The sequence below is a fragment of the Vibrio tritonius genome (assembly GCF_001547935.1).
Lineage (GTDB): Bacteria > Pseudomonadota > Gammaproteobacteria > Enterobacterales > Vibrionaceae > Vibrio > Vibrio tritonius.
On the sequence record NZ_AP014636.1, the window covers coordinates 1499460 to 1555410 of the forward strand.

General features: G+C 44.1%; 61 protein-coding genes and 2 pseudogenes (2 of these 63 only partly in view). 43 read left to right on the forward strand and 20 right to left on the reverse strand.

Annotated elements, in window-relative coordinates:
• A protein-coding gene (gene hutW, locus JCM16456_RS21955) for a heme anaerobic degradation radical SAM methyltransferase ChuW/HutW (protein ID WP_068718497.1) crosses the window boundary here: on the reverse strand, positions 1 to 831 show its 5' portion. 531 nt of this gene lie to the left of the window's left edge; 831 of the gene's 1362 nt are visible here — the first part of the coding sequence; the start codon lies at positions 829 to 831; the stop codon falls past the left edge of the window.
• Between the two features lie 201 nt (positions 832 to 1032).
• Between hutW and JCM16456_RS21960 the strand changes: the two genes are divergently transcribed.
• From JCM16456_RS21960 to JCM16456_RS21970, 3 genes are read left to right on the forward strand one after another with little or no spacing between them, the layout of a single operon-like run.
• The gene (locus JCM16456_RS21960; protein ID WP_068718499.1) at positions 1033 to 1884 is read left to right on the forward strand and encodes a heme/hemin ABC transporter substrate-binding protein; all 852 of its coding nucleotides are present in this window, start codon (positions 1033 to 1035) and stop codon (positions 1882 to 1884) included.
• A gap of 41 nt (positions 1885 to 1925) precedes the next feature.
• Complete coding sequence (locus JCM16456_RS21965; RefSeq protein WP_068719122.1) at positions 1926 to 2918, forward strand: FecCD family ABC transporter permease; 993 nt, start codon at positions 1926 to 1928, stop codon at positions 2916 to 2918.
• Positions 2915 to 3691: a heme ABC transporter ATP-binding protein gene (locus tag JCM16456_RS21970; RefSeq protein WP_068718501.1), complete on the forward strand. Its 777-nt coding sequence runs from the start codon at positions 2915 to 2917 to the stop codon at positions 3689 to 3691. Before JCM16456_RS21965 ends, JCM16456_RS21970 begins: the two co-directional genes overlap by 4 nt.
• A gap of 149 nt (positions 3692 to 3840) precedes the next feature.
• Here the strand turns inward: JCM16456_RS21970 and JCM16456_RS21975 are convergent, their stop codons facing one another.
• On the reverse strand, positions 3841 to 4305 hold the full coding sequence (locus JCM16456_RS21975; protein WP_068718503.1) for a TetR family transcriptional regulator: 465 nt from the start codon (positions 4303 to 4305) through the stop codon (positions 3841 to 3843).
• A gap of 480 nt (positions 4306 to 4785) precedes the next feature.
• Here JCM16456_RS21975 and JCM16456_RS21980 point away from each other — a divergent pair, with 480 nt between their 5' ends.
• Positions 4786 to 5088 carry a DUF406 family protein gene (locus tag JCM16456_RS21980; protein ID WP_068718505.1) on the forward strand — a complete coding sequence of 101 codons (303 nt, stop codon included), beginning with the start codon at positions 4786 to 4788 and terminating at the stop codon, positions 5086 to 5088.
• Positions 5089 to 5387: 299 nt separating this feature from the next.
• Complete coding sequence (locus JCM16456_RS21985; protein ID WP_408068395.1) at positions 5388 to 5957, forward strand: hypothetical protein; 570 nt, start codon at positions 5388 to 5390, stop codon at positions 5955 to 5957.
• Positions 5958 to 6045: 88 nt separating this feature from the next.
• Here JCM16456_RS21985 and JCM16456_RS21990 read toward each other — a convergent pair whose 3' ends face one another.
• Complete coding sequence (locus tag JCM16456_RS21990) at positions 6046 to 7167, reverse strand: 1-acyl-sn-glycerol-3-phosphate acyltransferase (RefSeq protein ID WP_156430626.1); 1122 nt, start codon at positions 7165 to 7167, stop codon at positions 6046 to 6048.
• A gap of 167 nt (positions 7168 to 7334) precedes the next feature.
• Here JCM16456_RS21990 and JCM16456_RS21995 point away from each other — a divergent pair, with 167 nt between their 5' ends.
• From JCM16456_RS21995 to JCM16456_RS22005, 3 genes are all read left to right on the forward strand, one after another.
• Complete coding sequence (locus JCM16456_RS21995; protein WP_068718509.1) at positions 7335 to 7943, forward strand: AraC family transcriptional regulator; 609 nt, start codon at positions 7335 to 7337, stop codon at positions 7941 to 7943.
• 747 nt (positions 7944 to 8690) lie between these two features.
• On the forward strand, positions 8691 to 9248 hold the full coding sequence (locus tag JCM16456_RS24525; RefSeq protein WP_408068396.1) for a methyl-accepting chemotaxis protein: 558 nt from the start codon (positions 8691 to 8693) through the stop codon (positions 9246 to 9248).
• Between the two features lie 185 nt (positions 9249 to 9433).
• Positions 9434 to 9808 (forward strand): hypothetical protein, encoded by a 375-nt coding sequence (locus JCM16456_RS22005; protein ID WP_068718513.1) that lies wholly within the window; start codon positions 9434 to 9436, stop codon positions 9806 to 9808.
• Positions 9809 to 9861: 53 nt separating this feature from the next.
• On the opposite strand, the gene JCM16456_RS22010 is transcribed toward JCM16456_RS22005, so the two are convergent.
• Entirely contained in the window at positions 9862 to 10431 is a 570-nt protein-coding gene (locus tag JCM16456_RS22010) for a TetR/AcrR family transcriptional regulator (protein ID WP_068718515.1), read from the reverse strand.
• Between the two features lie 94 nt (positions 10432 to 10525).
• On the opposite strand from JCM16456_RS22010, the gene JCM16456_RS22015 reads away from it, so the two are divergent.
• Positions 10526 to 10987 (forward strand): HPP family protein, encoded by a 462-nt coding sequence (locus JCM16456_RS22015; RefSeq protein ID WP_068718517.1) that lies wholly within the window; start codon positions 10526 to 10528, stop codon positions 10985 to 10987.
• Positions 10988 to 11230: 243 nt separating this feature from the next.
• Here JCM16456_RS22015 and JCM16456_RS22020 read toward each other — a convergent pair whose 3' ends face one another.
• Positions 11231 to 11869, reverse strand: coding sequence for an alanyl-tRNA editing protein (locus JCM16456_RS22020; RefSeq protein ID WP_068718519.1), 639 nt, complete (start codon positions 11867 to 11869; stop codon positions 11231 to 11233).
• A gap of 497 nt (positions 11870 to 12366) precedes the next feature.
• Here JCM16456_RS22020 and JCM16456_RS22025 point away from each other — a divergent pair, with 497 nt between their 5' ends.
• The 4 genes from JCM16456_RS22025 (at position 12367) to JCM16456_RS22040 (ending at position 14399) form a co-directional block, all read left to right on the forward strand.
• Positions 12367 to 12801, forward strand: coding sequence for a Panacea domain-containing protein (locus JCM16456_RS22025; RefSeq protein ID WP_068718521.1), 435 nt, complete (start codon positions 12367 to 12369; stop codon positions 12799 to 12801).
• Positions 12802 to 12808: 7 nt separating this feature from the next.
• A complete protein-coding gene (locus JCM16456_RS22030) occupies positions 12809 to 13228 on the forward strand; it encodes a hypothetical protein (protein WP_068718523.1) in 420 nt (139 codons plus the stop codon).
• 88 nt (positions 13229 to 13316) lie between these two features.
• Entirely contained in the window at positions 13317 to 13823 is a 507-nt protein-coding gene (locus JCM16456_RS22035) for a P-loop NTPase family protein (protein WP_068718525.1), read from the forward strand.
• Positions 13824 to 13979: 156 nt separating this feature from the next.
• Positions 13980 to 14399 carry a GNAT family N-acetyltransferase gene (locus JCM16456_RS22040; RefSeq protein ID WP_068718527.1) on the forward strand — a complete coding sequence of 140 codons (420 nt, stop codon included), beginning with the start codon at positions 13980 to 13982 and terminating at the stop codon, positions 14397 to 14399.
• A gap of 88 nt (positions 14400 to 14487) precedes the next feature.
• Here JCM16456_RS22040 and JCM16456_RS22045 read toward each other — a convergent pair whose 3' ends face one another.
• Positions 14488 to 14760 (reverse strand): type II toxin-antitoxin system TacA family antitoxin, encoded by a 273-nt coding sequence (locus JCM16456_RS22045; RefSeq protein ID WP_068718529.1) that lies wholly within the window; start codon positions 14758 to 14760, stop codon positions 14488 to 14490.
• A gap of 114 nt (positions 14761 to 14874) precedes the next feature.
• Between JCM16456_RS22045 and JCM16456_RS24095 the strand changes: the two are divergent.
• The 11 genes and pseudogenes from JCM16456_RS24095 to JCM16456_RS23470 all read left to right on the forward strand — a co-directional run.
• Positions 14875 to 15075, forward strand: a pseudogene (locus JCM16456_RS24095) (DUF6434 domain-containing protein); the annotation flags it as partial.
• Positions 15067 to 15591, forward strand: a complete 525-nt coding sequence (locus JCM16456_RS22050; RefSeq protein WP_068719126.1) for a GrpB family protein — start codon at positions 15067 to 15069, stop codon at positions 15589 to 15591. The pseudogene JCM16456_RS24095 and the gene JCM16456_RS22050, both read left to right, overlap by 9 nt.
• A gap of 23 nt (positions 15592 to 15614) precedes the next feature.
• Positions 15615 to 15843: pseudogene (locus JCM16456_RS24530) on the forward strand (GNAT family N-acetyltransferase); the annotation flags it as partial.
• 200 nt (positions 15844 to 16043) lie between these two features.
• A complete protein-coding gene (locus JCM16456_RS22055; RefSeq protein ID WP_068718532.1) occupies positions 16044 to 18185 on the forward strand; it encodes a TonB-dependent siderophore receptor in 2142 nt (713 codons plus the stop codon).
• A 9-nt stretch (positions 18186 to 18194) separates the two neighbouring features.
• A complete protein-coding gene (locus tag JCM16456_RS22060; protein ID WP_068718534.1) occupies positions 18195 to 18980 on the forward strand; it encodes an ABC transporter ATP-binding protein in 786 nt (261 codons plus the stop codon).
• Positions 18977 to 19960: a FecCD family ABC transporter permease gene (locus JCM16456_RS22065; protein WP_068718536.1), complete on the forward strand. Its 984-nt coding sequence runs from the start codon at positions 18977 to 18979 to the stop codon at positions 19958 to 19960. Before JCM16456_RS22060 ends, JCM16456_RS22065 begins: the two co-directional genes overlap by 4 nt.
• Positions 19954 to 21012 carry a FecCD family ABC transporter permease gene (locus tag JCM16456_RS22070; protein WP_068718538.1) on the forward strand — a complete coding sequence of 353 codons (1059 nt, stop codon included), beginning with the start codon at positions 19954 to 19956 and terminating at the stop codon, positions 21010 to 21012. The genes JCM16456_RS22065 and JCM16456_RS22070 overlap by 7 nt, the downstream gene beginning before the upstream one ends.
• On the forward strand, positions 21009 to 21953 hold the full coding sequence (locus JCM16456_RS22075; RefSeq protein ID WP_068718540.1) for an ABC transporter substrate-binding protein: 945 nt from the start codon (positions 21009 to 21011) through the stop codon (positions 21951 to 21953). The genes JCM16456_RS22070 and JCM16456_RS22075 overlap by 4 nt, the downstream gene beginning before the upstream one ends.
• A gap of 119 nt (positions 21954 to 22072) precedes the next feature.
• Entirely contained in the window at positions 22073 to 22507 is a 435-nt protein-coding gene (locus JCM16456_RS22080; protein ID WP_068718542.1) for a lysozyme inhibitor LprI family protein, read from the forward strand.
• Between the two features lie 73 nt (positions 22508 to 22580).
• Positions 22581 to 23000: an NUDIX domain-containing protein gene (locus tag JCM16456_RS22085; RefSeq protein ID WP_068718544.1), complete on the forward strand. Its 420-nt coding sequence runs from the start codon at positions 22581 to 22583 to the stop codon at positions 22998 to 23000.
• Between the two features lie 62 nt (positions 23001 to 23062).
• Positions 23063 to 23488 carry a GFA family protein gene (locus tag JCM16456_RS23470; protein ID WP_456243177.1) on the forward strand — a complete coding sequence of 142 codons (426 nt, stop codon included), beginning with the start codon at positions 23063 to 23065 and terminating at the stop codon, positions 23486 to 23488.
• A gap of 98 nt (positions 23489 to 23586) precedes the next feature.
• Here the strand turns inward: JCM16456_RS23470 and JCM16456_RS22090 are convergent, their stop codons facing one another.
• Positions 23587 to 25866 carry a type III effector HrpK domain-containing protein gene (locus tag JCM16456_RS22090; RefSeq protein ID WP_068718546.1) on the reverse strand — a complete coding sequence of 760 codons (2280 nt, stop codon included), beginning with the start codon at positions 25864 to 25866 and terminating at the stop codon, positions 23587 to 23589.
• Between the two features lie 377 nt (positions 25867 to 26243).
• The gene (locus JCM16456_RS22095) at positions 26244 to 26738 is read right to left on the reverse strand and encodes a hypothetical protein (protein ID WP_068718548.1); all 495 of its coding nucleotides are present in this window, start codon (positions 26736 to 26738) and stop codon (positions 26244 to 26246) included.
• A gap of 655 nt (positions 26739 to 27393) precedes the next feature.
• On the opposite strand from JCM16456_RS22095, the gene JCM16456_RS22100 reads away from it, so the two are divergent.
• Positions 27394 to 28392: a hypothetical protein gene (locus tag JCM16456_RS22100; protein WP_068718550.1), complete on the forward strand. Its 999-nt coding sequence runs from the start codon at positions 27394 to 27396 to the stop codon at positions 28390 to 28392.
• 192 nt (positions 28393 to 28584) lie between these two features.
• On the opposite strand, the gene JCM16456_RS22105 is transcribed toward JCM16456_RS22100, so the two are convergent.
• The gene (locus JCM16456_RS22105) at positions 28585 to 28875 is read right to left on the reverse strand and encodes a putative quinol monooxygenase (RefSeq protein ID WP_068718552.1); all 291 of its coding nucleotides are present in this window, start codon (positions 28873 to 28875) and stop codon (positions 28585 to 28587) included.
• A gap of 248 nt (positions 28876 to 29123) precedes the next feature.
• Between JCM16456_RS22105 and JCM16456_RS22110 the strand changes: the two genes are divergently transcribed.
• Positions 29124 to 29888: an alpha/beta fold hydrolase gene (locus tag JCM16456_RS22110; protein WP_068718553.1), complete on the forward strand. Its 765-nt coding sequence runs from the start codon at positions 29124 to 29126 to the stop codon at positions 29886 to 29888.
• Between the two features lie 45 nt (positions 29889 to 29933).
• On the opposite strand, the gene JCM16456_RS22115 is transcribed toward JCM16456_RS22110, so the two are convergent.
• Positions 29934 to 30743 (reverse strand): AraC family transcriptional regulator, encoded by an 810-nt coding sequence (locus JCM16456_RS22115; RefSeq protein ID WP_068718555.1) that lies wholly within the window; start codon positions 30741 to 30743, stop codon positions 29934 to 29936.
• 98 nt (positions 30744 to 30841) lie between these two features.
• Here JCM16456_RS22115 and JCM16456_RS22120 point away from each other — a divergent pair, with 98 nt between their 5' ends.
• Entirely contained in the window at positions 30842 to 31558 is a 717-nt protein-coding gene (locus JCM16456_RS22120) for a type 1 glutamine amidotransferase (protein WP_068718557.1), read from the forward strand.
• Positions 31559 to 31685: 127 nt separating this feature from the next.
• On the opposite strand, the gene JCM16456_RS22125 is transcribed toward JCM16456_RS22120, so the two are convergent.
• Positions 31686 to 33503, reverse strand: a complete 1818-nt coding sequence (locus JCM16456_RS22125) for a hybrid-cluster NAD(P)-dependent oxidoreductase (RefSeq protein ID WP_068718559.1) — start codon at positions 33501 to 33503, stop codon at positions 31686 to 31688.
• 300 nt (positions 33504 to 33803) lie between these two features.
• On the opposite strand from JCM16456_RS22125, the gene pyrC reads away from it, so the two are divergent.
• Entirely contained in the window at positions 33804 to 34835 is a 1032-nt protein-coding gene (pyrC, locus tag JCM16456_RS22130; RefSeq protein ID WP_068718561.1) for a dihydroorotase, read from the forward strand.
• Positions 34836 to 34912: 77 nt separating this feature from the next.
• Here pyrC and JCM16456_RS22135 read toward each other — a convergent pair whose 3' ends face one another.
• Complete coding sequence (locus JCM16456_RS22135) at positions 34913 to 35728, reverse strand: SDR family NAD(P)-dependent oxidoreductase (protein ID WP_068718563.1); 816 nt, start codon at positions 35726 to 35728, stop codon at positions 34913 to 34915.
• Positions 35729 to 35844: 116 nt separating this feature from the next.
• Here JCM16456_RS22135 and JCM16456_RS22140 point away from each other — a divergent pair, with 116 nt between their 5' ends.
• The gene (locus tag JCM16456_RS22140) at positions 35845 to 36417 is read left to right on the forward strand and encodes a TetR/AcrR family transcriptional regulator (protein ID WP_068718565.1); all 573 of its coding nucleotides are present in this window, start codon (positions 35845 to 35847) and stop codon (positions 36415 to 36417) included.
• Between the two features lie 77 nt (positions 36418 to 36494).
• Positions 36495 to 36746, forward strand: coding sequence for a DUF2999 family protein (locus JCM16456_RS22145; RefSeq protein WP_068718566.1), 252 nt, complete (start codon positions 36495 to 36497; stop codon positions 36744 to 36746).
• A gap of 137 nt (positions 36747 to 36883) precedes the next feature.
• On the opposite strand, the gene JCM16456_RS22150 is transcribed toward JCM16456_RS22145, so the two are convergent.
• Positions 36884 to 38272, reverse strand: a complete 1389-nt coding sequence (locus tag JCM16456_RS22150; RefSeq protein WP_068718568.1) for an SPFH domain-containing protein — start codon at positions 38270 to 38272, stop codon at positions 36884 to 36886.
• A 369-nt stretch (positions 38273 to 38641) separates the two neighbouring features.
• Positions 38642 to 39565 carry a DUF808 domain-containing protein gene (locus JCM16456_RS22155; protein ID WP_068718570.1) on the reverse strand — a complete coding sequence of 308 codons (924 nt, stop codon included), beginning with the start codon at positions 39563 to 39565 and terminating at the stop codon, positions 38642 to 38644.
• A 218-nt stretch (positions 39566 to 39783) separates the two neighbouring features.
• On the opposite strand from JCM16456_RS22155, the gene JCM16456_RS22160 reads away from it, so the two are divergent.
• A complete protein-coding gene (locus JCM16456_RS22160) occupies positions 39784 to 40704 on the forward strand; it encodes a M14 family metallopeptidase (RefSeq protein ID WP_068718572.1) in 921 nt (306 codons plus the stop codon).
• Here JCM16456_RS22160 and JCM16456_RS22165 read toward each other — a convergent pair.
• Positions 40699 to 41487 (reverse strand): AraC family transcriptional regulator, encoded by a 789-nt coding sequence (locus tag JCM16456_RS22165; RefSeq protein ID WP_068718574.1) that lies wholly within the window; start codon positions 41485 to 41487, stop codon positions 40699 to 40701. The genes JCM16456_RS22160 and JCM16456_RS22165 overlap by 6 nt on opposite strands.
• A gap of 101 nt (positions 41488 to 41588) precedes the next feature.
• Here JCM16456_RS22165 and JCM16456_RS22170 point away from each other — a divergent pair, with 101 nt between their 5' ends.
• From JCM16456_RS22170 to speG, 6 genes are all read left to right on the forward strand, one after another.
• On the forward strand, positions 41589 to 42488 hold the full coding sequence (locus JCM16456_RS22170) for a DMT family transporter (protein ID WP_068718576.1): 900 nt from the start codon (positions 41589 to 41591) through the stop codon (positions 42486 to 42488).
• A 137-nt stretch (positions 42489 to 42625) separates the two neighbouring features.
• Positions 42626 to 43387 (forward strand): DeoR/GlpR family transcriptional regulator, encoded by a 762-nt coding sequence (locus JCM16456_RS22175; RefSeq protein ID WP_068718577.1) that lies wholly within the window; start codon positions 42626 to 42628, stop codon positions 43385 to 43387.
• A 71-nt stretch (positions 43388 to 43458) separates the two neighbouring features.
• On the forward strand, positions 43459 to 43944 hold the full coding sequence (locus tag JCM16456_RS22180) for an acyl-CoA thioesterase (protein WP_068718579.1): 486 nt from the start codon (positions 43459 to 43461) through the stop codon (positions 43942 to 43944).
• Positions 43945 to 44085: 141 nt separating this feature from the next.
• On the forward strand, positions 44086 to 44319 hold the full coding sequence (locus JCM16456_RS22185; RefSeq protein WP_068718581.1) for a hypothetical protein: 234 nt from the start codon (positions 44086 to 44088) through the stop codon (positions 44317 to 44319).
• Positions 44320 to 44392: 73 nt separating this feature from the next.
• The gene (locus JCM16456_RS22190; RefSeq protein WP_068718583.1) at positions 44393 to 44788 is read left to right on the forward strand and encodes a DUF2391 family protein; all 396 of its coding nucleotides are present in this window, start codon (positions 44393 to 44395) and stop codon (positions 44786 to 44788) included.
• A 13-nt stretch (positions 44789 to 44801) separates the two neighbouring features.
• Positions 44802 to 45329 (forward strand): spermidine N1-acetyltransferase, encoded by a 528-nt coding sequence (speG, locus tag JCM16456_RS22195; protein WP_068718585.1) that lies wholly within the window; start codon positions 44802 to 44804, stop codon positions 45327 to 45329.
• A gap of 148 nt (positions 45330 to 45477) precedes the next feature.
• Here the strand turns inward: speG and JCM16456_RS22200 are convergent, their stop codons facing one another.
• The 4 genes from JCM16456_RS22200 to kdgR form a co-directional block, all read right to left on the reverse strand.
• On the reverse strand, positions 45478 to 46086 hold the full coding sequence (locus tag JCM16456_RS22200; protein WP_068718587.1) for a 2OG-Fe(II) oxygenase: 609 nt from the start codon (positions 46084 to 46086) through the stop codon (positions 45478 to 45480).
• A gap of 175 nt (positions 46087 to 46261) precedes the next feature.
• Positions 46262 to 46975, reverse strand: coding sequence for an exonuclease domain-containing protein (locus tag JCM16456_RS22205; RefSeq protein WP_068718589.1), 714 nt, complete (start codon positions 46973 to 46975; stop codon positions 46262 to 46264).
• Positions 46976 to 46977: 2 nt separating this feature from the next.
• On the reverse strand, positions 46978 to 48852 hold the full coding sequence (locus JCM16456_RS22210; protein WP_068718591.1) for a DUF294 nucleotidyltransferase-like domain-containing protein: 1875 nt from the start codon (positions 48850 to 48852) through the stop codon (positions 46978 to 46980).
• Positions 48853 to 48940: 88 nt separating this feature from the next.
• Positions 48941 to 49723 carry a DNA-binding transcriptional regulator KdgR gene (kdgR, locus tag JCM16456_RS22215; protein ID WP_068718594.1) on the reverse strand — a complete coding sequence of 261 codons (783 nt, stop codon included), beginning with the start codon at positions 49721 to 49723 and terminating at the stop codon, positions 48941 to 48943.
• Between the two features lie 258 nt (positions 49724 to 49981).
• Here kdgR and kduD point away from each other — a divergent pair, with 258 nt between their 5' ends.
• The 5 genes from kduD to JCM16456_RS22240 all read left to right on the forward strand — a co-directional run bounded on the left by kduD (position 49982) and on the right by JCM16456_RS22240 (position 53436).
• Positions 49982 to 50743 (forward strand): 2-dehydro-3-deoxy-D-gluconate 5-dehydrogenase KduD, encoded by a 762-nt coding sequence (gene kduD / locus JCM16456_RS22220; protein WP_068718596.1) that lies wholly within the window; start codon positions 49982 to 49984, stop codon positions 50741 to 50743.
• A gap of 29 nt (positions 50744 to 50772) precedes the next feature.
• The gene (locus JCM16456_RS22225; RefSeq protein ID WP_068718598.1) at positions 50773 to 51294 is read left to right on the forward strand and encodes a YgjV family protein; all 522 of its coding nucleotides are present in this window, start codon (positions 50773 to 50775) and stop codon (positions 51292 to 51294) included.
• Between the two features lie 17 nt (positions 51295 to 51311).
• Positions 51312 to 51635, forward strand: coding sequence for a cupin domain-containing protein (locus JCM16456_RS22230; RefSeq protein ID WP_068718600.1), 324 nt, complete (start codon positions 51312 to 51314; stop codon positions 51633 to 51635).
• 131 nt (positions 51636 to 51766) lie between these two features.
• Positions 51767 to 52402, forward strand: coding sequence for an RpiB/LacA/LacB family sugar-phosphate isomerase (locus JCM16456_RS22235; RefSeq protein ID WP_068718602.1), 636 nt, complete (start codon positions 51767 to 51769; stop codon positions 52400 to 52402).
• Between the two features lie 122 nt (positions 52403 to 52524).
• Positions 52525 to 53436: an alpha/beta hydrolase gene (locus JCM16456_RS22240; RefSeq protein ID WP_068718604.1), complete on the forward strand. Its 912-nt coding sequence runs from the start codon at positions 52525 to 52527 to the stop codon at positions 53434 to 53436.
• A gap of 10 nt (positions 53437 to 53446) precedes the next feature.
• Here the strand turns inward: JCM16456_RS22240 and JCM16456_RS22245 are convergent, their stop codons facing one another.
• On the reverse strand, positions 53447 to 54631 hold the full coding sequence (locus tag JCM16456_RS22245) for a sugar efflux transporter (protein WP_068718606.1): 1185 nt from the start codon (positions 54629 to 54631) through the stop codon (positions 53447 to 53449).
• 346 nt (positions 54632 to 54977) lie between these two features.
• Between JCM16456_RS22245 and JCM16456_RS22250 the strand changes: the two genes are divergently transcribed.
• Positions 54978 to 55951: the 5' portion of a TRAP transporter substrate-binding protein gene (locus JCM16456_RS22250; RefSeq protein ID WP_068718608.1), read on the forward strand. Its footprint extends 10 nt past the window's final position; 974 of the gene's 984 nt are visible here — the first part of the coding sequence; it begins with the start codon at positions 54978 to 54980; its stop codon lies beyond the right edge, outside the window.

Genomic DNA, 55951 nt, shown 5'->3' on the forward strand with positions numbered 1-55951 from the left:
TGTGGTAGCGGGGGCTGGTAAACGTCCTTTTTCCACCAAATTGAGCATAGGCGCATCACCGCCAACCATCAGCTGATACAAGTCGATGCCATGTGCACCAGTAGCCATGTAATCTTGGAGGTCTTGTTCAAAAATATCCAAGGTTTGATGAGGTAAACCGTATAGTAAGTCAATCACAATCGGCGCCAGTTGAGTGGAACTCAAATCAGTGAGGCGCTCCAATACCGTTTCACGCTCATCAAGGCGTTTCGCCGCGCGTCGAACTTGCGTATTAAAGCTCTGTACACCAAAGGAGAAGCGATTGAAACCACCCGCTAGCGCTTTGTAAAAGGTCTCGTCGCTAAAGCGATTAATCCGCCCTTCTAGGGTAATTTCGCAATCTCCCGTGAGAGGAAAATGAGAACGAATCAGTTCGCCTAGCTGCTGAATTTGATCCGCACTTAGATCGGTCGGAGTTCCACCCCCGACATACACTGCATGAAACTCACCAGCTTGAGTCCAAGGCAAGGCCGCCTTGAGCTTAATTTCGCTGACAAGAGCAGCAAAATAGCGATCTACTAACTGACGGCTAGCTGCGTTTTGGAAAAAGTTGCAAAAAGTACAACGTACCCGACAAAACGGAATGTGAATATAGAGACAGCGCTGGCGCGAAGACGCTATAGCTCCTGATTCTTGAGTGATATTTTGCCAAACTGTACCTTGTTGTGGCGGTGCAACAGGTCGGACGCCACCAGCAGCGTGAGCACCACGCTTGGCAGTAAAGGCAAAACGTAACGGATCTTCCGTATCCTGACCAATCACATGTTGGTCAAAAAGGCTTAAGTCGAGCATAACGATATCTCAGGCAAGGGCAGTAAACTGCCATGAAAAGCAGATGTAAGGATCATAAATAGATGCAAATGAGAATGCAATTGATAATTGATCTTATTTAGATAATGTCAGATACTCTCTCTTTCATTCAGTGCGTTCAATTTCGCCCTGAGTATGTTGTCGACCAGAACGCCTCATCACCGATAATTTAAGAGATAAATAATGAAAGTCACCTTCCACCCAGCCCTGATCGTTTCGTTATGTGCGAGCTTTTTTGCCCCCAGCCTTATGGCTCAAGAACGCATAGTAAGTGCCGGCAGTGCCGTTACCGAACTGATCCTCGATTTAGGTGATAAACAAGATTTGGTTGGGGTGGATGTGACCAGTATTAACCGCGATACCGCCCAACTTCCTCACATTGGTTACCATCGTCAGTTGGCAACCGAAGGCATTTTAGCACTCCAACCTACCCAGCTTATTGGCTCAACTGAAATGGGGCCAGACACCACACTCAATCAGCTACGCCAAGCTGGCGTCAAAGTCACCGTATTAGACACAGGTAATACTAGCCAAGGGTTAATTGATCGTATCGTTCAATTGGGCAAAGTACTCCACAAAGAAGAACAGGCGAACCAGCTTAAACAGCAAGTCATCCAAACCTTAGCCCAATTGCAATCAGGTACCCCAACTCAAAAGAAGAAGGTGTTGTTTGTATTAATTCATGAGGGCCGAGCAGCGAATGTCGCTGGTAGTGGTACAGTCCCAGACGCAATTATCTCCTTAGCAGGTGCCGTCAACCCTGCCGCCGATGCCGTTCAATCATATAAACCTCTTTCCAAAGAGGCGCTTATTGAAATGCAGCCAGATGTGGTGCTAGTCAGCGGTCGCAGTTTTGCACAAATGGGCGGCGCTGACGCGATTTTAAAAGCGTTACCTACGTTGGCTGCAACGCCTGCAGGTATCCATAAACGGATTTATACCATTGATGGCCACGCACTTGTTGGTGGATTGGGCCTTAATAGCCTTAAACAAGCGGTCGCGCTGCAAAAACAACTGTACCTTGAGGCCAACTAATCGTGCTGCGTTCAGCCCCTTTACCGCTCATCATAGTCAGCATGGTGTTATTGCTTGCAGTGTTGATGATCTCATCAATCACCGTTGGCCCTATGGACATTACGTTCGCCACCAGCTTAAACACGCTATTGTTTCCTTCAGCAAACATCAGTCAACCGGTGGATTTGGTGATTCACACAGTGCGGCTCCCACGCACTCTATTGTGTGTGTTGGTTGGTGCTATTTTAGCCCTATGCGGCACGGTCATGCAGGGGCTGTTTCGTAACCCACTGGCAGAGCCTGGCATTATTGGCGTTTCTTCGGGGGCATCACTTGGCGCAGCCTGTGCCATAGTCATTTTTGGCAGTAGCAGCTTTATTCCCTCTTGGTTAGTATCCACTTTGCTTCCAGTATGCGCTTTTCTTGGCGGCGCATTGACCACCGTTATCGTCTACCGGCTGGGGACAGCACGTCACGGCACATCGATCACGATTATGTTACTGGCAGGCATTGCCGTGAGCGCATTAAGTGGCGCCGCCATTGGTTATCTCAATTACGCGGCAGATGATCAAATGCTGCGTGATCTTACCCTTTGGTCAATGGGATCATTGGCGGGTGCAACGTGGCACAACATTGTGTTATGCGCCGTTGTATTGTTACTGTTACTCGGCTTTTTCATCTGGAGAGCTCGCGCGCTAAATGCCCTTTTGCTAGGAGAGACCGAAGCGAAATACCTTGGCATTGCCGTCCAACCACTAAAACGTGAGCTTATTTTGCTCAGTGCTATTGGTGTTGGCGTAACGGTAAGTGCCGCGGGACTTATCGGATTTGTAGGTTTAGTTGTGCCACATTTAGGTCGCATGCTCGTTGGCCCAGACCATCGCAATCTTATTCCGGTATCAACATGCCTTGGTGCTCTGCTGCTCACCGTAGCGGACATGGTTGCTCGGGTCGCAGTTGCCCCCGCTGAATTGCCAATTGGCATTATTACGGCTTTGGTTGGCGCGCCTTTCTTCCTTTATCTTTTGCTTCAACAAAAAGGACGCACCCTGTGAATTCTGTTTGTGCCCTTACGGTCGCCCAACTCTCCTACACGTTGGCTGGCAAGTCGCTACTGCAAGATATTTCTTTTGAGTTAGAACGAGGTGAATTGACGGTATTACTTGGCCCCAATGGAGCAGGGAAAAGTACCCTATTGAAATGCCTTGCTGGTGAACAACTCGCGACAGGCGAAATCCACTATTTTGGACAAAAAGAGTGGTCTGCGAATAAACTTGCTCAACATATGGCACTATTACCGCAGCAAAGCACACTTAGCTTTCCTTTTACCGCGCAAGAAGTGATTGAACTTGGCTCGACTCCGCTTGCTCTCTCTCGCAAAGAGTGTCGCCAACAAGCGCAGCATTACAGCGAGCTTACTCACACGCAGCATTTACGTTCTCGCCTTTACCCGACCTTATCTGGGGGAGAAAAACAGCGTATTCATATGGCGCGCGTCCTGCTGCAACTGCACCAAGCTGAGCAACAAGCCATTCTGCTGCTTGATGAGCCAACGTCTGCTCTCGACCCAGAACACCAACATCAAACATTACGCTTAGCTCACCAGTTGGCCCATGAACAGAATTATTGCGTGGTGGTGGTGTTGCATGATCTCAATTTGGCGGCTCAATATGGTGACCGTTTATTGACCTTACATCAGGGGCGTATTTTTCAGCAAGGCACTCCTTGGCAGGTGTTAACACCAGAAACCATAGAAGCACTTTATGGCTATCACACCCAAATTATCGCGCACCCTACCATGGGGCATCCGGTTGTTCTGCCGCTTTAGGCGGCAATGCGACCAACAAAGAAAAGAGGCTTACGCTATGTGTCGTAAGCCTCTTCAATTTTTGCTTGTAGCTAAGTCGTCTTTTCTAGCTATCGCGCTGCCCCGCGTAACCATAACCTATAATTAAGGTATGTGACTAAAAATAAGGACTAAGCATTGCTCATTACTACCAGTGATTTACCAATCAGTCGCTCGATTTGGCTATCACACCCTTCACCGAAATTTTGCTTAGTGAGCTTATATAAACGCTCTAAGGCATGATGAGAAAATTCATTGGCGCGCTCTGCCGTTACAATATGATGAAAAAGCAAACGCAAAATGGCCAAAAACTCTGAATTTTTCAGCGCTGAACTCCAGCTTTCACTAAATACCTCAATACCTTGGTTAAATTCCAGGTGAGTTACCATCATCTTGAAAATGCGGTTATCTAAGGCTGATGCAAAATCCGTTTTTTTTGGGAAGTGGTGGCTAATCCCGGTACGTGAAATCCCTGTTTGCTGGCTCAAAGTGGTATATGACATCTTGTCATAACCCAGCCTAATTAATTGATCCACTACAGCATCCATGATCTTTTGGATCGTGACTTCAGTATCTTCTTTACTACGTTTTGGCATCTTATGGGCTCTACTTATATATCTTTAAAAATTACCGAAAAAACATAATCACAAATACTTAACTCCCATGAATATTTCTAGTCAACATGGATTAGTGAAATATGCGCTCAGTTACACATAAAAAGCGTTATCAACTCACTTTGTTACAAATGTGTCAATAAATCTAATTGAATAGCATGTCCTTTAAGGGGACACATACTGTTACTTTGCACATTTATGAAAAAATCATCCATTAGAAAGAGTTATGAGTGTTTCTGTTTTATACCGATTTTGTGTTACACAGATAATATGTGCCAATATATCGGTCGTCTCGTTACTGATACATTGATAAACATCACATTATAAGAAACCAGTCTCGTATTGGAAGCTTTTATTTACCTGATGAATGACGGTAAACCAAGTTGATTAACTGAGGGTTTAATTTGGCTTATTTAGGGATGAGCGGTAAAATACCCTTGTTTTTTGTATGAGGATAACGAGATGAGTAACGAAAGCTGCGTAGAAAAAGAAGTATGTGAAGCCTGTGGTTGCGCTGGCGAAATGGGCTACGTCATCGGTGAAGGTGACGAAGTTGCAGAAGTGTCAATCTTTGGCGAAAGCAAAGATGTCCTCCTCGGCGAATTTGAAAAGTATGTCCTGCTAGCTCAACAAGTGAATAAAAACGTTGAACATGAAATTTCTCCACTCGCTGACGATGCGAAAGAGCTTCACGCTCGTTTCAAATTCGAAGTAAGTGCAGAAAAAATCATCTTCGAACTTCGTTCTCGTTCACTCGCTAAATAAGATTTCTTACGCTTCTAGCGTCATATCAAATAGGTATTGGAGAGGGAAGCTCAGCCCCCATTCCACAACGAACACGAGTTAAAGCGAGCCATTGCTCGCTTTTTTGTATTAAGCTTATAACCGTCATTGAGCTTGACCTGTACTCGTTGATGAAGCTCTGAAGTCTGCATCTTGAGGTCATTTAGGTATATAATTTTTCTAAATAGCTTGTACCGCTATGTAACTGATACTATCAATACCAACGCAAAAATAAGCAGAGAATCGTAGGCATGTTACGTAACTTACTGATGATCATAATGATGTGTGGCACTCTATCAGCCTACGCAGTACCTCTCGATCAAAATCACCTACTGAATTATCTCGATAATTACGGCAATTTAGATTTACGTAATAAACCGTTCACAGGTCTCCCTCCAGGGCTAGAGATTAAAGGCAATCTAAATATCGCCAATTCCCCTATGAAAAAGTTGCCGGATGGTATTCAGATACTAGGCAGTTTAGATGCCTCTAACAGCGCTTTGGTAAAAGTAGCCAAAAGTGTGACGATTCGTGGTTATGCGAACCTATTAGGCAGCAAAATAACTAACTGGCCACGTGGCATCAAAGTCGGTGGTTATCTTAACTTTACCGACACCCCATTGATGCGCTTGCCACCCCGCTTAAAAGTCAAAGGGGATTTAAGTGTCATTCGTACACCATTAACCGAATTACCTGATAGGTTGGTTGTCGATGGCAACCTCTATATCGGAGGCTCAAAAATCACGACTTTCCCACCCAATCTCACCGTGAAGGGCAATATCTATCTTGGTGGTAATCGTATCAGCCAATGGCCAACCAATTTAGTCCTTGGGGGAGCTGTCGCTCCCTAATTGACACGCATAAAAAAAGGAGAAATAGTCTTTCTCCTTTTTTAATCACAAAGCTAAATCACGCCAATTAACTTATATTTTTAACCGATTAACTTAGATTACGAACCGGGTTGGCATAGCTATCAAGCAAATACTTGTGTGCATCTTTTGGCAATTCAGCCAATTTGTTAGCAAGTACTGCCTTAACCTCTGGCGTGATGTCATCGTGATGTTCACCGGCAGCCAGCAAGTTAATAGGATAGAGTTTGTAATGATCATGGATTTGGCGGTCAATTTCTTGAGCTAATGCTTCTGGCGTTTCAAACCCCTGATCAATCACATCACCAAACGCCACATGAATACGGCCTTTGTCACCCACGATACCTTGAATAATGCTCTCGATATCCTCAAACTCACCTTTCTCATAAGCGCCTTTGGTCGCTTTTTCGTAAAGTTCGCGAGCTTTAGCAATATCACAAGGATCGTTCTCGTAAGAGATTGACACAGGTACGATTTTTAGCATGCGAGTGTAATCGGCAAAATCGATCTTTTGCTTACGACCTTCAACATGGAACATTTTCAAAATCGCAGGATCGGTAAAGTCATTACCGTCTTTCGCACGACCTTCTTTTTGTGCAATCCAAATAGAGTTATTGGTATCTAACGAGTGCTTAATGTACGCAGAAAGTGTCCCTAACGCTTTCATCATTTCACGCGGCCCTTTTGCCGAACGCTTCACAATGAAACTTTTGTTCAACTTCATTAATTCAGTAGCACAAGGCTTGCGCAGCAAGTTATCGCCAATGGCGATACGTACAGTGCGGTGACCATGGGTATACAGTCCATAGTTCACCAAAGCTGGATCCATCGCAATATCACGGTGGTTAGAGATAAATAGATAAGCGGTGTTTTTGTCTAATTTATCCAGTCCTGTGTAGGTCACACCTTTAGTGGTGTGCTCTAAACTCAGATCCATGTACTTCTTTACTTCCATCTGGATTGCATCCACAGAAGTCAATTTTGCCCATTTAAATTTTAAATACGCTTTAACGAACGGGCTCATTAAAGATTTTACCCAACTAGGTTGGCGCTCGAAACGATGTTGTAATATTGCAGAGATAAACTCTTCATCGTTAATCAGCCTGCTAATCGCAGCAGGTATTTCATCGTCATGGTAAGGACGAATTTCAGCATAAGGATCTTGTGTTGTCGTTGTCATTGTTTTGTACATCAAATAAAAAGCTGGCTTATTCTACGCGTACTCATCATTACTCGCAGCTATCATAAGCCTATAAATTCACAGGTCTGACCAGAATAGGAAACCAACGGTAACAGTTCAAGTTGGCTTTTTTCATCAGAAACGGTAATCTTAGCGCCCTTAATTCCACGAGGTACCCTATGAACTACGCGATTTCGTCTGACTCTTGCCATTTCTCTTCACTGGAAACGACATCTCGTAAACGAGCAACAAAGCACAGCCTTATTTCGGTAGAACAAGGACTTATGCTTTGCCGTCTGGGTAAAGTGGAATATTCAGTCGAACCGGGACAGTTATTTTGGATCCCAATTGAGTGCCTTAATGCCCTCACTTTTTTCCCCAATACAGAAATTACTCGTATCGATTTTTCTGTTCGTCTGCAAGAAGCATTTCCACATCAAGCAGGTTATGTTCAACCAACTGATCTTAGCTCAGCAATTATCAAGCGTCTAAAAACAACCTCTCGAGAAATGCCGACCTTCACGCATCTTACTCAATTGCTAAAAGCAGAGGTTATTGAACTTCGACCACAATTGTCAGTCAGTGAGTTGAGTCACCAAATTTCCCATTGGCAGCCGCAAAACCCGCACAATCTAGCAAAAGAGATGCACATGGTGTTATTGATAAGAGAAGCAATTAAGCGCGGCCAATCTGGTATAAAACGCCCTGCTATCATTGCCGAACTATTTCAAGGTAACGAAGACCAGTATGTGCAATGGTCTCATTTAGTTCTCGGTAACGCCTTATAGTACCAATCACCGTACGTTGGCACTACCTGAATTCACTTACGATGATGATCATGGTAGAACAACGTACGAGTATTGAACAAATCCCCCACTAATACACCATTCACGCCCGCCACTTCGAGCCATTGTGGATTCAATATTGCGCACATAATTCGTGCAACAAGATGTATCCCATTGAGAAAACGAATAATTTTGTGTCTTTTCGTGCAATTATTTGGTTTAATCAAGCCGTTAAAATACGTCGTCCGGACATGAGTCGTACTATAAGGATGTATCATGCTATTTGATCTACCAATCTTTCGTAAAATGTTGACCTTAGATGCTGTCGTTCTGGTCCTTTTAATTGCCCATTTTGCTATCGCCAGCACGCCATTTAGCCTTGCAACATACTTTGCTATCGTTTTCGCCCTTGCTTTTATTTCTACGCTGCTTACTGCTCAAACGCTAGCTCAGTCGTTACAGCGTCTACAACGTAAATTGTCCGCACAATTGAAAACGGGACACCGTGGTCAGCTTAATGACTCAACGACCCCAGAAAAAGTCGAAACCGATCTACAAGCCTTGCTGGCGCAATGTGACTCTCAAGCTCAGCGCATCGCTGAGTTAGAACAAGAGCAAACACGCCAAAAATCTGAAATCAATAGAACGCAAAGCTCGGATAATGAGCAGAGCCGTTTGACCCAAACGCGTCTTGATCAAGCGATGAGCCAATTACAAGAGTTGCAACACACCACCACTGAATTGGCCGAGATGACACAAACATCGGTGAACCAATCACAAGTAGTTCATAGTGATATTCAAGGCGCTTGCCGTAATTTGGAAGCATCTGCTGCAGCAACTAAAGACGATGCCGATTACATCACTCAGTTCAAAGGCCAATTATCAAAACTTGGTCAAAGCGTTGCAACCATCAATGATTTGGCGTTGGAAATCAACCAGATTTCTGACCAAACCAACCTGCTAGCGCTAAATGCTGCGATTGAAGCGGCTCGTGCGGGCGAACAAGGCCGTGGTTTTGCGGTGGTAGCAGATGAAGTGCGTAATCTTGCAACTCGCGCACGCACATCAAGTTCGAAGATTGAGCAAAGCATCGAATTGGTGATTAAAGAAGCAGACGCTTCCACGGCTGCAATGGAGCGCATCAGCTCGCATGTTGACCAAGCGGTGATTTACACGAACGCAGAAAAAGAGTCGATGGATGCGGTGTGCCAACGCATTGCCGGTGTTTGTGATCAACTATCGCACCTAAGTTCGGTTGTCGAACAACAGCAAGCTCAACTGCATAATGTAGAGCGCCAATTCGCTTAAAGTGCACCATTGTGTTTGCATATTCAGCCCACGCCGTGTCGTGGGCTTTTTTATTTCATTTATCAATACAACAAGCAAAATGACATAGAAAATTCAAGTAGTTGAGTAATTTGTGAGTAGCCTTTTACCCTATTAGCAACTAAACTCTTTGATTAGCAACCACTGGAATATGTAAAGACATTCTCATGATGAAAAAAATCTCTTCGTTAATCACCACTGTATTGTGCAGCTCTCTTTTCGCCATCGCTCCAGCGGCTAACGCTAATAACTGGTATTCACAGCGAGACGATTCTCAACACACAGGTGCTTCCTTTATTATCGGTGCCGGCTCTCAAATCTATTTCGATAATCTGTTACTCAGTAATGCAACCTGCATGACCGTCGGTTTAGCGAAAGAAGTCCGAGATGAAATTGCCTATAACGGCTTTAGTGAAAGCGACTTAGGTTACGATCTCGTCGGCTGCGTGACCGGTACGGTATTGTCTCGTTTCGTGATGCATGGACTCTCCTTCTCAGCCAGCGGCAACGCCTTTTCTCTTAACTATTCTGCCCGTTTTTGAGCGCTGAGAAGAACAACACCACCAAGCCTTAGCTGCAATTGCGACAATACAGATTAAGGCTTCGTGACTTCGCATCCCTGTTGCGCGGTTAGGATAGCGATGCAATTTTCCTTCAACTGCTCAATATCTCCGCCCATGTACGCGCTGACTATTGCGCCTTCCTTAAGCAAACAAATTGACTCTAACAACAATGTGTTTGGCTGTGACATCTTCTGTTCAATAAGCGTCTTAACCGCCTGCTTATGGGAGTGACAATATTTGGCTATCTCGCATTGAGCATCACTAAATTCCGCGGCAGTATTGATAAAGAAGCAGCCACGAAAATCTCCCAATTGTGGTTCATGGTTAGCAAACCAACTGGCTAATGCTTCAAATAGTGTTTCAATTAAAGCGCGATCATCATGTACAGATTTAAGCTTCGTCCCGAGCCAATCGATAAAATTACGATGACGCTGTTCCAACGCTGCCAACAACAGCGCCTCTTTGCTCCCAAAATTGCTATAGAGCGTACGTTTTGCGACACCCGATGATTTTAGGATTTCATTAATCCCAATCGAATTCACGCCAAAGCGATAAAACAGATCCAATGCTGTATCAACCAATAACTCTCTTTTTGTGCTCATAAGCTCCTCTCTTTAAACTTATCTTGACACAGGTAGACAGACTTGTCTATTTTATAAAGGTAGACAAATCGGTCTACCTTATTGGAGGCATATTTTGAGTCATATAAAATTTTCTCTGCTCGCTGGAGTAGGAGCAGCCATAGCCATCGGATTGTTGAGCTTTTCGAGTGAAGAACTGCTGAATATCAGTCTATTAATGGCACCGTTTGGAGCGACCACCGTATTAGTATTTGGTGTACCTAGTAGCCCTCTTGCTCAACCAAAGAACGTTATCTGCGGCCACTTTCTCACCGCATTGATTGGCGTCTGCTTCACTGTATTTGTTGGGGTGACACCGTTGACACTAGCGATTGCCACCGGCCTGGCGGTGAGTGCAATGCTGCTAACGAAAACGACACATCCACCAGCAGGCGCCAATCCACTGCTGATTATGCTGACAGGTCAAAGTTGGAGCTTTCTGATCACCCCAGTGCTAATTGGCGCGATATTGATTGTATTGGTTGGTAAGGCAAATCAAATGGTGCACAAAAAATGGCTGACGAAAGCTTTAGCCTAAGCATTTTGCGCTCAAAGAGACAAGTAAGTTAACACGCAAGACAACCCCCACATTTAACATGGGGTTAGTTTATTGAAATGGAGATTTATAACCTGTTCCTAACTATAAGTCATTTAGGAAAATGCTGGACGCAGACTCGCATAAACCCTTCCGTGGGGCTCCACTTTGCCATCCATGGCAAAAAGGGTCTGCTTACCAGCATCCACCTAATGAGCAGATTGGCACATAACTAGGAACAGATATTTAGTCTGCGATGAAAATCTCCACGCGCTCTTTCCCTTTACCTAGGTTTTTGCGCTTGAGAGTGATGCGGCCAAGTTCTGAGGTTCGTTTTAAATGGGTTCCACCACAAGGCACTTTGGCAAAGTTCTCCACCTGCCAATAGCGACGTTGGGCGGCTTCATCCGAAAAGGCGCTGGTGATAGGCAAGTCTGCATCAATTATCTGCTGCGCTTTAACCTCAATATCAGGGAGTAAAGGCGAGATACTCTCCGGCCAAATAAAGTCGATGCGGCTTTTGTCTGCAGAAATATGCGCGCCGATTTTTTCAATCGAAAAATTCTGAGTAAATAACTCCAGCACCACTTCGGCAGCAAAATGCAGTTTCATTAACGCATAACGACGAGGCCAATCAATGCGCGTTTCAATCGTACTACCAACAGCAAACGAAGGCGCTTGTTCAAGGGTATAAACAATATCGAGCCCTTGCTTTTCAGCTTTTAAAACATCGATACCACCCATTGTCCCATGATCACTTTCCTGCCCACCCGATTCTGCATAAAAAATCGTATGCGATAAGGTGATTTGATTATCCGCAACGAAGGTTACGGTTGAAACGAGCTCTGTTTGATAAGGGTCGTTCCAGAATTCCTTTTCTGTCACTGTCATTCCTTAGGTTGCACTCAATACGCTATGCAACACATTGGTTTAAAGAAACACCATCATCAACGTTTTTTTACAATTTATCTACTTTTTCTGTTTTGTTTACAGCAACAACTCCCGCTTAACCATCTCAAATCACCGACTTTATCGTTACCCTGACGGACGCAAGCCTAAGCTTTACGACAACAGTATGATGTCGGTTCTTGACCTCACTTCTTCGATATAAGATTATGAACTCAGTTTTATTTACGATAATACAGATATGCTCTAGCTTTGGTTGGTGTAGAGAGAATTAAGACCAAGATTTCAATCTGTTACAAACTTAGTGTCTGTATCATCTATTATTTTTAGAAAGACAATGTCTGCTGAAAAGGCGCTGTTAGTTGCTAGAAGATAGATTTGTGACACGTAAATAAATTTTATTTTTCTGTAAGCTATACTTGTTGTAATCACAAACACCTGTATAATCGTACAGCTATTTGGAAGAGGGCTAACGTATGGCAGATGTAATAGATGTCGCTAAGTATTTTATTCGCTTAGCCGATGAAGCTGAAGAAGGGATCTCAAATCTTAAGCTTCAGAAACTTGTTTATTATGCTCAGGGTTTTTATTTAGCTATCAATGAAGAACCTCTTTTCCATGAGGACATACAAGCTTGGGCTCATGGACCAGTAGTCCCTGAACTTTATCATGAGTATAAATCTTTTGGGAAAGAAGCGATCGCTCCAGATGTTAAGTTCAATCCACACACAAGATTAACAAAAGCAGAAATGGAGCACATTGAAGAAATATTTGACGTTTTTGGGCAATTTAGTGCTTGGAAACTTAGAAATATGACCCATGAAGAATCTCCATGGATTGAAAATGAAAAATCTGGTGGAACAATATCTAAACAAGAGTTGAAGTCTTATTTCGATACTAGGGTTGAATAGTGTTTCGATGGCAAAGAAAAGTATTAAGAAACCAAAAGTTAATTCAAAATCAAAGATTTCAGCTCAAGAAGTAACAGTTAATTACGACGAAAGACCACCAATTTTTTCATTAGAAAGACTACAATCTGGTGACTTTTGTCTTCAAAGCCTAGACCAAGAAGGCAAAGCTTTTTTCGCTGAAGCGATCTTTAGGCGTAAAGATAAAACGTGGAAAGAGATCAAGCAAATGCCTAAGCATGGTTTAGGCTTTGAAAAAATAGATAGGTCAGCAATAACAGCACCCATCCCGCCATTTATTACTCCTGATGTTGATCATTTCCTCGCTTTTCGTTTCTATGGAAAGAGACCTATGGTTGGTTATCGTCAAAACAATGTTTTTTACGTTCTTTGGTTCGATGGTAATTTCGAACTGTACGATCACGGCTAGAAGCAACTAACAATAGCAACCAACAGACAAATTAATCGCTTAGGCTCCTAGTTTGCTGCTGTTGCGAGCGTTAGCATGCAGGAGCAACATGAATAAAATTCTCATCATTGGAAATTCTGGATCAGGTAAGAGTTGGTTATCAGAACAGTTGTCCCGAAAGCTTGAGTTAGAAAAAATCAATTTAGACTCGATTGTATGGGAACCAGGAGGCTACAACCGAAAGCGTTCTGCTGGAGCTATCGAAAGTGAAATGGTTAGAATACAGTCTCGACATAGTTGGGTGGTCGAGGGAGTCTTTGGTGCTTTAGCCGAACAGCTTATTCATTCCGCTGATACGCTGTTATTTTTGGATTTAGACTGGTCTGTGTGTGAGCGTTCTCTTCGTGCTAGAGGCTCCGAGAGTTCAAAACAACTTGATGCAGAACAGGCAGAGAAAAACTTTAACGAGCTATTGCAGTGGGCTTCAGAGTACTCAGAACGAGAATCCAAAAGCTCATGGCAGTTTCATCAGCAGTTGTTTAACAATTTTGACGGTAAGAAAAAATGTTTTACGACACGCTCGCAAGTCAACGCATTTGTTGCGAAAACAAAATGATAACAAATTGTTCAAGTCGACTTCAACTGCTAGCCCGTGACATTTTCAATTCGAAAAAATTTAGTGATTACGGCGCTTTGCGGTGAGCTGGGTATTACGTTAGCAGCAGCTTAGCAAAGCGTTAGCAGTTTTAGGTCAAATTAAACAAGGATATACATGGAATATAAGCTAGATATCGAACCGTCAGATAGCGATATCAATGAAGTTCGTTGTGGTTTAATCAAACATAACACACCATTCTTGGAAGGCATTTCGCACTCTCAAGTTGGCTATTATGCGCTGAAGGAAGAGAAGAAAGTTGGTGGTATTATTGCTGACCTCTGGGGTAATTGGTTGCTTATCAAATTCCTTTGGGTTGATGATTCCGTAAGGGGTAAACAAGTGGGTAGTAAATTGCTCAAGTTGTTAGAGGATCATGCCGTATCTGAAGGTTGTAAGTCCGCCCTTGTTGATACTCTTAGCTTTCAAGCCAAACCTTTCTACGAAAAACAAGGCTACAAGTGTCAAATGGTTCTGAACAACTATCCTATGGACTCGTCGCTGTCATTTTTGACAAAAAAACTCGTGGAAGAATAAACAGCGAAAAAGAGAGAAATCAACAGAAAAATTAATCGTTTAGGCTCTATTTTTCTGCTGCTTTAGTTTCTGAAACAGCATCAGCTATTCAATAGGAAATTTTTGCCTTGCGTGCAGCCATCCTATTTTTCGCAGATTCATGCTCAACGAACACAGCTCGCTCAGAATCAAGTTTATCAAAAGCCAGATTAACTTGTTCAGTTAGCCAAGCATCATGGGATAATACTTTACGTTGCTGTTCAGCGAGTTGTTCGGTGAGTTCGCGGCAAGCATCACTAAGAGTTCGACCTTGGCTTTCAGCCATTTGTTGGGCTAAGCGTTTTGTTTCTTCATCAACACGAAATTGAATTCTAGTGTCCATGAGTAACTCCTGACTTTAATGTGTGTACAAATGTTAGCTCTGTGTAGTGGCATAGTGAAGCGCAATCGTTGTATAAATTGAACTGCACGTTGTACAAAATGGAGAACTGAGACTTTGGCAAAGGTTGATTGGCATAAAAACGATATCGTTGACGGTACAGTCATTACGGATAGTTACAAGACAACTCAAAACGTTCGTCGCTATTTTAAATCCAAATTTGGCGAGGCATTTAAATTCGACCGAGATTTCATGCAATGGATGAAAAGTTCAGCGGGTTTAACAATGGGTGACGCTTGCCAAGAGTGGATGAGGCGCCAAAGAATTATTGAAGTCATTGACTATCAGGCTCAGTGGCTAGTCGATTTCGCCAAAGAAAAAGAGCTGCTCAGTTCTGTTTTAACATCAGCTAATCTTCATGCAATACATCATATAGGCAGCACATCAGTTAAAGGATTATGTGCTAAAGCAATTATCGATATTCTTTTAGAAGTGAACAGTCTTGAGGCTTTAGACTCTGAATCTGAAAAGATGGCTTCACTGGGGTATTTGGTGAAGGGTGAATGTGGAATAAAAGGCCGTCGTTATTTCCAAAAAGGAGGAATACAGCGAACCCATCAGGTTCACGCATTCCTAGCTGACTCGCCAGAAGCTAAAAGACATCTCGCGTTTCGTGATTATCTCAGGGCATTCCCAGATGTAGCGTGTAAATATGGAGAAATAAAAAGACGTGGTGCAGCCATTTGTAACAATGATGTAGATGTTTACATCGATTACAAAAATAGCTTTATAAAAGAATGTGAAGCAAAGGCTCTACAGTGGAAATTAACCTAATTCAATTGAGTTGACGTGATGGCTTATCGGGGAAAGCTAAGGGAATCAACTTACGTAAATCTTATATGCCATGTGGCCATTTCTGGCTAATAAAAACAGACAAAACCATTCTGTGTTATCCGTGTTCGTCATAATATTTAAAATGAGCTCCTCTCTTTAGAAGCTGGCCACATTGGTTACGATATTGTCCTATCACATCTTGGCAAATTAATGCTCAAACTGGTTCTTCCCAAGACCAAACAACTAGGGGTCAACTGTCAGTAACAGTCACTAACGCTATTGGGCTAAGTTGATAACCCAGAAGGAACGTTTGCAAGTCAGCTGTGGCACTGCTTGAAAAACCGATTACACAACCACTTACAATTCAGTCATTTTGTTGAATTGACATTACTTTACACCACTATAGATAATGAGATTAATTCTCATAACCATTAGCAATAGCTAACATATCTATGCCAAATACCACAGCAACGTCTCATCCTTTTTTTCGCAAAAGCCGTTTAAAGCAAGCTATCTGCGCCACCCTTGGCGTCTCATTTTCAACCGTAGCACCAATAGGCTTTGCTGAAGAATCATCCTCTTCTGTCGAAACTATTGTGGTAACAGGTAGTGAATATGCCGATAAGCCACTATCAGACTACCTTATTAAACGCTCTTCCAGTGGCACTAAAACAGATACCGCTTTAGTCGATTTGCCACAAGCAGTACAGATTATTCCTAAATCCGTACTCGAAGATCAAAAAGCTAATAGTATTACTGACGCTGTAAAAAACGCATCAGGAGTGCAACAAACTGGCACTTCAGCGAATCGAGCTGAAACGTTTGCGGTACGAGGATTTTCAGCTCCGGCTTATGCCATAAATGGGGTTATGCTTAATCCCGCAGGCGATCGCCCAGAAGCATTTACCGACATGGTCGATGTTGAGAGTGTCCAAGTTATCAAGGGCCCTGCATCAGCCCTCTATGGCCGCAGCCAACCCGGTGGACTTATCAATATCGTGACGTTACGTCCCACCCAAGAACTTTCCGGTAATATGGCACTAAAAGGGGGAAGCTTTGGTTTTCAACGTGCGGAAGGAACCATTAGTAACAGCCTCAATGATGATGGTTCACTACGCGGACGCTTTTCTGGTGCAGTTCAAACCGAAGAGGGATTTAGAGATCATCGCAGCCGAAGTAACCGCCAATATGGCAGTATTGCTCTCGATTGGGATGTCAATTTAGATACCCAAGTACAGTTTGACTTTAACCAAACCCATCAAGACATGCCTTATGACCGTGGTTTAGTGGTCTCCGCAGATAATCATATCCATCTACCGAGAGAGCGATATCTCGGTGAAGATTGGTCCTCAATTGATGCACGTAAAACCAGCACGTCACTGGGTATTATTCACCATGCTACCGATCAGTTGACCTTACGAACCTATCTTCGTTACGACAATGCTTATGTGCACGATACCGGCATAGATAACCGATCATTGCAAAGTGATGGACGAACGCTCTCTCGTCGCTATTCCAATCGAGTGGAAGATTCTGAGAACTTCGATGCCCAAATTGAAGCTCAATGGGATTTCACCACTCAAGGTATCGACCATGTCCTACTTACCGGATTGGAATATGGCTACGCCCGGATGAATTTCACCAGCTATCGCGCAAACATTGCCTCGATTGATATTTTTGATCCTGTGTACGGGGCTGAGAAGACGGAGACAACCCTTAACTCAGACTTCTTAGATAAAATTCGCATGACGTCCGTTTTTCTCCAAGACCAAATTACGCTGTCTGAACAGTGGAAGTTATTGGCTGGGCTACGCTATGACTACGTCAAACAAAATCAATATTCTGATGTAGACGACCCTAGCCCTTCGATGTCTGATGGTGAATTAACCAAACGTGCTGGTGTGGTGTACCAGCCCAATCCAACAACAGCATTCTATGTGAGTTACGCCGAAAGCTTTTCGCCACAATCTGGACAGACCCGAGACAATCAGGCGCTAGACCCAGAGAAAGGCCGTCAAGTTGAAACAGGGGTGAAATTTGATGCCATTCCAGATGCGCTCACCGTTACAACATCACTATTTGAGATCACCAAAACCAATGTTTCCGCCTCAGACCCTGTCGATGATGACTACTCCGTCACGACCGGAGAACAACGAGTACGCGGGATTGAAATGGACTTCATTGGTACCATTTTGCCGGGGTGGCAAGTCATTGGTAACACCGCATGGCTTGATGCAGAAATAACCAAAGATAACGATTATGAAGTGGGCAACAAATTGGCCGCGATACCAGAATGGAGTGGCAGTTTGTGGACAACCTATCAAGTACAAAGCGGTCGTCTCGCTGGACTCAAGTTCGGCTCAGGTGTTCAAGCTGTCAGCGCTCGAGAAGGCGATCTTGATAACAGTTACTCAGTCAGCGGTTATTACACTTGGGATGCCATGATCAGTTGGAAATTCAACAAAAACACCACGTTCTCACTTAATGGCCGCAACTTAACTGATCAGGATTATATACAAACTCCGGTATCACGTTCTGAAAATCATCCTGGCTCACCACGCAGTATCCTTGCCACCGTAAATATCGGTTTTTAAGGAAACAGGATGAAACAGCACACCACACTGAGCCTAGATTCGATTCACTTTGATTATGACAAAACGCCTGTATTAAAAGGCGTTTCCTTCTCAGTCAAACAAGGGGAATTTACAGCCATTATTGGCCCAAATGGATGTGGCAAAAGTACCGCGCTAAAGCTTTTGGCTGGATTGATTCCAGCCAAAAGCGGCTGTGTTTATCTCAACGATCAGCCATTAAACACCATGAATCGACGCCAAATTGCCCAACAACTCGCTTTACTTACCCAAAGCGGTGACGTTCCAGCCACGCTTTCCGTCATGGATCTTGTTGGCATGGGGCGATTTAGCTGGGAATCGTGGCTCAGGCGAAAAACGCCAGAAGATCAAAAATGGGTTGAACGCGCAATGCGCTTAATGGAAGTGGATGAGTTGGCAGCTCGTCAGGTTAGCTCACTTTCTGGTGGACAATTACAACGAGTCCGAATGGCGATGACGCTAGCGCAAAATGCGCCAGTGTTACTGCTTGATGAACCGACCAACCATCTCGATTTAAAGCACCAACATGCCTTACTCAATATCGCTCGGCAGCAAGCACAGCAAGGCAGAACAGTGGTCGCCGTACTGCATGATTTAGCGCAGGCGAGCATCTATGCGGATCAATTGGTATTGCTGCATGAAGGTCAAGTTGAAGAGATTGGCTCGCCTCAAGAGGTCATCACGCCAGCCGCAATAGAAAAAGTCTATGGCATTACCACCGATACAGTGCAAGTTGGACGTGCTGTCATTCCTATCCCACAAGAGGCCTTGCTATGAGGCTGCTTATCGGCGTGTCTTTGCTTTTGGCGCTCAGTTTGTTGCATTTGATGTCTGGCGCGCGCCCTATCCCCCCTTGGGATATCTGGCATGCATTCACTGAGTATGATGGGAAAAACTACGCTCATGTCATTGTTATTTACCAACGATTGACCCGCTTAGTGGTCGCCATCAGTCTTGGAGCAATGTTGGGGCTAGCTGGGTACATTTTACAAAAACTGTTTCGTAATGATTTGGTCTCCCCTTCCACTTTGGGGATCAATAGTGGCGCTTCTGCGTTTACGATTATGGCGGTCTATTTTTTAGGTAATGGCGTTATTTCGCTATTTTGGCCCGCCCTCATTGGCGCTATTGCAGCGCTATTTCTGACTTTTTACGCAGCCAACTTACTGGGCTCAGGGCAAAAGGATCCGCTGAATTTGGCGCTTGGCGGTATGATCAGCAGCTCGCTATTTGCAGGTATTGCCACGTTCATCCTCTCTCTTGATCCAGACAAATTTGGTCAAATCATCAGTTGGTTGGTCGGTGACATTGGCATATTCGACTACCAAACGTTGGCCTATTTCTGGCCAGTAGCTTTGGTCTGTGTGTTGATACTGTTTTTGCTCTCTCGCTCCATTGATATTTTGACTCTAGGGCATGACCAAGCGGCGGCCATGGGGCTGAGCCCACAAAAGGTTCAAGCGATGGCGTTAGCCTGTTCGGTGATTTTGTCCGTCGTCGCTGTCACTGTCTCTGGCCCAATTGGCTTTATCGGCCTAGTTGTTCCGCATATCGTTCGTCTGCTCGTTAAAGATTACGGTCGCCAAGCGCTTGTGTGGGTAATGTTACTCGGCAGTTGTCTGCTCACTAGTGCGGATATTATTGCTCGCACCATTTTTGCCCCGCAGTTGCTTAACGTTGGAACCGTGATGGCCTTATTTGGCGGCTTGAGCTTTCTGCTGATCATTTTAGTCGTACTAAGGAGGCGTCAATGCTAACCAAACAATTTACGCTCCGTTTGGGAAATGCTGTCCACCTACCGTTCTCGCACCGTTTTTTGAAAGTCTCCTTGTGCCTTATCATTACTATCTTCGGCAGTGCATTACTGGCTCTATTGCAGGGCACTGCAGATATCTCACTGAATCAGTTAGCAGCCGCATTCTTCAATTCCACCAGCCCACTAAACTCGCACAACATCGATATAGATAAGTTGCTGGAACTGCGCATTCCCAGAATCGTCATCGCACTTTTGGGCGGTGCCATGCTGGCGGCATCGGGTTATCTTTTACAAATGTCGTCTAACAACCCACTGGCCGATGCCGGATTACTGGGCATTTCTCAAGGTACGAGTGCGGTGATTTTATTTAGCGGCGTCGTGATGGCGGTGCCGCCGTTATTGCTGCCCTTCTTGGGATTAGCTGGCGGGCTTATCGTCGGATTTACCGTGCTGAGTCTCGCTCTCTATGTTCGAGCGCCTAACGGATTGATACTGATTGGCCTAGCGATGAGCATTACCCTCGGTGCCACCATTGAGTTAGTGATGGTCAGCGGTAACATTACCCAATACGCCCGTTATATCGCATGGTCTCACGGCTCACTTGCGAGTGTTTCACACGCTGATATGGCGCGCCTTATGGCATGGGCACTTGGTTTGCTAACGCCGCTCCTGCTCTGTTCGCGACAAATCGCTCCGTTACAACTGGGAGATAATCAAGCAGCGGCACTGGGCGTAAATCCTCTGCGCATCAAAATGGGGCTAATACTGTTAGCAATCGCGTTAGTCGCGCCAGTCATCTCAATTACAGGGCCAATCTCGTTTATCGGTCTGGTTGCTGCCCATGTTGCGCGAAGACTCGTTAAAAGTGGCCCCGGAGAAACGCTGATAGTAACCATGCTAAGCGGCGCTTTAGCACTTTTACTCGCAGACTTAATTGGTCGAACTCTCTTCTTACCCCTCGTTATTCCCGCAGGTTTACTGCTGTCGGTTATTGGTGTCGTTGGGTTTCTTATCATCGCTCGTATGACGAAACGTCAAAGAAGATCATCATGAAATTGTATTTAATTGTGCTCTCGATATTCGCGAGCGGTGTTGTCACTCCAACATGGGCTAAACAGGTCGTTGATCATACCCAGCATACCGTCACGATTCCCGACCACCCCAAACGCATTGTTTCTCTGCATGATTGGACCATCACCGTTATGGCTTACGAACTAGGAGCACCCGTCATCGCTAGTACGGGACGAGTCGCTAATGACGGTTCGTTTTTTATGCGTGGTGCAGATGATTTGTTCGGACTCAATTTTAACCAGATACAACTTGCTTCGGTGCATGGTCAGCTCGATCTTGAACGTATCATGCTGCTTAAACCTGACCTTATCATTGCCAGCAGTGGCGACTATCTTGCCTATCAAGACGCCCTATCATCGATTGCACCAACATTGATGTTTAATCCCGAGCAAGGTAAACCAATTTTGGCACTCTATGAAGAGTTATCACACTGGTTGAGAGAGCACGAGCGATTTTTAGAACTGAAACAACAGTATGAGAAAAAAGTAAAAAGAGTTAGGGGGAAATTGGCGAAGCGCTATACAATCCCTCCGACCTATATCGCGATAGCCACCAACCGCCGTAATGGCACTATCGACGTTCTTAAAGATTTTGGCATTCTCACCACGGTGATGGATGACCTTGGTTTTCAACGTATGCCCATCACTAAGCAACTCCCACAAGGCAATAACCGCATGATGATCAGTGCCGAAATGGTGGAGTCGATCAATGCCGATTACATCCTAACTTCATACCTTGCCGACCAAAATGAAACCCAACGTAAAGTGCTTGATGATTTACCCCATATTGCGCCAGGCGCGTTAGGATTTCTAAAAGCCATTGAACAGCATCATTTATTCAGCTATCCAAGAGGACAAGTTTATTCCCCAAGTTTTCTTGGTTTAAACAAACTCCTCGATGATATTGCTATGCAAGTTCAGTGAGATACAAAGGCATAGAGCGATATCTTTAGATTTATAACAACTGTCTGTATCAATTCTTGACCTGCTTTGCTTGATAACAGACTATGAGCCTAGTTGAATTTATGTAGACTATACCATTGATGAGTGTAGATAAAATGAAGAGCAGGCAAACGATCAAACATTTATACCAAATGCTTTGTGTAATTCTATTTTTTACTGTTTCACAAAGTGTAAGTGCTAATAGCTTACCCGATTGCACCAATCCAACAGGCGGATACGCAACAGGTTATTGCTCTGAACAAGAATTTAAGGTTGCAGATAAGCAGCTTAATATTACCTATCGCCAATTAACTAATAAGTTGGATAAAGATCAAAAAGAAATCTTAGTTGTCGCCCAACGAGCTTGGCTAAAAGTAAGAGACAATGACTGTGAATTTGAACAATATTACAACAGAGGTACAACTGGGTGGGTTAATGGTCTCTTCGAATGTAAAACCAGAAAAACGAATGAGCGTACAACCCTACTTAAGTCCTTTGCTAAGGATGTGGCCATTGAAGAGAATTATGAAAGGTAAAATGGGAATTGTTGGTCAATTCGATTAAACAACACAATACCATTGACTAGAGCGCAATACCCTCGGAGAGGAAATGCAAAAACAGAGAGTCAGTGCTCTATTAGTAAATAGTGACAATGCTGAAATTCTGCTCATCAAACGCTTCAAAGATGGTCGGACTTACTGGGTTTTCCCTGGAGGAGGCGTCGAACCAAATGAAACACTTCAGCAAGCAATAATTCGAGAAGTCTTTGAAGAAACGATGTTGAAAATAGATAATCCAGAAGCCATTTTCTCAGTTGTAAATCGTGGACGAAAGGAACACTTTTTTCTGGTTAAAGTACTGTATTTTGGACCAAAGTTATCGCCAGAAAGCCCGGAGTTTAAGGCGCAGCATAGTCATAATCTATATGAACATACTTGGGTTAAGCTTAGTGATTTAAGTCAGATAAACCTTGTGCCTGTCGACGCAAAAATAATCGTCAGTTCAATGGTATCTGAAGCACAGCTATAGCAAATTTTATTGGGCGCTCACAACGGAATGAGCCCCTATCTTGATTTAAGGAAAAACCAAATTTGAAAGGAAATTGTTTGTGTGGAGAGGTTTCGTTTGAGTTATCGGGCGACTTACCACCTATCTACCAATGCCATTGTTCATTGTGTCGCAAGGTATCTGGTTCTTCATCAAATTCAGCATTGATAATTAAAGCGTCCAATTTTAAATGGTGCTCAGGTGAGCATCAAATTAAGTCATTCTCTACCAGTTCAGGGTTTAAATCTGATTTTTGTTGCCAATGTGGCAGTCCAGTACCCAATATTAGCGCAACGGGTGAGTCATATTGGGTACCTGCCGGTTTATTATCGGAGCCGGTGGATACAAAGATTTCCGCTCATGTCTATGTCAGTTCGCACGCAAGTTGGGACATAGGTTTTATAAACGACGGCATCCCGAAATTTGATAAGATGCCAACTGAAAAAGATTGGCTAGAAATATCCAAATAGTGCGCGTCCAATAACATCTCACCATGAACCTATTAAAAAGGTATTTATACACCATGGTATTACTCTTCCGGATTGCGAGCTTGAAATATGCCCCTTCACTAACGCGGCTTACTAATACCAAACTGATTTAACGTGGGCGATACCGTATGATCAAAGTCGCGTCGCTCACGTCGTTTCTTGGCTTTATTCTTAAAGAAACTGACTAGCTCTGAAATACCAAACCCGATACTGACCGCAGCGCCAACCGCCCACCCCACGGGACCTGCAGCCGAACTAATAGAACCTGCTAACGCTGCACCGGCAGCTTCACCAGCCACAGCTGCAGCTGCGCGCCCTGCTAATGAGGCAGCCATACGCACTGCAAATTTGGCTCCTTGCTTAGCAACAAATTTTGCGCCTTTTTTGATCGCCATTTCCTTTAATCGGTCCAGTGCCGCATTTCCATTATGCTGTTCTGCGCCTTGAATACCTATCGGTGTCATATTGGCCTTCCCATTTAATAACGCCTTTAGGGTGGTATCGTTAATTGCCCCCTGCATCTGCGGATTAACACCCGCTTTTTGCAGCGCTTGTTGAATCACTGCGGTTTGAGGAATGCCAATGCCACCTTGCGCCGTTTTCGATAGAGCATCATCCATAAACGCCAATGAGTTCCAGTAAGAGTTGAGCGCCTGTTCTGGCGAGGTCTCTTTTTGTGTGGCCAGTTGAGTTAATAGCGTGCCGTCACTAATTGAAGTAGAAGTACCTCGCAAAGACTCTGCCAAATCGGGATAAAATGCGACGATATCTGCCACACCCAACTGTTTTCCGGTTAGGTCCTGATAGAGCTGCACATCATCATGAAAATTTTCCAACGCCGCAGTGGCTTGTGTTACATCAACAGCATGCCCTTGCTCGTTTCGCAGTGCTTGACGCAACCCATCTCCCGTTAAAACTTGAGTATTAAGATGGTGGTTTACACTACGGGATAGATCCGCCGATGAGTTGATGATCTCCTTTTTGCTGATTTTGCTCTGCTGCTCCAAATAGCGTTGAGCATCCTTATCATTCTGTAATTGCTCTATTTTTTCATTGAGTTCCTTTTCTGTCTGTTCGGTATTACGAATCGACTCGCCAGCGATAACGTATTGCAGCGTGCGTTGCAGTGTCACTAATACCGCCGCTTTTTCCGCGCCACTGTATTGATTAGGATGCTCAAAAATATCTTGGTTTAGTTTGGATGTATCGACTTTATCAGCAGCATTTGCCATCGAAACATAGGAGATAAAATCATTAAATTCCGCGCTATTGGTTGGGGCAACCTTGTCAATAAAGGCGGAATAGTCGGTAAGATCAAGCAAACCATCACCGCCGTGGCGTGCCACATCTTTACCATTGAGGCCCATATCTTCCAAGGTATTGAACATGCCCGGCTTACTCCATAAACGAGCCGCATCGGTAAGTAATGGTGAGAGGTCGGGATTATTGTTTGAATCCGATAGCGCTTTGAGGTCATCAATATTCGCGTACTTGGTATCTTGCTGATCTTTAACGCCCGCTTGTTTGAGTGCCGAAGCTGAACGGGTAAGCGGATCGTTAGCATACAAAAGAGCCGAGGAACGGACCAAACTTAAACTTTGCTCATCCGCATCGGGATGTTTCTGTTGATAATCGGTCACCATCTCACTGGCCTGATTCGCCCTCTCTTTCATGGTGCCAGCAAACACTTTAAGGTCTTTATCTGAGAGTGAACCATCAGCCATGACATGGCGGTTATCACCCGCTCCTGCTCGTGTTTCTATCGCAGTAAATAGCGCTTGGTTGGCATTGATGTATTCACGCGCTTTGGCTTTTTGTTCATCGGTACCTTCGAGTGCTAACTTGGCCGCCGCATACGGGCGATTTAGCGCCTTTTCAGCAGCTTCACGCTCACTCTCCGGTAGATGACCAACCATACTGTCCCAACGCTTTAACTCATCGGAACGACTAAACTGCGAATTATCAATCGCGGCTAATGTTGCTGGGTCTGTACCTTTCACATGGCTAACTGCGGTATTTGCAGTAGTGGATGTCACCGACTGAGTAGCTGTAACACCTGTCGAAGAAATGGAAGCAAGCTGACGACGAAAGCTTGATTGCAACAAACTATCGAGCTTTTTCATGTTTTCTTGCTGGAGTTGCTCGCCTTTCTTTAGCAAAGAGGAAAGTGATTCAGGCTGACCTCCCCCCCCCACTGTCTGGGCATAATTTGGTGCAGCAGAGCTTGTCCTCACCGAAGTGCCAAATTCAATTCCCAGACCTTTGGCCCCCTTCTCCGAGGACAATTTTACGATTGGACTTTGCTCACAAGCATTATCACTTAGCGTACTCGATGTCGCTATATTATGGTTAATTCGCACAATATCGATTCCCTATCATCTGAATATAATTCTGGTGAATGGGTCACCAGTATTCTTTGAGTAGAGAAACGTTCTAGAGGGTTCCTAAAAAGGCTTATCAAGAAGTGATGATGTTTTAGCGATTGAGCACTTAGCTTATTGACCCCAGTTTTAGGCCCTACTTAACCTGTTCTAATTGTTTTAATTGTTCTAATAATTGAGACAATTCTCGCTCAGTCAGATCTTGTTTGGCTTTGCTCTTATATTCGACAAGTTGATTTTCAGTTGGCATTGCTGCTAAGCAGTGAAACAGATTAACCAGATCCCTTGTAATGATTTCATTCCTGATGCGTCTTGACTCATTCTGTTGCTCATCTGTTAAGCTTTCGGCAACAGAGTCATCTCTTTTTTTTTATATTGTCAAAACACAATAACGCTAAATCATATTTTTCATTGATCATCTCGTCATCTAGGTATTGTGCGCAGGTCTGCCACTGTTTATCGGCAACGAGGTCATCATAAGCCCAGTAGAAAACATCCTTTGCCTGCGACGTATCGCTTTGTGCAACTCGCTCAAATTCTTTAAGTACATCGGCTTGCTTTTCAAGATATCGAGAAAGTCTGGCGAAATCACGAAATGCCTTACACTCACTGGTTTGATGATAACGCTGCAGTGCTAGTTGCTGCAGTTCTAGAAGTCGCTCCATCGCGGGAGAATAGTGTTTAGCCACTTCCGACCAACCGGCAAGACCATAAGAAAGCCTCACACCACGATAACTAGGCTCGATCTTTTCTGCATGTTCAAACAACCAATCATACTGCTTATGCGCACTCTCATAATCTTGATTATTGAGTGCCTCTTCAGCATCCATATAGGCTTTATACAAGTCCATCTATCTGATCTCAAAATAAAAATAGGCACATACCCTATACTTGATGAGAATAATTTTCAAATGTCTTGTTAATATTCATCGAAGCGAATTAGCTTTCATACTGTAATTCACTCACACCTTGCTAAATTAGCAAAAGCGCAAAAATGAGACCTTCTAATTTCAAATAAGTTTGCATGATTAAACAAGCTGATTCCGAGCTAAAAATATTACCAGATGAGCTGAAATGAGAGAGTCTTCTCTTCACTTAGTCATTACGTTACACCGAATGGGGCAAACGTTTCAGCTAGATCAAGTTGAAACGAAAGTGGACAATTCTGTTTTAGCAAACTGCCCTGTCAGCTCGAATCTGGACAAAAGAGTTTCATTGATTTTACTAATTTAATAAAAGATAAGGTGTTGATAGCATCCAGATTAACGACCTTGATACATTTCCAGAAATTTAAGATCCTGTGCAAATCAAAGTCCCCCTATTTCAACACACCATTTCATTACTCCCATCAATTTCTACCCAGTAATCTTACCGTATTCCTTATGCTTCATCTGTTGAAAATTTGTACAACTTTAGTATTATTTACCACAAAATAAATGGGTTACATTTTGTACCGTTTTTATGGAGGGAGTGTGACCAAATAGGGACATTAAAAGGGTGTGTACCATGCAATTTTCTACGATTTCTCGCGCGCTGTTGGCTGTTTCTACAATGACGTTGGCGATGCAAACTCTGGCTATCAAACCCACCGAAAACCAGATCGAACTGGGCATCAATATACAAATCGCTGAAATGAAAAACTCTGGCGCATTTGCTGAAATGGCGGCTTGCAGCGGCAAATCGGAAGCTACCATTGTTCAAGGCTTTCGCAAGCTTATGGATAAGTGTATAAGGGGCGATGAGAGCCAATATGAGCTTTGCTACAACAATGGGGTGAAATCAGTGCTTGGGGTAACAGACGCACGCCTAGAAGCTTGTATCGATCAGTATGGCGACGATAGCGAAGACCGTTATTACGCACTGAAAGAGAAAGAAGAGAAGTTGCAAGCCGAGCTCGATGAGTTGAATAATCGCGATGACGATTCAGACGCGCACTGGAATAAAATCGATGCTGTAGAGAAGCAGCTTCAAGATCTCTATGCGGAGATGGAACCGCTCGAACAAGCAGAAGCGGATCGCACGCAGCGTGAATGGGAATTGGCGACAAATGAAGTGCGCAAAATGAACAAAAAACTCGCTCCGCTGAAAGAGCATTCCCCCCATAACCTACCCACTGGCCTTGATGAACCGTGGCGAGGCATGAAACCGAGCTTTGACCATCTCCCGCCTGAGTTAGCCTCAGCAAAAGAATCACAATGGATAATTTGTTCCAATATGGTCAACGACGTGACCTTATCGGCAGAAAGCATTGGTGCGGTAAAACATCAGCCAGAAGCGTACGGCATTAGCGATGAGCAAAATCAGCAAGCACTACGCGAGATGTACAATGCTTCCAATGGCACTTTCCTCGATAAGATCGACGAGAAGATTGTTGAAATCAGCTTAAAGGATTGGGAATTTGCCCATACCGAGAAAGGCATGTACGACATTTCTAAAAAGGCTTGGGACTGGTGCCAAGCGCAGCCTGCTGAGAATTTTGTCGACCTCGACGATTCTCGCCTCTAATCGACATAAAGACGCACCATCGAAAAAATAATGGGGTCAGCTCTTACCTTTTGCCGCTCATTGCTTTTTGTATATCTAAAATTGCTGATTGTCTGAATTCGTATTTCAAGGTATCACACTCTTTGGAGCAGAAACGTGTTTGCGCTCATCAGTTATCATCCCTCAGCCAAACTGATGAGTTAACACTAACTATCACCCCGTTTTCTCCAAGCCCATTACTTGATAGTGACGCTCGACAGCCTGAGTCACAGCTCCCCATTGCGACGCTTTCACGCGTTGCTGATGGGAATTGAATGCAGCTGCATCAATAAACTCTTCATACACATCAAAACGCAGTGGGTTATCAGCATTTTGTGTCACTTCAAACACCAGACAACCTGCCTCTGCGCGGGTTAGCGCTTTATGAACCAGTAACTCTTGTTGAACTACTGCCAAATCATCTGCAGGCACTATGATGTACCCACTTAAAACTACTTTATCCATATGTTGCCTGTCCTTATAAAAATGCTGATTGAAATGGGAACTTGGTGTGCCACAGTAGTAGTTTAGATAATACCGAGATGAAAAATAAAGTGAAGCGGAATAAAGAGTTACAGGTGATTACTATAGTCCACTAAGCCTTGAGAAGTTTTATACACCGTTTAAATCAGCGATTAAAACACTGTATTAATAATCAGTATTAGATTACCATTACTACCGAAATCTACCGGAGAAAAAGGATTAGTTATTCCATGAAAGAGTTCAAATTGAACGGATGCAGTACACGTTTGCGCTACCACGATCTGCCAGGTAACGATACACCTATCCTTTTTATTCACGGACTTGGATGCGCATCTTCGTTTGATTATCCACAAGTCGTATCAACTGGTGGCTTAGAGTCTCATCGACGGATACTGGTCGATATGGTTGGATCTGGCTTTAGTGATAAGCCCGAGGATTTTGATTATTCCATTGCTAATCACGCCAATTGTTTGGCACAACTGATCAACCATTTAGGTTTATCAAAAGTGATCATATACGGGCATAGCATGGGGGGCGCTGTGTCGATTTCATTAGCCAAGCAAATCTCAGATCGGGTGCAAACTCTAATTCTCAGTGAAGCCAATCTCGATTCTGGCGGTGGATTTTTTAGTCAACGAATTGCGAGTTTTAGCGAAAGCGATTTTCTCCATTCAGCCTACACAAAGATCATTCAAAAAAGTATTGAAAGCGGCAATACAGAATGGGCAGCTGGTCTTTCCAATAGCCTTCCCATAGCCATTTATAAAAATGCACTCTCGCTCATTGCCGGGGAACAACCGAGCTGGCGTGAGACTTTCTATGCTTTACCCGTCTCTAAAACCTATATTTTTGGTAGCAATAGTTTGCCAGATCCTGATGCTGAGATATTGGCAAACCATAAAGTCCAGATTGAAATCGTCCCAGATGCAGGACATTCAATGGCTTGGGAAAATCCAGAAGGCTTAGCGCTGGCTATTAAGAAGTCGATTGTTTAGTTGACTATTATCGGTAGCAATAAGTGTCCCAACCTCTTGGGTCACTTAGTTCTTAGGGCACAGACTATTAAACATCACTCTGTGTCCAAAACTGTCATTTCTGTATTTACTCGGCGTCTGATTAAACATCTTTTTAAATGCGTAAATATAAGCGGAGTCAGAACCGTATCCCAACTCAAGTGCAATATCTTGAACAGTTAAGTTTGAATCAAGCAATTGTAACGATAAAACCAAACGCACATGCTGTCTCCACAATGAAAATGACTGTCCAAATTCATTCGCACACAACCTCGATAAAGTTCGTTCTGATGCACCTACCTGCTTAGCCCACTCCTTCAACGTAAACGGCGTATCTGGCTGTTCTTTTAATTGACTAAAAATAGCTAAAAGACGCTTATCCCTAGGAATTAATAACGGAATCTCATAATTGGGAGCTATCACGATTTGATCTCTGAGCACCGTCAGTAAATTAGTGATACTTGAATCAGAAGATGAAGTGCTACTTTGTTGAAAAAGTAGCAATATCAATTCTTTGATAAAGGGGCTTACCAGACATGATTTTGGCTGCGCAGGATAATCAACAGATTGATTCGGATTTAGGTAGATGGCTAGAAACTCAGTATCGGTTATCGCTACAGACTTATGAATTCGATCTGATGGGATAAATAGCATGGCGTTATGAGGAACTACAGTACAAATATCATCAATATTCGATTGTAGTAATCCCTTTACAGGAAACACTATTTGATGCCAAGAATGTTCATGCCAATCATCTAAGTAACCCGCGGTCATAAGCATGTCCTTCGTCAAAAATTGACGCTCTGGTAATGTTTTGATCAGTTCATTAGCTAACATAGTTGGCGACTTATCGATGTTTTATGTCTCATAGTATAAATAAGGCCAAAGCAAATTAGTATAGGATTGTTGTTCATTTCAGCATTAGAGATTGCAGCATGCACATTCACTTTATTATCCATGAGGCATTTGAAGCTCCAGGAGCATACGAGACTTGGGCTAAACAACGGGGGCATTCGATAAGTTTTACTCGTGTTTATTCTAGAGAGACTCTCCCACAAGACGTCCAAAACATCGATTTTCTCATCGTAATGGGAGGCCCTCAGTCACCATCAACAACGTTAGATGAGTGTCCTCACTTCGATGCTCATGCCGAACAAGAATTGATATTAAAAGTCATCAATGCTCAAAAAGTGGTTCTTGGTATCTGTTTAGGTTCCCAACTCATCGGTGAAGCGCTTGGCGCTCAATATGATCACAGTCCAGAGAAGGAAATAGGGAAATTTCCTATTACTCTGACAGAGGCGGGGTTATCTCATTCGCTATTTAGCCATTTTGGCCCAACCTTGGCAGTAGGTCATTGGCATAATGACATGCCAGGACTTACACCATATGCTGAGGTCATAGCTTTCAGTGAAGGTTGTCCAAGACAAATCGTCGCCTATCGTGATTGTGTATTTGGATTGCAATGCCACATGGAACTGACTAAAGAAGTGGTCAAACTACTGATTGAGAATGATGACTTTAGTGATACAGAGCAACATCGTTTTGTCGAATCACCAGAAACATTGTTAAACCATGATTATGAAGAAATGAATCAAGTACTTTTTACTTTCTTAGATAAGCTCGAATTGCTCTATTTAAATACGAAGTAATAGTGCATTCGCTACGAACTGCAGCGGCGGAACGTTTATGAAAATTCGCCATAAAGAAACAAGTTTACATTGCCGTAGCAGTAACCACAGCGGCCAATCATATTGACCGCTGTGTTGAGATGGGTAATTAACTAATGACTTTCACGTCGGTTTTCGGCACGCAGCAGCAGGCGAGCACCATACCTTGTTCGCGCTCATCATCAAACAGGGCGGCGCTATCAGATTGAGTAACTTCCCCTTCCAATAGTTTTACTTTGCATGCGCCGCAGAATCCTGCGCGGCAACTATTTGCGACAGGAACACCGGCATTTTCTGCTTGCTCTAAAAGCGTGTGTTGGTTATCGCCTTTAAACGCCACGCCGTCGATCTCAAGCTCAACAGTGGCAAAAGATTCGCTACTTGAGGTAGTAACCCCAAATGCTTCTTGATAAATGTCCGCTTCCGCAACACCTTGTTTTTGCAGTAGGTTACGCGCTTTTTGCATAAACCCATCAGGGCCACACATGTACACTTTACGTTGGTCTACATCGCGAATTTGTTTGAGATGAGAAAGCGACAAACGCCCTTTTAGGCCAAACCAATCCATCGGCGCTTGGGTTAAACACAAACGAACTGAGAGCCAATCATGATCATGGTTAAGCTGCTCAAGCTCTGCGCGGCATGGAATATCTTCAATCGAGCGACATTGATGGTAGAACACCACATCGGTTTGATTACCAGAATCGACCAAGTAGCGCAGCATTGAGAGCATAGGCGTTACGCCACTACCTGCAGAAAGCAGTAATAGAGGTTGCTCATTTTGTTCTTCAAGATGAAATGCGCCCGTTGGCATTTGCGCGCTGAGCTTATCGCCTTCGTGCAGATGCTCCACCAACCAGTTCGATACCATGCCACCATCAATGCGCTTAACGGAAATCGCTAAACGATCAGGGCGAGATGGCGAAGAAGACAAGGTGTAGTAACGCACAATCGATTGACCATTAAGCTCCAATTCAATTGGCAAATATTGCCCCGGAAGATAACTTGGCACTAAACCACAGCAAGGCTCAAACCAGAAGGTAATAAAATCGCGCGCCATCTCTTCACGTTCTACGCAGCGCAGTGATATTCCAGATCGACCGTGGTCTTCATAAACCTCTTTGTCTTTGTATTCGAGCACTTCAATTACATCGCCCGCACTGATGCGGCCTTCGTTTTTTGCCACCAAATTTTGGCCAAAGAACACACCGCCCTGCTCATTGGCACGAAACTGCGACAAGGATCGAAGCGGTTCTTTGTTGGCACGAAAGTCACCTTTCACCACATCCACAGTGGTAAGAATGCAACGTTCACAAGGCTTAACGGCTTCAAACTCCACTTCACCAATACGAATGCGTTTCCAGCTGTCTTCAGCAAACGGTTCGGTGCCGCTTACCACAAGGTTAGTGCGAAATTGATCCATACTGTGAACTTCACTGCTGCGACGGTTTAGCTCATCTAAGGAGGCTTGACTAATAATCAGCAGCGGATAACCATCGGCGAAACTGACGTTATTGCCGACCTTTTCGCGGTAGCGATTGGACTGTTCACCGCAAAACAGCAGCTCGACGGTCACACCTAGAAAATCGCTAAACCAATCATTGGCATCATCGGTGGTGGTATAGGCAGTAAAGGTGTCTTTCCAAACCGTGGTGTTTGCCTCTTGGCGTTTGAAATCGGCATAACGCAGTGACAGCTCAGCTTTACCGGGCGCGGTAAACATCAAACCATCAGGCATTAACATTGAGCGAATCGTTACCATTTGCGGGTATTTGCGCGCCGTTACCATCGAACCATCACTGAGTGCCAGCATGAATCGTCGGTCAAACGTCAAACCTTGGCGCTCTACCCAAGCATTAGAAAGGGATATGCCCCCAACGGATTTCACGGGATAAACATGGATATCGGATAACGTGGCTAACGACATGAACAACCTACCTGTAATAAAAGATGACTGACTGATTTTATTAAAATAGAGAGAACGTAAGGGAGTCCTATTCCTCACTTTTGAGCTTTGGCAAAGTACCACGAATTTAAGAGAAAACAACCCATAAGCAGGCTTGCATCGCGCATTTTCATTAGGATTTGATACACAATAACAATTAAAGGATGCAATCGGTTACCATTTCCTCTATCATCCTGTCGCCTAAACGTAAGCGTTTGCGTAACAAGGCAAAGCTTAGGTGCAGGCTCCTCAATTTTAAACTTTTGTCGGTGGGAGCAAACTATGACAACTCTAACGATCACTCGTCCAGATGACTGGCACGTTCACCTTCGTGATGGCGAGGTGCTTGGTGATACCGTTCGCGATATTAGTCGTTACAACGGACGCGCGTTAATCATGCCAAATACTGTTCCACCCGTCACCACTACGGAGCTGGCGCAGCAATACCGTGATCGTATTATGGCGCATAAACCAGCGGCGCATTTTCAGCCTCTGATGACGCTGTATCTCACTGATAACACAAGCCCTGATGAAATCCGTAAAGCCAAAGCTTCTGGCATTATTGTCGCTTGTAAACTCTACCCTGCTGGTGCCACAACCAACTCAGATTCTGGCGTAACTTCTGCCGAAAAAATCTACCCAGTTCTGCAAGCAATGCAAGAAGAAGGCATTTTGCTTCTGGTTCACGGCGAAGTAACCACTAACGAAATCGACATTTTCGACCGCGAAAAGATTTTCTTAGAGACGGTACTGGCACCTATCGTGCGTGATTTTCCAAATCTTAAAGTGGTACTCGAACACATTACCACCGCAGAAGCAGTGAACTTCGTTAAACAAGCCAACGACAATGTTGCTGCGACCATTACCGCGCACCACCTGCTGTACAACCGTAACCACATGTTGGTTGGCGGAATTCGCCCACACTTCTACTGCTTGCCAATTTTGAAACGTGCTACTCACCAGCACGCGCTTGTGGCGGCGGCAACGTCAGGTAATAAGAAATTCTTTGCGGGCACAGACTCAGCGCCACATGCTAAAGGTCGTAAAGAGTCCGCTTGTGGCTGTGCTGGTTCTTACACCGCTCACGCAGCACTAGAACTATACGCAGAAGTGTTTGATAAAGAAGGTAAGCTGGACAAATTAGAAGCGTTTATGAGCCACAATGGCCCAGACTTCTACGGTCAACCACGTAACCAAGACACGGTAACACTCACCAAAGCAGCATGGGATGTGCCAGCCACCATGCCATTTGGCTCAGACATCGTTGTGCCAATTCGTGGCGGCGAGAAAATTGAGTGGACAGTAACTGAATAATCTCAGTACAAATGACTGGTGAGCAACAAAGCTCATTGATAGCGCAAAAAGGAGAACCAACGGTTCTCCTTTTTATTTTATCGACCAGTTGTATATCGCTCAGCTGGCTCTTGTTGTTTTAAACCACCGAGCAGCGCCATACGCACGGCCTGCAGTTCATCCCAACACTCTGGTGCATGTAATGGTGGAATCGTTACGGTCTCTTTACGATCAAAACCAACTAAGGCAGCATCGACCAAATCTGCAACTTCCATCACTTCTGGCAACGTATTCACATCAATACCCGAGTAAGCCCAAATATCGGTGCGTGTTGTCGCAGGCAAAACCGCTTGAACGTAGACGCCACTTGGCGACAACTCTTGATGCAGGCTTTGCGACAAAAACTGCACATACGCTTTGGATGCGCCGTAAAGCGTTGCGCCAAACTCTGGCGCCAACCCTACTACCGAGCCAATATTGATGATTGAACCGTTGCCTTGCTCAACAAAGCGGGGCGCCACGGCAGCTGCCAATTGAGTTAGAGCATTAACGTTTAATTGAATCAGTTCACTAATCAATTCCGGTGTTTGCTGCGTAAAATTGCCACGTTGGGCAATGCCCGCATTGTTCACCAGAATCTCGATTTGTGTGTCCTTGTTAAGCTTTTCAGCCACACGCGCAATATCAGCTGCGAGGGTAAGGTCCGCTGGCATAATTTCGACGTTAACACCGGTCTCTTCACGAATATCCGCCGCGACTTGCGTCAATTTTTCTTCTGAACGAGCGACAAGCACTAGTTGATAGCCGCGCTTAGCGAAACGTTTAGCGTAAGTGGCACCAATACCTCTTGATGCACCAGTAATAAGCACTTTTTGAGCCGATTTATCGGTTGTAGATTGTGTTGCGGTTGACATGTTGACTTCCTCTTTTAGATTTCATTTAGATTACGATCGAAATCTAAAATAATCAACTTTTGATTATGATGATAATCTATATATACTGTAAGCAGATTTTTTAGTGAGGTCACCTGATGAGAGTATCCAAGCAGCAAGCTGAAGCAAACCGCGCCCATATCGTTGAAACATCAGCCAAACTCTTTCGTGAGAAAGGCTATAACGGTATTGGCGTCGCCGATTTAATGGCGCAGGCTGGGTTTACTGCTGGCGGCTTCTACAAAAACTTTGCTTCAAAAACCGATTTGATGGTCGAAGCTACCGCACTCTGTTTTGAGCAATCAAAACAAAACAATACCACCTTAGATAAAGAAGCGTTTATAACTCAGTATCTGTCACCTAAACATCGAGATAACACCGGAACCGGGTGTGTATTTGCCGCACTTAGTCATGATGCGGCGCGCCAAGAAGACTCGGTCAAAACCCTGTTTGAAAATGGATTAGAAACATTTATCCAATCGTTAGGTGCTAATAACGCTGCTGAGCGAGAACAAAACATTGCTCTTTTTTCCCAAATGGTGGGCGCTATTACGTTAGCGAGATCTTGTCCTGAGAACTCGCCTCTCGCTGATGAAATCTTGACGGCTTGTTTGCATCAGATTTTGGGTGAAGAGAAAAGCAGCGAATCCTCAGTAACAGATGAAGAATAGTGGAGCCCTTAGTACCACTGTATGACATCTAGTGCTAGACTGTGGCTTTGTTTACTCAGTAGTGGAAAGGTAGAGTTATGAACCCTATTATTGCGATGTTAAAAGAAAACAATATTAGCGACGCACAGATCAACGAACTATTTGTGGCATTAACATCAAACCCTCTTGCCGCAATGGCCACCATCAGCCAGCTTGGTTTGCCACAAGAACAGCTACAGCAATTGATGGGACAAGTTATGCAAAACCCAACCTTAATTAAAGAAGCGGTGACTGAGCTAGGTCTTGATTTCTCTAAAGTGGTTGAAGCTCAAGCCAAAATGCAAAAATAGTTGGGTTTACCCAGAATGAATAAAAGCCGCTCAGTACCTAACACTGAGCGGCTTTGTCGATTTTGTCGGTAAAAACAAAAAGCCAGCACACTCTATGGTAACTGGCTTTGTGATAAAACAGGGCTTTACAAGCTTAGCTATTTTTTCTTGTTGGTTAACGCTTCGCTTTTATCCATCAGTCCCAACGCGCCAAAAGCCGTAATCACATCCAAATTAGACGTTAAACCGCCCTCGCCTCCACCAATGTAGTTTTTTGGCATTTCAACTTTGAAGTTCTTTAGGTTTTGATAAAGAACCGTCGATACATCACGATGAAGCTCAGCTAAGTACACGTCTTTATTTGCCCCAAGCGCACTGTATTTTGCTTTTAACACAGAAGCTTCAGCATTACCTTTTTCAGTGATGGCTTTTGCTTCATATTGTGCAGATAATGCGTTCGCTTTTTGAATTGATAAATTTGCTTCAGCAATTGCCAGTTCTTTTTCTTTATCTACTTCAGCTAGGCGCTTTTTCTTCTCGACTTCAACAATTTCACGCTCCGCGATTTGACGCGCAATTTCTACTTCTTTTTGCTGAGAAATAATAGCCAGTTCTTTTTGACGCTGCGCATCTTGAACTTCACGTGTTCTTTGAATTTCTTTCTTCAATTGTTCTGTTTCAGCTTGCGCTTTCGAAGTTTCTTGCTCCTGAATCGCCCTAATTCGGTCGGCAACCAAGCGCTTTTTGTCAGACAGTAGCTGATCGAGTTGCTGCTCTGGCTGAGGATCCCCGATAGTCACCTGAGTAACGTGAATGCCATATTGTTGTAACGGATTATTCTGACGAATCATTAGGCCTGCTTTATCAACAACAGGCACCGTTTTCCAAACAAGTTGTTTTGTTTTTTGCAATTTATGTGAATTAGCTTGATTCAGACCAACTGGCGCTAAATCCATCCCTTCGACTTCAACTTTCTTACGTTCAGTAAGGTAAATCCCCTCACGAAGCTGATCTTCCAATTTCGATTTAAATTGGTTCAAACCTCCCTGAAAGAACTCTTCACCCGTATATTGGGTTGCAGTTATCACGGTAACATTGCGCGCATTTTTTACCATAAGAGTATCAATGAGATTATCGTTATTACGAAACTCACGGTGCATCTTCTTGATAGAATCAGGATCATTACTCAACTTAAAACGGAACGTAACAGGGATTTTCCCAATATACGTATCGGCAAAACGAACCTGAACAGAATCTAACCGCTGATAAAAGTTCTCGCCTTTATTGTTACCAAAAGAAACGGTAATAACTTGATTGTAACGAGTAATTTTCGACAAAAAAGGCATTCGGAAATGAATACCAGGCTCGGTAAATACATCTAACTTACCGGTTATATTGTTCTGGTGTACGTATGTGTATCCCGCATCTGTCATTAATATTGCGCTGTTAATGGTAAGCGCAATGGCTAACAACGGAACACCGAACAAAGCAATCTTCCAGCCATTTTTCATTAGCTTTTGTTTTAATAGATTATTTTCTGTAGTCATAGCCTATCCAACTTAGTTTATTATTTTTTATTAAAATTAATTTACACCGTGATGGTGAAAATAACCGGCGAAATATATCAGTGATAACACTGAAAAACAGCACTGCAATTAAGTGGTAACTGTCTTATATAGGCGAAAGATCTAAAAATGTGAATTTTATTCAAATTTGTGAAAATACTATTTACGCCCCATAACGTTGAAAGGAAATGACCATTCCTTGCTTAACTGAGCTAACCCGAGCTTGCGAATAAGGCTCTGAATTTCGCATCTTGAGGTCATTTGGGTATAAATATGGACAGATTTACAAAGCAAACAACAAAAAGGAGAGCCATATATATGGCTCTCCTTATCATTGCGGGGATAATAAGACTATTCACTTCGCCCATGGCGAACAAGATGATACAAGTTCATTACACCGACCAAAATAGATCCCGCTATCAGACCAATGACACCATTTAATAGTGGATCACCAATAGCATGAGCACCTGGAAGCGTCTCAAAATGACTCAGAAAAGACTCTACACCGTGGTGTAGCATCGGGACATTATGAACGACAATCCCGCCACCAACTAAAAACATCGCCACAGTGCCAATAATGGTCAAAAATTTCATTAACTTAGGAGCGAAATTAATAAGCCCTTCTCCCATAAAAGAGAGTAGACCTTTACCCTGTGAGCGACGGTTAAGATAAAAACCTAAGTCGTCTAGTTTGACTATGCCCGCCACGATGCCATAAACACCAACCGTCATGATGAAGGCGATAAAGCTCACCACAAGTAGCTGGTCAAGAATGTTAGCATCTCCTTGAACTGTGCCTAAAGCAATGACAATGATCTCTGCTGATAGAATAAAATCGGTACGAATCGCACCTTTTATTTTACGTTTTTCAAACTCTTGTATATCGACATTTTCAAGTTCTGCAACTTTCTCTTCGAGAGAAGGCTTAGATTCATGGCTATGAAATAGCTTTTCTATCACCTTTTCTGCACCTTCAAAACAGAGATACAAACCGCCTATCATCAACATTGGCATAATAAGCCAAGGTGCAAACGAGCTTATAATTAACGCTGCCGGTACCAAGATGCATTTATTACGCAATGACCCTTTAGCCACTGCCAGCACCACAGGAATTTCACGCTCTGCAGAAACACCGGAGACTTGCTGTGCGTTGAGCGCTAAGTCATCTCCTAATACTCCTGCCGTTTTCTTTGCTGCCACTTTGGACATCACTGCAACATCGTCGAGCACGGTTGCAATATCATCTAATAGGGTGAGTAAACTCGCACCTGCCATACTGAAATCTCATTATCGTTGTTTATATTGGATTGTGTTCTTAAAAAAAGGCAAGCGCCTAAAGCCTGCCTCCCTTCAAGTTGGCTTAATTTATCATTAACTCACAAGTGAAGTCAGTTACTGCGTAAAAATTTCACCGCATTCTCACCTAAACGATGATTGCACTTGAAGCCGGCTCTCATTACTCTTGGAAGATCGTTTCTTACATTGGAACAAATATGCCTACTCAATCACACTGTTCTATCGGTCAGCCTGGGGTTCCTTGGGGTGATAATGAGCGTCAGCAATGGCGCGCACAAACTCGCATCCAACGCGAATATCAAGTGGAAGTTGTCCCTAAAATTCAAGCGCTAGCTGAGCATTTCGAATTATCTCAATATGGTGCGCTCTCTTATGATGCCAATCGTTACCCTCTGTTTTGTTTAAAAACACGTCTTTGGGATGCAAGCAAACCCACTGTATTAATCACCGGTGGCGTACATGGTTACGAAACCAGTGGTGTGCACGGTGCGCTGCAATTTCTAGCAACTGAAGCCAAACACTATGAAGCGAACTTCAACATTGTCGCAGCACCTTGCGTGAGCCCTTGGGGGTACGAAACCATCAATCGTTGGAATCCAAATGCGCTCGATCCAAACCGTAACTTCGTTGCAAACAGCAAAGCAGAAGAATCGGCAGCATTGATGAATTTGGTCGCCCAACTGCCTCAACCCGCTCTGGTGCATATCGACTTACATGAAACGACCGATACCGACGAGACTGAGTTTCGCCCAGCATTGGCAGCTCGTGATGGCATTGATTATGCTCCGGGCACCATCCCTGATGGTTTTTACACAGTTGGTGATGAACAAAACCCGCAGATCGAGTTTCAAAAGGCGATTATTGAATCGGTGCGTAAGGTGACTCATATCGCTCCCGCTGATGAAAACAACCAAATCATCGGTTCGCCAGTGGTCGCTGATGGCGTTATCTTGTACGACATGAAAAAACTTGGTCTTTGCGGCGGTATCACCTCTTGCCAATATGGCTCAACGACAGAGGTCTACCCCGACAGTGACAAAGTAACCGACCAAGAGTGTAACGACGCGCAAGTGGCAGCAGTAAAAGGCGCTCTTGACTACGTACTGACTCAGTTATAACAAGCGGTTCTTATATTGCTCCGGCGTTTGGCCGGAGTATTTTTTGAACATGGCAATAAAGGGGCTGGCTTGGTTGTACCCCAACGTTAGTGCCACCTCTTTTACCGAATGACCGCTGCGCAATAAATCCATCGAATAAAGATAACGCACCCGCAAGCGCCATTCGGTGAAGCTCATTCCCAACTCTGTCTGACAACAGCGTGCCAACGTTCGCTCTGTGGTATGCACCTGCTCGGCCCATTGTGCCAGTGACGTACTGTCGGTAGGGTTTTCTTCCACTTCTGCCAAAATAGGGGCGAGATATTTATGATGACTGGAAGGTAAAAAATGGTGCTCCGTTTCCTGAGTGGCTAATTGATCCAGCAGCACCTGCACTAACCGAACATCTGGGCGCTCTTTTGCGATAGAGATTTGGCGCTGACGAAAGTCATCCACAATGGCAGAAGCAATCGCGGTCACTTTGATAAGACTCGTGGTACTAGGAAATGCCTTGGTCATCTCTGTGGCAATGTTAATGGAGCAATAAGCCAGAGGCTTACGGTTGTAGCTTTTATGTCGTACACCGGCAGGAACCCAAATAGCCAAATGCGGAGGCGCGAGAAAGCGTGTCTCTTCTGCTTCCATCTCTAATATACCGCCAGAAATCAATTGCACCTGTCCCCAAGGATGACTATGAACTCGAGTCTCGGTATTAGACAAGAAGGCTTCGAAATTCATAAATACATCTGATGGTGGCTGCTCAATTGATAAAGACGGATGTACATGACGTAAATTTTTTTTCACCTTTTGTCTTCCTATCGCTCGCAATGTCTTTTTAGAGATACATAGTATTATAAAGACCTGTCAAACTTTGCGCTATCTCATCTTCCCTTTTTGGCTGACTCATGATTTATCTGCTCCCATTATTCACCGTCCTTATTTGGAGCGGTAACGCTATCGTTAACAAAATGGCCTCGACGACTATCGAGCCTGGAGCCATGAGTTTTTATCGCTGGGCATTAGCCGTTGTCATTCTCACACCGTGCTGTTTACCTCATGTCATTCGTCAGTGGCAGGAGGTCAAGAAACACTTACCACACTTAGCTCTATTGGCTTTACTTGGTATGGCGCTAAACCAATCACTCGGGTATTACGCAGGTTTAACCACCAGCGTATCAAATATGGCTCTCATTTCTTCCTTGGTTCCGCTTTTTAGCGTATTCGCCAGTGTCCCTTTACTTAAAAAGCGGATCTCGGCATTGAGCATTGTAGGTGCGAGTATATCTCTGGTTGGCTTAGCTTACATGCTGGGGAAAGGAGATATGCTGTTCTTTCTACGTCAAAAATTAGCACAAGGTGATGCCATGATGCTCATAGCCTCCTTAGTTTATGCATTTTACTGTGTGCTACTGAAAAAATGGAAAATGCCATTTGGTAATTGGACACTTATCTATCTTCAAGGACTTTGTGCGTTGGTCATGCTGGCACCATTGTGGCTATGCAGCCACGATCTACTTCCTTCTGCACAAGCGATACCATTAATTGCTTACGCAGGCATCGCGGCCTCGGTCATCGCCCCTTGGATGTGGGTCAAGGCGATTGATGTGTTGGGCGCAGATTCTACGGCTATGTTTATGAACTTACTGCCAGTGGTTGCGGTGGCGCTCGCTGCAATTATGCTTGGTGAAACTGTTCACCTATTTCACGCTATTGGTGGATTTATGGTAATAACTGGTGTTGCTTTATCACAAATAAAAGTAAAACGCCGTGGCGCTATCGCTGTACAACCTATCTCCCACGCCTAAACGGCGATGAGTAAGGGAATATGACAAGCTGTTCCATACACTATAACACACACCCGACTCGCGAATTCAGCAAGAACAGTTTGAATTTCAAGCGCTAAGCCGTACACTTGTATCGGTTTCAAGTTAAGGAAAGCGCCGTGAAAGCAATTAAACGTCACCAAGAGATCATTGAACTCGTTCAAGCTCAAGGTTTTGTCAGTACAGAAGAGCTAGTCGAGAAATTTCAGGTAAGTCCACAAACTATCCGCCGTGATCTCAATGAACTGGCTGACGCGAATAAAATTCGCCGAAATCACGGCGGCGCCACCATTGCGACCAGTTCTGAAAACTCGTCATATCACACCCGTCAGGTTCTGCTACCAGAAGAAAAACACAAAATCGCAAATGCCCTAGTGGAACATATCCCCGACGGGGCGACTTTGTTTATCGATATCGGTACCACGCCAGAAGCAATTGCGCGCGCCTTAATGGCTCGTCACCACAATTTACGTATTGTCACCAACAACTTAAACGTGGCAACTCTGCTGATGAGTAAGCCAGATTTCAGTATCATTTTGGCTGGCGGTGAAGTGCGTAATAAAGATGGCGGAGTCACTGGTGAAGCCACGCTCGATTTTATCTCTCAATTTCGCCTCGACTTTGGCATCTTAGGGATAAGTGGTATTGATTTCGATGGCTCACTGCTCGATTTTGACTACCACGAGGTGCGCGTTAAGCGTGCCATCATCGAAAACAGCCGCAGTGTTTTCCTTGGCGTCGACCACAGTAAATTTGGTCGCAACGCCATGGTAAAGCTGGGCACACTCGCCGACATTGACCTGATTATTACCGACAAACAACCACCCAAAGAGATCGAGTTGTTTGCCCGCGAACATGAAGTGAATTTGTTGGTGGTGTAACTCCCTAATCTACACCTTATGTCTTATTTGCATATATACTGAAAATAACGTGTTAGTTCAGGGGAATAGCGATGCAACATGGAAGTCGAGAAATGACACTGCGTTTTTTGGCCGAGCCCAGTGATGTTAATTTTGGTGGGAAAGTTCATGGCGGTGCCGTCATGAAATGGATTGACCTCGCAGCCTACGCCTGTGCCGCTGGCTGGAGTAAAAAATACTGTATTACCGCCTATGCCGGCGGCATTCGCTTTGTGGCCCCTATTTTAGTAGGTAGTCTCGTGGAGGTGAATGCAAAAATTATTTATACCGGCAACACCTCAATGCACATAGGTATCGACGTACAGGCCAGCGATCCCAAAGACATCAATCAACAGCTTACCACCCACTGTATCGTGATCATGGTGGCTGTCGATGAAAACGGCAAACCAACACCCGTGCCCCAATGGAACCCCGTCACTCCCAATGATATTTTCCTTCGCGAATCAGCGATTCGTTTAATGAATATGCGTAAAGAGATTGGTGAAGAGATGGAAGCTCACGTGAAAAAGCGAGACTGATTTGCCTTTTGTTTTTTTGATCAAGAATCGGCTAGTCTATAAATTGAAATAGAGGGGGCGGTGTCTTTAAAAAAGTGTCATCTAAATTTAATAACTTTTTGCTCTAATTCAATGACCTATATAGAGACACCGTAACCAAGAATGACAACAACGTTAAAAGTTACTCTAGCACAATCGAGCATTGCCGATCTAAAGGCCATTGAATATCAATGGGTTAGAGCACTTTATGTGGAAGGATACGAACCTTCACAAATTAATCATTACATTCGCACTTGCTTCGGCGGCGATGCCCACTTTGCCGATCTCTTTCGTAAGGTCGCCTTATACGAAGAGAGCACTGTAGTATTGCTGCAATATTTACGCACACTCTTTTGACATTCGACTCTCGTAAATCGGTCGTCGCTTGAGGTAAAGTAGCAGTTATTCATTGTTTGGTTAGGATAAAGCGATGCGGTTTAGCTTTAATAGTGAAGATGCCATCCAAGTCTGTGTTGGGGCATTTGCTCTTGCGGTTCCTGTGTCATTTTCTCAAGAAGCGTGGCAATTAGGTAACACTTTGCCTTTAGCGAACTTACTGCTTCTAATGCTCCTATCATTTCTTTTTTTAAGTGCATTCGCGTATCAAAGCGTTTTCCAATCCAACATTCGTCATCGTTATCCTGTGTTCTTTTTTCGGGTAGTGATCGCCTACACCATCGCTGCTGTAGTGGTTGCTCTAGTGCTACTATCTTTAGATAAGTTACCAGTGTTAAGCGACCCTATCGTAGCATTAAAACGTATTATCGTAATTACGATGCCTGCCTCAATGGGTGCCATTGTGGTCGACAGTTTTGATAAGGAATAATTGAGAATTGCCTATGAGTACAACTCTGAGTTTACGTGCTTTAGAACGTGGTGACTTACGCTTTATCCACGACTTAAATAACAACCGCAACATTATGGCTTATTGGTTTGAAGAGCCATACGAATCATTTGATGAATTGGAAGAGCTTTATAATAAGCACATTCATGACAATGCAGAACGCCGCTTTGTGGTAGAGAACGGAAACAAAGAGCTGGTTGGCTTAGTCGAACTCATTGAAATTAACTACATTCACCGGAGTGCTGAGTTCCAAATTATTATCGCACCAGACTACCAAGGGAAGGGCTACGCCACAACACTGATTAACAAAGCTCTCGACTATTCCTTTACCATTTTAAACCTGCACAAAATCTATTTGCATGTGGCGGTGGAAAATGAAAAGGCAGTGCACCTTTACGAGAAATGTGGCTTTATTGAAGAAGGTCACCTCGTTCAGGAGTTCTTCATTAATGGTCGCTACCAAGACGTGATACGTATGTACATGTTACAAAACGACTTCCTAGCCCGAATGAAAACCAACTAACGTTGCCAACATCCTTATATTTGCCGCTTAAAAACGACAATAAAAAACGCGCCTTCACAAAAAGGCGCGTTATCTACCCAACTAATCTCAAGATGCTGTTTCAGCAAGAAAGTATTCGCTCATAGGCAAACCACTGATTTGTTGTTAGTTAACGAGCGATATCTAAACGGTCTTCAGTCACACCATTAATCCGGAACCAACCAGCAATACTGTAGCGCTGCGCATGACTGACACACACTTCATGAGGAAAGTCCTCAGAGAGAAACACGATTAATCGTCCTGCTTGAGGAGCAAGAGTGTCGATTAATCGGTCTTGATGATCATAAAGGTTAAGCTCGCCGCCATTTTCTGCCGTCCAGTTTTCATTGAGATAGAAAACGGTTGTCAGCCGACGGTTGGTATTACCTTGGAAAGAGTCGTAATGCTTCTCATAGAAATCTCCCGCTTCATACTTAGCAAAATGCGCCTCATATTCAAACAGGCCTAAGAAAAACTCACGGTTCACATGCAGACGAATTTGTTCCATTCGTTCGAGATAGTCCATCACTGGCAATCCCATATCTGCCTTTAACCACTGAATTTTGTCACTACGACGTTCGACATCACGATGAGCATCATCACTACGGCCGATTTTGGCTTTGTGCCAATCGGCAGGAATAGTCTCACGTAACTCACGAACTTGCTGCGCCGTTAGGAAATCATCCCAAACGTACCAACCCTGTTCAGCAATAGCAGTCATCAGTTTATCTAACGACATACTTCACACTCCAAAACGACGAAAAGTCGGTTTATAGCGAGAGTTAAGCCTCCCCACAACTCAAAACAATAATCCTTTTGACAAAAATGACTAATCGAAAAAATTGATTAAATTAGAACAATAAAATCAAAGTGTTATTTATCAACACTAGGTTTACTTAACGAATTCATGATCATTAGCGGCAAATTAATTTTTCTAAGCGCGGAGAATGGCCTTTAAAAATGGTTTTAAGCTGAGCGATCAGTAACTCTGCAGTGGATAGCGCGTCGATGCCTGCTGAGTGAGCTGTATAATTTGGCAAACGATAATCTGCCCGCAAATCACTGAGTTGAAAACTGGCATGAGCATGAGTTTTCCCAGAAAAAGTGAGCTCTTTCTCAATCATTAAGGTATCCACCCACAAGCAAGGCAGGCACTCAAAGCCAAAACGCGTTTGCATGTAGTGATCAATAAACGCTTTTTCGATGGAAGCGCCATGCACCAAGGCCACTTTGCCCGCGAGTTGAGCAAAGAGTTGATCCATCGCTTGGTCAAGTTCGATGCCATTGGCTAACGCATGAGGCGTCAATTGATGAATCTCAGCCGAACGCGCATTAACGTATTCAGTGTGACGCACAAACAGCTCTTCACTGGCCCCAATATCAATGGTTTGCTGAGCCAAAGGCACCCAACCGATACTCAAAATCTGATCGTGTTGCGCGTCCACACCTGAGGTTTCAAAATCAAACGCCAACAGCGACAATTCACCGATAAACTCTTTCACATCGGGTAACGGCGTAGCAAAAAAGTGAGCTAGCCCATCTGGCCAATCGACTCTTTGTGCAGCCAACTCATGGTATTGGTAAATTCGGTGAATAGGACTAAAATGGCGTTTGATTGCTTGTAACATAGCTACCCCTTCAAGAAGCGCAATTTGGCGACATCTTGTAATTCACTGATGATTTTAAATGCGTCTTTAAGATGCTTACGTTCAAAGCTACTAAAACTATCGGGGGCGATATGATTATCAGGAATGCGCCCTTCTTTTAACGCTTGGAGTTGGTGCTGAAAACGCACTTGGGTAATGAATTTGTACGACCCAATAATGTTCTGACAGCTGTCTTCCGACATAGCACCATGCGCCGCTGCGTATTCAAAACGTTCCTCGGTTCCGGTCATCGAGCCGCCCGCCGAGAGAGAAAAAATGCGCGCCAAATCAATGATCAAATTAAGAGCGTATTTTTTTATGTTCAGTGTTTTGCTGTTATCCCCACCTTTTTCCAACACCAGATTATTGAAAATTCCTAAAGGTGGCTGCGTATCAATGGCATCTTTAACCAAGGCAGGTAAAAATTGATTGCTCTTTTGCAAGCATTGATGAAGATGATTCTGTAATTGTTCCACCAGCTCGGTGTTACCATAAATACCACGAGTTTCCAAAAACACACTGATACTCAAAAGCTTATTGTATTCAGGACTGGATACCCATTTACGATAGTACTCTTTCCATACACTGAGCGGTTGACACCATTTTGGAGAAGCTGCCATGTATTTACCATCACACAAGGGATACCCGCAGGCTTCCAAGCCATTGCACACACGCATGGCAAGATGGCGGAAGTAAAGTTCATATTCGGGTTTCATCTCATCGGATAGCACGATTGCACTGTCTTGGTCCGACAACACATGCACTTCGTTTCGCGCATGTGAACCGGCTACCACCCACGCGTAATCGCAAGGCGCAGGCCCCAACAACTCTTCAGTTATTTGTAATAGCCGACGAGTAAAGGCATCCATGATCATCGACATCACGCGGCCTTGAATTTCGGCACTAATACCGCTTTCCACTAAAGATTGGAAAATAGTCAGCCGTTCTTCTTTTAACGCAGCGAGCGCTTCCACCGTGCTGGCGTATTTGATTTTTTCAATTAAAAACAGTGCTTGAGTCTTGTGGTTGTGCACGAGATGCGATGTGGTCAGTAAACCAACCACCTCTTTGCCTTTGACAACAGGTAAACAGCGGATGTTGTATTGCAACATCACTGAAATGGCTTGAATGACTTTATCATCGGCATGAATCAATTGTGGATTGAGTGTCATGACCAACTTAATTGGTGATGCGGTATCCACACCTTTCGCAACCACGGAACGTGTCATGTCTCGATCGGTGACGATCCCAACTAATTCCCCTTGATCCATCACGGCAGCGCAAGAACTATGACTACGTTTATCATTACCACACATGAGTTCTGCCACCACTCTAATGGAGGTTTCAGGCTCCACTATGGTGATATTTTCGCTGGCGACCTCTTCAACTCGACGGTAAAACAGGCCCTTCTCTTCTTCACGACAAGCGTAATCCACCGCGGAGGTTAAGCGGCGTTTCGCTTGCGATGCAAAATAGTCAGCAAACTCAGGATGGCATTCGCATATGTTTAATACTTGTTCATGGGGAATAAGATACAGCAACGCATCTTCAATGGCTTCTGCTTGGTAGCCATCTTCTGAATCTTTAAGCGGCTCTAAGAAAGTGAAACCAAACTGATCTTCCTCGCCCAAGCGAGCACGAAGCTGCCCATCACGACGGCGCTGCTCAATTGCTCCAGTTCGAATAATGTACAAATATTTATCATGACACAGCGAGCTAAATTCAATCTGCTCTCCCTTAGCCAAATAGCGAACCTTCACTTGCCCAGATAACGTGAGTACCATCTCTTGTGGCAACTTATCGAATGGGTCCAAGCGAATTAAAAAATCATAGATATTAGGGGTTAACGAGGATCCCAAGACACTCTCCAAATCAAAACATCGTTTCAATAAAAACAATATTACAAAAAAAAGCAGCGCTCAAGCTGCTTTCTTTCTCACATTTCTGTTACGCCGGATACTCGGTGTAACCTAAATGTTCAGAAACATTACGACAAGCCGTATGCAACATGGCTACATACTCTCCTTTACGCGCTTCTTCAAAGCGAATAGTCGGGAATGACATGGAAATAGAGGCAATAATATGGCCGAAACGATCGTAAATAGGTGCAGCGATACAGCGAAGACCTGGCTCTTGTTCTTCATTATCTTCCGCGAAGTGTTGCTCACGAACCAATGTCAATTCTTCTAGTAACTCATCTACGTTACTGTGCGTGCGTTCAGTGTGCTTAACAAATTCAACATCTGCTAAAACGTTGCGCACAAAACTTTCATCACGTTCAGCCAAAAGCACTTTACCAATAGCAGTACTATAGAGTGGGTTACGGCGACCAATGCGTGAATACATACGTAGGTTGTAACCTGAGTCTATTTTGTGAATATAGATGATACCGTCACCATCTAAAGCACCCAAGTGCAGTGCTTCATTGGTTTTATCCGCAATTGACTGCATCTCTTTATTCGCAAGGCCAACCAAATCTACATATTCCAAAGATTTTGAGCCTAGTTCAAACAGCTTTAAGGTCAGAGAATATTTATCCGCTTCCCCTTCTTGGGAGACATACCCTAAAGTTTTCATCGTTTGTAAAAAGCGGTAGGTGGTGGCTTTAGACATCATCAAACGTTGTGACAACTCTGATACACCAATCTCTTTTTGTTCACCTAAAGCCTGTAAAATACTGAATACCTTCAATACCGACGATACGGATTCCGGCTGTGTTTGTTTTTCCATTCTCTATCCCCTTATCTAACTCTGGCTATTATAGCCAGTCAAAATTTACGTACCACTAATTTTAAAAAGGCTTTTCATATTTTTGAAACCGCTCAAACTCAAAATCAAAAAAAGCAGATCGCAATCAAGATTTATAAAACAGCTTTTCAAAAAAATTTGCCAAGCGTTTTTTTTTGTCACATGATGAGTCCAACAAAACGAGACGACGAGAGCAACGTTTGTCTTTTTAACAGTTAGCTACCATTGAGGATAAAAACTATGGTTCTTGAAGCATTTAATCTTGAAGGCAAAGTCGCTATTGTGACTGGCTGTGATACAGGCCTAGGTCAAGGTATGGCATTAGGTTTAGCACAAGCCGGTTGCGACATCGTTGGCGTTAACATTGCCGAACCAGTTGAAACAAAAGAAAAAATTGCCGCAACAGGTCGTAAATTCCTCGACATTCGCGCCAACTTGATTTCATTAGAAGACGTACCTTCTATCATCGACCGCGCTGTGACTGAATTTGGTCATATCGATATTCTGATCAACAACGCAGGCATCATTCGTCGTAATGACGCTATTGATTTTAGCGAAAAAGATTGGGATGACGTTATGAACATTAACGTTAAGTCTGTGTTCTTTATGTCTCAAGCCGTAGCTAAACAATTCATCGCTCAAGGTACTGGCGGCAAAATCATCAACATTGCCTCAATGCTCTCTTTCCAAGGTGGTATCCGCGTTCCTTCTTACACCGCAGCGAAAAGCGGCGTTATGGGCATCACTCGTTTGATGGCCAACGAATGGGCAAACCACAACATCAATGTGAACGCGATTGCTCCTGGATACATGGCGACCAATAACACAGCAGCTCTACGTGCTGATAATGAACGTAGCGCAGAAATTCTAGACCGTATTCCAGCCAACCGTTGGGGTCTACCTTCTGATTTGGCGGGTCCATGTGTGTTCTTAGCATCGTCTGCTTCAGACTACGTAAACGGCTATACCATCGCTGTTGATGGTGGTTGGTTAGCGCGTTAATACCAGCCTAACAGGCAGTAAAGGAACCGATAGTGACCCTATATGAATTTGCACAAGCTCTTGGTTTTGTGAGCTTTGCACTGGGAATTTCCACCTTTTACCAGAAAAATGATCGTCGTTTAAAAATTGTTATGTTGATTTTTAATCTCAATCATTTGGTTCACTATCTGTTACTCGGCTCGATGGTTTCTGCTTTGAGTATCGGACTATCGGCGCTAAGAACGGCGAGCGCAATTTATACGTCTTCCAAATGGGTTGCTGCGCTTTTCGTTATCGGCGGTATCGCCTTCGGGGTGTCTATCGCCGATGATTGGTGGGATTTATGGCCAGTAGTAGGCACTACTATCGGGACACTGGCCATTTTCACCCTCCAAGGTATACCAATGCGTATTGCCTTTATGTTGGGTGGTATGTGCTGGCTAATTAATAATATTTTAGTGGGTTCGATTGGCGGAACTCTACTCGAAACCACGTTACTTTCAGTTAATTGCTTGACGATTGGTCGCATACTTCGCGACAAGAAGCGTGCTCTGGCAAGCCAAGCATTGTGAGCAAATAGAGGAACACCATGTTTGTATTTAACAAAGACATTAAACTCGACGACTTAGGTGATGGCGTATCACGTAAAATTCTTGCCTATAGCGATAACATCATGTCGGTAGAAGTGCATTTTGAAAAAGGCGCTATTGGTGCCATGCACAATCACCCACACGAGCAGCTAACCTATGTGCTTTCTGGCGCGTTTGAATTCACCATTGGCGATGAGAAAAAAGTCGTTCATGCCGGTGACGTTTTATACAAACAACCTAACGTTATGCACGGTTGTGTGTGCTTAGAAAAAGGGGTGTTACTCGATAACTTTACCCCAATGCGCAAAGATTTTATTCAATAGTATTTGATATCGACCAGCGATGTTCTTTGATGCAGGTTACTCCATATAGAGTCCAATCATCACTTACAAAACGACATCGCTAACTCGTCAATCCCTTTTAAACGCGGCTCATTCCGCAGGAGAAAACGGTTATGAAAATTGCACTTATGATGGAAAATAGCCAAGCGGCTAAAAACGCAACTGTGTTAAATGAACTCAATACAGTAACAGAACCACTAGGTCACGCAGTTTACAACGTAGGTATGAGTGATGAACAAGACCACCATTTGACTTATATCCACCTAGGCATCATGGCAAGCTTGCTATTGAACTCTAAAGCAGTTGATTTTGTTGTGGCTGGTTGTGGTACAGGCCAAGGCGCAATGATGTCTTTGAACATCCATCCAGGGGTTGTTTGTGGTTACTGCTTGGATCCATCAGACGCTTTCCTATTCAACCAAATCAACAACGGTAATGCACTGTCTCTTGCTTTTGCAAAAGGCTTTGGTTGGGGCGCAGAACTGAACGTTCGTTACATTTTTGAAAAAGCATTCACTGGTGAACGTGGTGAAGGCTATCCAAAAGAACGTGCAGAACCTCAAAAACGTAACGCTGGTATTCTAAACGAAGTGAAAAAAGCGGTAGTAAAAGAAAACTACCTAGACACACTAAAAGCAATGGACCAAGAATTGGTGAAAACCGCGGTAACTGGCCCTCGTTTCCAAGAGTGCTTCTTCACTAACTGCCAAGTTCCAGAAATCGCAGAATACGTTAAATCACTACTGTAATTAAAATCAAATACGGATCCCTCCGATGATTCGTGTTTCCCAGCCAGCCGTAAGGCTGGCTTTTTTTATGGGAAAGATTAAAGTGACACAGCAGCAACGACTAAAACTAGGGAGGCACAAGGATGTCTGAAGTCAGTATCCCATTTCACTCTTTAACTCAATTGAACTTAACCGCTAAAATTCACGCGTTATGGACATCCCCTTTAAGCCACACAGCACTCACGCCACAGGTGATTGAACGTGGTGATATCGAGCTGCCCGACCGACTGCTCACCCAAGTAGTGATACCTGAAATGGCGGAAGTGACCCCAGAACAACCCAATGGTATTGCTTTGTTGATTCTTCCTGGTGGCGGCTACACGCGCGTTGCTTGGGATAAAGAAGGTATGGATACCGCCTACGCGATGGCAAAAGTCGGTTATACCAGTTTTGTGCTCAATTATCGTATGCCCGGAGACAATCACCCGCTCGGTAGCCTCACCGCCTTAGCAGATGCTCAGCGAGCCATGCGCATTATTCGCGCCAAAGCGGTGAATCTTGGTATTCGTCATATTGTGGTTACGGGGTTTTCTGCGGGGGGACACCTTGCCGGCTGGTTAGCGACTCAATCAGACCGGGTTTGTTATGAAGCGCAAGATGAGATAGACCAATTCAGTGCTCGCCCCGATCTTGCCGCCCTGCTCTATCCTGTGATCAGCATGAACCCAAGCATTACACATTTAGGTTCTCGGCAACAATTACTCGGCACCTTAGCTGACCAAGAGTTACACCCAGAATTTTCCGTCGAAACCATGGTGACGACTGACACGCCACCCTGTTTTTTACTTCATGCGAGCGATGATCCGTCCGTGAGTGCCAACAACAGTATTGTCATGTGGCAAGCATTAAAAGCACAGCAAGTGCCGGTTGAAATGCACATTGTTGAGGAAGGAGGACATGGATTCGGTTTACGAAAAACTCAGGGGCTGCCGGTTCAAGGATGGCCACAATGGCTCAATCGCTGGATCCGACAACACCTGTTAGTCAATCAATAGCAAGAAATAGTTAGGAGTGTTGTTCAGTAAAGGCCGGACGACGCTCTGTATAGCGCTCAAACCACCACGACCCTAACATCGCTAAAAACAGCACAACAAAACTCAGTACTAACGGCGCTTTAAAACCAAAGTACTGAGAAATGACGCCCATTGCGCTGGTTCCGAGCATGGTGCCGACAAGCATCGAGTTGGTATAAAACGCCGAGGCTTTACCAATGGTTTTGGGCGCATAATCTTGCATGATCGTCACACCAAGCCCCACAAAAATACCAAAGAACAAGCCATTCAATAATTGCAATGCAATACAAATGACCAAATGATCGGTAAAGAACATCCCTACGTAAAACAGCATACCGAACACATAGCCAAGACGCATCATGGGTAACTTACCAAACTTTTGCGACCAACTTGCGGCTAACAACATCACTGGAATTTCCACTGCTGCGGTCATCCCCAATAGCATGCCTGGATAGGCGGTTGATAACCCCATATCGCGTGTCAAAAAGAGCGGCATCGAAGTAACGTAGATGCTGTTAGACATGTTTGCCATCAACATAATTGCGCCGAGAAACCACACTTCTTTAGGTAAAGCAGGGGCTTTCGGTTTATTGGCGGCATCTTTATCGTGTGTTGGCGCTTGCGGCTCTTTTAACTGCCATAACACCAACAAAATCACCATAAGCGCCACAAACGCGGAAAGATAGAAATTGGAGCGAAAGCCGAGGCGATCCACCGAAAAAAACGCAATCGGCGGCCCCACAACCCAAAGTAACGAAACAGAGGAGCGCATTTGAGAATTGAGTTTGGTGCTACTTTTCCCTGTCGAATCAGCATAACGACGAATGATCGTTAAGATAACCGGAATTGAAGAAGACGCCAGTGGCATAATCACACACCCGACAATCAATACGTGCCAAAAATTGCGTGATAAAGCAAAGCCGGCCGACGCCGCGACAATGCCGCACAAAGACAAAACAACCAATAATTTGGCCGAAACGCCCTTATCAATAAAACCGGTAATTTTCTGACTAAACAGAACCGTCATACCTGAAGTAATCACGGTATAAACACCAATTAACCCCGGCTCAACATTCAGTCCGTTAACTAAATAGAGCGTCATTACTGGCAGAATCAGCGCAAAAGCTAAGGCGGTTAGACCGTTGGTACAAAACAGGACCGTCGTCTGACTTTTCATGGAACAACCTATAGTGGAAAGTAGCAAATGTGATAGCGCGCAGAAAATACGCAGCCCTAATGTCGCTCAAAGTAGTACCAATAACAAGTGTTATAGGCGACAAATTTTCTGAAAGAACCATGGTTATTCTTTCTCACCGTTTTAAAGCAAATATCATTTCTGTGAAGCACAGCATTCGTTTTGCAAAATCAAGACGCTCATCAAATTGAATTGGCGAAATCGCAAAGGTGGAAAGAGACAGAAATCGAGATGATAAGTAGGTCAAGTCACTGAGCGGATTCTAATAAATTGCACTCAAGTGCCCCGCGATGACCAAGACACTACTCTCTACTCTACAGGAGGATTTATGTCCCGAACCTATTTATCTTGGCTTATTTGTACTGCCCTGCTTGTACCACTTAGCCAAGGCGCACAAGCACAAACGGTGTTGAAACTCGCTTACGCTGAAAACAGCCAACCAGTAAAAGAGGCTTTAAAATACATCGGTAAAGCGGTGTCGGAAAAAACCAATGGCGAAGTCACTATTCAGTATTTCCCAGATAGCCAACTGGGTGGCGAACGTGAATTGGTAGAAATGGCCCAAGTAGGCGCGATCGATATTACCAAAGTCTCCTCAGGCCTTTTGGAAAGTTTCTCCCCACTTTATGGCGTATTTGCCCTTCCTTATCTTTTCCCAAGTGAACAAAGTTTTTATCAGGTCATGGACAATAATGATGTGATGAAGACGGTTTACCAATCTACTGCCCCACAAGGTTTTACTGGTGTAGCTTGGTATGACTCAGGCGCTCGAAACTTTTACATGACTGAAGGACCAGTAAAAACATTGGCCGATCTGAAAGGGAAAAAGATTCGTGTAATGCAGAGCGAAACCTCAATTAATACCATGAAATTGCTCGGTGCATCGCCTATTGCAATGAGCCAAGCAGAGGTCTATACCTCGCTACAACAAGGTATTATTGATGGCGCAGAAAATAATGAATTTGCTATGACTATCGCCCGACATGGTGAAGTCGCCAAATATTATTCCTACGACATGCACACCCGCATTCCCGATATTGTCGTAATCAGCAACCTCACCAAAAGTAAATTGGCCCCCGCTGAATATCAAGCCTTGATGGACTCAATAAAAGAGTCAGAAACCGTAGAAAAAGAAGCGTGGAAGAAAGAAATGGATAAAACACGCAAATTGGCTGAAACCCAATTTGGCGTGAAATTCTATAACATCGACCAAGCTCCTTTCAAACAAGCCGTACAGCCAATCTATGACCAGTTAGAGAAAAAACCGGCGGTATATCAACTCTACAAAAAGATCAGCAAATT

What these genes read in the sequence shown, in the direction of transcription:
- JCM16456_RS21960 (WP_068718499.1), top strand. Translation starts at nt 1,033, where the DNA reads ATGAAAGTCACCTTCCACCCAGCCCTGATCGTTTCGTTATGTGCGAGC.
- JCM16456_RS21965 (WP_068719122.1), top strand. Translation starts at nt 1,926, where the DNA reads ATGGTGTTATTGCTTGCAGTGTTGATGATCTCATCAATCACCGTTGGC.
- JCM16456_RS21975 (WP_068718503.1), bottom strand. Translation starts at nt 4,305, where the DNA reads ATGCCAAAACGTAGTAAAGAAGATACTGAAGTCACGATCCAAAAGATC.
- JCM16456_RS21980 (WP_068718505.1), top strand. Translation starts at nt 4,786, where the DNA reads ATGAGTAACGAAAGCTGCGTAGAAAAAGAAGTATGTGAAGCCTGTGGT.
- JCM16456_RS21985 (WP_408068395.1), top strand. Translation starts at nt 5,388, where the DNA reads ATGTGTGGCACTCTATCAGCCTACGCAGTACCTCTCGATCAAAATCAC.
- JCM16456_RS21990 (WP_156430626.1), bottom strand. Translation starts at nt 7,167, where the DNA reads ATGTACAAAACAATGACAACGACAACACAAGATCCTTATGCTGAAATT.
- JCM16456_RS21995 (WP_068718509.1), top strand. Translation starts at nt 7,335, where the DNA reads ATGAACTACGCGATTTCGTCTGACTCTTGCCATTTCTCTTCACTGGAA.
- JCM16456_RS24525 (WP_408068396.1), top strand. Translation starts at nt 8,691, where the DNA reads ATGACACAAACATCGGTGAACCAATCACAAGTAGTTCATAGTGATATT.
- JCM16456_RS22005 (WP_068718513.1), top strand. Translation starts at nt 9,434, where the DNA reads ATGATGAAAAAAATCTCTTCGTTAATCACCACTGTATTGTGCAGCTCT.
- JCM16456_RS22010 (WP_068718515.1), bottom strand. Translation starts at nt 10,431, where the DNA reads ATGAGCACAAAAAGAGAGTTATTGGTTGATACAGCATTGGATCTGTTT.
- JCM16456_RS22025 (WP_068718521.1), top strand. Translation starts at nt 12,367, where the DNA reads ATGGCAGATGTAATAGATGTCGCTAAGTATTTTATTCGCTTAGCCGAT.
- JCM16456_RS22030 (WP_068718523.1), top strand. Translation starts at nt 12,809, where the DNA reads ATGGCAAAGAAAAGTATTAAGAAACCAAAAGTTAATTCAAAATCAAAG.
- JCM16456_RS22035 (WP_068718525.1), top strand. Translation starts at nt 13,317, where the DNA reads ATGAATAAAATTCTCATCATTGGAAATTCTGGATCAGGTAAGAGTTGG.
- JCM16456_RS22040 (WP_068718527.1), top strand. Translation starts at nt 13,980, where the DNA reads ATGGAATATAAGCTAGATATCGAACCGTCAGATAGCGATATCAATGAA.
- JCM16456_RS22045 (WP_068718529.1), bottom strand. Translation starts at nt 14,760, where the DNA reads ATGGACACTAGAATTCAATTTCGTGTTGATGAAGAAACAAAACGCTTA.
- JCM16456_RS22050 (WP_068719126.1), top strand. Translation starts at nt 15,067, where the DNA reads ATGAGGCGCCAAAGAATTATTGAAGTCATTGACTATCAGGCTCAGTGG.
- JCM16456_RS22055 (WP_068718532.1), top strand. Translation starts at nt 16,044, where the DNA reads ATGCCAAATACCACAGCAACGTCTCATCCTTTTTTTCGCAAAAGCCGT.
- JCM16456_RS22060 (WP_068718534.1), top strand. Translation starts at nt 18,195, where the DNA reads ATGAAACAGCACACCACACTGAGCCTAGATTCGATTCACTTTGATTAT.
- JCM16456_RS22065 (WP_068718536.1), top strand. Translation starts at nt 18,977, where the DNA reads ATGAGGCTGCTTATCGGCGTGTCTTTGCTTTTGGCGCTCAGTTTGTTG.
- JCM16456_RS22070 (WP_068718538.1), top strand. Translation starts at nt 19,954, where the DNA reads ATGCTAACCAAACAATTTACGCTCCGTTTGGGAAATGCTGTCCACCTA.
- JCM16456_RS22075 (WP_068718540.1), top strand. Translation starts at nt 21,009, where the DNA reads ATGAAATTGTATTTAATTGTGCTCTCGATATTCGCGAGCGGTGTTGTC.
- JCM16456_RS22080 (WP_068718542.1), top strand. Translation starts at nt 22,073, where the DNA reads ATGAGTGTAGATAAAATGAAGAGCAGGCAAACGATCAAACATTTATAC.
- JCM16456_RS22085 (WP_068718544.1), top strand. Translation starts at nt 22,581, where the DNA reads ATGCAAAAACAGAGAGTCAGTGCTCTATTAGTAAATAGTGACAATGCT.
- JCM16456_RS22095 (WP_068718548.1), bottom strand. Translation starts at nt 26,738, where the DNA reads ATGGACTTGTATAAAGCCTATATGGATGCTGAAGAGGCACTCAATAAT.
- JCM16456_RS22100 (WP_068718550.1), top strand. Translation starts at nt 27,394, where the DNA reads ATGCAATTTTCTACGATTTCTCGCGCGCTGTTGGCTGTTTCTACAATG.
- JCM16456_RS22105 (WP_068718552.1), bottom strand. Translation starts at nt 28,875, where the DNA reads ATGGATAAAGTAGTTTTAAGTGGGTACATCATAGTGCCTGCAGATGAT.
- JCM16456_RS22110 (WP_068718553.1), top strand. Translation starts at nt 29,124, where the DNA reads ATGAAAGAGTTCAAATTGAACGGATGCAGTACACGTTTGCGCTACCAC.
- JCM16456_RS22115 (WP_068718555.1), bottom strand. Translation starts at nt 30,743, where the DNA reads ATGTTAGCTAATGAACTGATCAAAACATTACCAGAGCGTCAATTTTTG.
- JCM16456_RS22120 (WP_068718557.1), top strand. Translation starts at nt 30,842, where the DNA reads ATGCACATTCACTTTATTATCCATGAGGCATTTGAAGCTCCAGGAGCA.
- JCM16456_RS22125 (WP_068718559.1), bottom strand. Translation starts at nt 33,503, where the DNA reads ATGTCGTTAGCCACGTTATCCGATATCCATGTTTATCCCGTGAAATCC.
- pyrC (WP_068718561.1), top strand. Translation starts at nt 33,804, where the DNA reads ATGACAACTCTAACGATCACTCGTCCAGATGACTGGCACGTTCACCTT.
- JCM16456_RS22135 (WP_068718563.1), bottom strand. Translation starts at nt 35,728, where the DNA reads ATGTCAACCGCAACACAATCTACAACCGATAAATCGGCTCAAAAAGTG.
- JCM16456_RS22140 (WP_068718565.1), top strand. Translation starts at nt 35,845, where the DNA reads ATGAGAGTATCCAAGCAGCAAGCTGAAGCAAACCGCGCCCATATCGTT.
- JCM16456_RS22145 (WP_068718566.1), top strand. Translation starts at nt 36,495, where the DNA reads ATGAACCCTATTATTGCGATGTTAAAAGAAAACAATATTAGCGACGCA.
- JCM16456_RS22150 (WP_068718568.1), bottom strand. Translation starts at nt 38,272, where the DNA reads ATGACTACAGAAAATAATCTATTAAAACAAAAGCTAATGAAAAATGGC.
- JCM16456_RS22155 (WP_068718570.1), bottom strand. Translation starts at nt 39,565, where the DNA reads ATGGCAGGTGCGAGTTTACTCACCCTATTAGATGATATTGCAACCGTG.
- JCM16456_RS22160 (WP_068718572.1), top strand. Translation starts at nt 39,784, where the DNA reads ATGCCTACTCAATCACACTGTTCTATCGGTCAGCCTGGGGTTCCTTGG.
- JCM16456_RS22170 (WP_068718576.1), top strand. Translation starts at nt 41,589, where the DNA reads ATGATTTATCTGCTCCCATTATTCACCGTCCTTATTTGGAGCGGTAAC.
- JCM16456_RS22180 (WP_068718579.1), top strand. Translation starts at nt 43,459, where the DNA reads ATGCAACATGGAAGTCGAGAAATGACACTGCGTTTTTTGGCCGAGCCC.
- JCM16456_RS22185 (WP_068718581.1), top strand. Translation starts at nt 44,086, where the DNA reads ATGACAACAACGTTAAAAGTTACTCTAGCACAATCGAGCATTGCCGAT.
- JCM16456_RS22190 (WP_068718583.1), top strand. Translation starts at nt 44,393, where the DNA reads ATGCGGTTTAGCTTTAATAGTGAAGATGCCATCCAAGTCTGTGTTGGG.
- speG (WP_068718585.1), top strand. Translation starts at nt 44,802, where the DNA reads ATGAGTACAACTCTGAGTTTACGTGCTTTAGAACGTGGTGACTTACGC.
- JCM16456_RS22200 (WP_068718587.1), bottom strand. Translation starts at nt 46,086, where the DNA reads ATGTCGTTAGATAAACTGATGACTGCTATTGCTGAACAGGGTTGGTAC.
- JCM16456_RS22205 (WP_068718589.1), bottom strand. Translation starts at nt 46,975, where the DNA reads ATGTTACAAGCAATCAAACGCCATTTTAGTCCTATTCACCGAATTTAC.
- kdgR (WP_068718594.1), bottom strand. Translation starts at nt 49,723, where the DNA reads ATGGAAAAACAAACACAGCCGGAATCCGTATCGTCGGTATTGAAGGTA.
- kduD (WP_068718596.1), top strand. Translation starts at nt 49,982, where the DNA reads ATGGTTCTTGAAGCATTTAATCTTGAAGGCAAAGTCGCTATTGTGACT.
- JCM16456_RS22230 (WP_068718600.1), top strand. Translation starts at nt 51,312, where the DNA reads ATGTTTGTATTTAACAAAGACATTAAACTCGACGACTTAGGTGATGGC.
- JCM16456_RS22235 (WP_068718602.1), top strand. Translation starts at nt 51,767, where the DNA reads ATGAAAATTGCACTTATGATGGAAAATAGCCAAGCGGCTAAAAACGCA.
- JCM16456_RS22240 (WP_068718604.1), top strand. Translation starts at nt 52,525, where the DNA reads ATGTCTGAAGTCAGTATCCCATTTCACTCTTTAACTCAATTGAACTTA.
- JCM16456_RS22245 (WP_068718606.1), bottom strand. Translation starts at nt 54,631, where the DNA reads ATGAAAAGTCAGACGACGGTCCTGTTTTGTACCAACGGTCTAACCGCC.